We start from the raw sequence: 55317 nt of genomic DNA, 5'->3' as shown, positions 1-55317 counted from the left end.
TTGTAGACCAGCCGCCCGCCGGTGGCCCGTTGCAGGCTCGCCGACATCCGCGCCGCCTGTACCGGGTGCAGGAAACCGGGCTGGAAGGCGACCATGAAACGGTAGGTGGTGGTTTCGCGGGCCAGCGCGGCCGACACCGCCCACGGGTCGTCGGTCACCGGGAACGACGGCAGCAGCCCGCCGAGGAAGCCCGCCGATTCCGAGGCGCGCGCGACGGCGGCCATGTGGTCGATGTAGCCGTAGTCGTCGAGTCTGCCGCCACGCACGGCCGGGGCAATATTGCCGGGGCCGTAGCCGACGGCGTGGCCGCGGTTGTAGCGGCGCGGGGTGCGCAGCGAGGCGTGGTCGCCTTCCATCCCGATGCGCCAGTAGATGTCGATGGTCATGCCGGAACCTCCTCGGCGGCGGTGAGGGTGCGCCCTTCCGGGTCGGCCAGATGCAGCAGGTGCTCGCCCGCGCGATGGACTTCTTCGATGTGCGGATGGCCGCTGAGCACCACCGTGTCGATGCCCGCCGCCGTGTAGTCGCGCAACCGGGCGGCCACCTGCTCATAGCTGCCGACCAGGCCGATCGGATGCAGGTAGCCGAGCTCGGCGAAGCCGGACCAGCGTCCGTCGCCGAGATCGAGCGCGTGCGCGGCGGTGGGCTCGTGGCCCAGCTCCTGCCATTGCCTGCGGATCCGCGCCCATGCCTCCTGCTCGGTCTGCCTGGCCAGCACCGGGACCTCCACTGCCGCGCGGACGGTTCGCCCGGCCGCGGCGGCGCGCTCGCGCAGAGCGCCGAGCGCCGCGGCGGGACCTTCCGGCGATTCGGTGAATACGTGCACGTCACCGTGTCGCGCCGAAAGCTCCAGTGCCGCAACAGAATCGCCGGTCAGGTGCACCGCAGGGAACGGCAGGCCGGACAGGATGCCGCGGAAACCGCCGTCGACCACGTCGTAGAAGCGGCCGTCGAAGGCGAAACCCGTACCGTCGAAGCCGGAGCCCGGCACCGGCTCGGTATTCCACACGCCACGGGCCACGGTCAGGAATTCGGCCGCACGGGCATAGCGGTCGTCTCCGGTGACGGTGTCGCCGCGGGCGGCGGCCCCATCGGCGTCGGTGTCGACCGTCAGCCGCCAGGCGAGCCGGCCGCGCGAGAGCCGTTGCAGGGTAGCCGACATCTTCGCCGCGTATACCGGTGTGCCGAAGGCGGGTTCGAACTCGACCACCACGGTGGCGTAGCGGGTCGCGCGCAATGCACCGGCCGCGACGATCCAGGACTCCTCGCCGAGCGGGTCGTAGGGTGCGAGCACACCGTCGAGGCCTGCGAGCTCGGCGGCGTCGATGATCTGAGCCAGATCATCGAAGGGGCCGTAGCGGCCGGGGCGCGGATCGGTGGCGGGAGTCGGCGGCGGGGCCTCGCCGAAACCGCCGCGGCGCCGCAACTCTGGCCGGGCCCGTCTGCCGTCGCCGCGGGTGGGCAGGCGCCACAGGAACTCGGTCATGCCGCCGCCTTCTCGGCCTCGACGAGCTCACGGGCCCGTGCCAGCGGTTCGGCGGCCACCCAGGAATCCAGATCGAAGTCCTCGGCCAGGAATCCGTGGGTGTAGAGGAACTGTTTCTGCACCGCGAGCAGTTCGAGCCGCTCCTGCGACAGCGAGGGGTGCAGGCCGTGGCGGAGTCCGGCGCCGTAGGCGGCGAGTACGCCGTCGGGGCCCGCGAGCGTCTCCCGTTGGAGTACTTCACCGACGCCGTCGGGGTTGTCCGCTGCCCAGTCGGCCGCGCGCAGACTCTGCGCCAGGAATCCGACGACGACCTCGGGCCGGTGTTCGAGCAGGTCGGCGTGCACCGTGATCGGGCGCGGTGTGCCGTTGTTGACGCGCAGTCGTTTGTCGGTGGTGGCGTCCAGATCCACCGCGACGCGCAGCCCGTGCTCGGCGGCCACATCCTTGGCCCGCGCGCCTTTGACGTAGATCGCGTCGACCCGGCCGTCGAGCAGCTCGGCCACACCCCATGTGGTGGACCGCTCCCGCGCAACGGCGTTGCGTACCTGCGGATCCCGGTCGACGGCGAGTTCGGCCACGGTCACATCCGCGAGGGTGTGCCCGCTCAGCCGCAGGGCGTTGGCGAAGCCGTGCAGCGCCATCGCGCGAGGGAAACTGCGGGCCTGATCGGCAGCCCAGGCGGGGACCCCGATGCGGAGTCCGGGCAGGTCCGCGGGGCCGGAGACCGGCGAGTCCGGGCCGACCAGGATGGCCTGCGCCTCGTCGATCCAGGTGAGCCCGATCAGCCGGGTGGGCGAGCCCTGCGCGCGGGCGGCCAGCGCTGGCACATTGCCGCCCTCGCGGATCAGGGTGGGCAGGTCGTGCAGGAAGTGGTGTCCGGCCAGTTCCGGTCCGGCGTCCTGCAAGACGCCGAACTCCAGGCCCGCGGCCGACGCGGTCTCGCCGAGCCAGCCGAGGCTGTGCGCCAGGCCGCTCGCGGTGGGGACGGGGCAGCGGGTGTACCAGAGGGTGTCGGTCATGGGGCACTCCTGAGCAGGCGGCGGTCGGGGTCGCCGACGCCGAGATGGGCGAGGAAATCGGTGTGGTAGCGCAGCACGGCGGGGTCGGTGCGCTCGCGCGGGCGTGGTGCCGCGATGGTGGTGTCGACGGCGAAGCGGCCGCGATCGAGCACGATCACCCGATCGGCCAGCCGCACCGCCTCGTCGACATCGTGGGTGACCATCAGCACGGCGGGCCGGTGCCGGGCGACCAGGTCGCCGACCAAGTCCTGCATGCGCAGGCGGGTCAGCGCGTCGAGGGCGGCGAACGGCTCGTCGAGCAGCAACAGTTCGGGCTCGCGGACCAGCGCTCTGGCCAGCGCCGCGCGCTGGGCTTCACCACCGGACAGGGTGGCGGGCCACTGGTTCGCCTTGCCATCCAAGTGGACTTCGGCCAGCGCGGCCAGCCCGGCCTCGCGGGTGATCCGATTGCGGCGCAACCCGATCAGCACGTTGGCCAGTACCCGCTTGGACGGGATGAGCCGCGGCTCCTGGTAGACGGTGGTCCGGCGGCCGGGCACGAGCACTTCGCCCGCGTCGGGAACCTCCAGCCCGGTCAACAGCCGCAGCAGTGTGGTCTTGCCGGTGCCGCTGGGCCCGAGCAGCACCACGAACTCGCCGCGGCGGATGGTCAGGTCGACGCCGTCCAGTACGGTCTTGGCGCCGAAGGACTTTCGCAGTCCGGTGATCGAGACCGCGACGGGTTCGACGTCCAGCTGTTCGCTCATCGGATCGCCACCTGCTTGCGCCAGGGCATCGCGAACCGCTCGAGCAGCCGGACCAGACCGTCGAAGACCAGACCGAGCAGCGCGTAGAGCACCACGCACAGCACCATGTAGTCGGTGCGGTTGTACTCCTGGGCGAGGGTCACCAGATAGCCGACGCCCTCGCGGGTACCCACCTGCTCGGCGGCGATCAAACCGGTGATGCTGATGGACAGGCAGACCCGCAGCGCCATCAGCACACCGGGCAGCGCGGACGGCAGCACCACTTCGCGCACCAGCCGGGGACCGGAAAGCCCGAACCCGCGGGCGGCTTCGACCATCTTCCGGTCGACATTGCGCACGCCGAGATAGGTGTAGGCGTACATCGGTGCCACCGTGGCCACCGCGATGAGCAGGATCTTGTACAGCTCGTCGATGCCGAACCAGGCGATGAACAGCGGCACCAGCGCCAGGAACGGCACCGCCCGCAGGATCTGCATCGTGGAATCGACCAGTTCCTCACCGAGTGCGGACAGTCCCGACACCAGCCCGAGCAGCAGGCCGGCCGAGACGCCGATGCCGACACCGAGCGCGGCGCGGACGAACGAGGCGGTGGCGAAATCGATCAACTGGCCGTTGCCGAGCAGTTCGGTGAACGCCGTCCACACCGCGGGCGGTCCGGCGATGACCCGCTCGGAGATGGCGCCGGTGGCCGAACCGATCCACCAGGCGGCGACGAACACCGCGGGCAGCAGGAACCGTAGCGGCACGGACACCCATGCGGGCCTGGATCTGGCGGTGCGGGCCCGCGGCGCGGTCAGCGGGGTGGCCTGCGGGGCCGCGGGCAGTGGTGGGGTGAGCACGGCCATGTCAGTTCCCCGCCCGCACGGCTGCCAGCTGATCGGGGTTCAGCTTGGAGCGCAGATCGTAGAAGATGTCCGCCGCGGTGATCGTGCGGCTGATCACGCCGTTGGCGGCGAAGACCTCGACGACGTCGGCCAGCGCCTCGGCGTCTTCGGCATCGGGCAGGTGCGGCACGGTGGCCTCGGCGCCCACCCGCAGCGCGTCGGCCAGCCGCTGACCCGACAGCGCGCGCGGCCCGGTCTGCTCGAAAACGTTCTCGAACTCCGCCGGGTTGGCCCGCTGCCGCTCGCTGAGCTGCTGCAACACCTCGAGGTACTTCGCGGCGATGTCGGGACGCTCGTCGAGCACCTCGGTCCGGAACACCACCACGGTGTTGTCGCGGGAGCCGATACTGGCCTCGGTGGCGATCTCCACGCCGCCGTTGGCCTTGGCTTCCTGATAGGGCACCAGGAACGACGCCCAGGCATCCACCTTGCCGGTCGCGAAGGCGGAGGCGGCTTCCTTCTGCTGCAACGGAACTCGCGTCACCTGGTCGGCGGGGACGCCCGCCTGCGCTAGTGCGCGCAGCAGGATGTACTCCCCCTTGCCCGCCGGGTTCACCGCGACACGCTTGCCTGCCAGGTCCCGCACCGTGCGGATGCCCGAATCCGGGGTGGCGATGATGCCGCTCTGGTCCTTGCCCGCCGGGTCCTGCGCGGCGATGATGCGCACCCCGACATCCTTGGACAGCGCGCCGACCACCGGACTGAACGCGGCGCCGGAGACATCGAGTTCACCGGTGTTGAACAGTTTCAGGTTGGAGCTGAAACCCGGTGTGGTGCCGACCCATTCGATCTTCGCACCGAGTGGGGCCAGGGCCGCGTCGAACAGACCGTCGCGCTTGCCGACGGCCAACGGGCCCGAGTTTCCGGGATCGGTCACCTTCAGCACGTAGGTGCCGGGGTCGGAGGCCTCACCGGACTCGGAGCCACACGCGGCGACGAGTGCGACGACGGGGGCGATCGCGAATGCGATACGCAAGAAGGCGCGCCTGCGGGACATCGTGGGTGGCTCCTGTTCGGGGACGTGGTCGAGCGAATGCCCTCGAAGAGTAGGGAGATCACCGCGTCGCCCGACAGGTAATCCTTGCCGAAGATCGGAAAGGTTGACATTCGCCGATTGCCGTGGTTCGTGCGGAATAGCGCGATATTCCTTACCTTCACCGAGCCGCGGACTGGATCTCCGACGTCAATGCCCCCAATGTTTTCCATATATCGGAAAGCAGTCCTGCCGTCGCCAGGCTCGCCTGTGTTACCGTCGGTCCGTGGAACCCTCCGGTGTGCAGACCGTCACCCGTGCGCTGTCGGTCCTGGACTGCTTCCGCGGCGGCGAGAGTCGCGGCGTCTCCGAAGTCGCACGCGCCCAAGGCATTCCGGTCAGCACCACCCATCGCCTGCTGACCGCACTCGTGCACGCGGGGTTCCTGGAGAAGGACCCCGTCTCCAGTCGCTATCGCATCGGCCGCACGCTGGCCGAGTACGGGCAGATCGCCTACCGGCAGCACCGGATCTATCTGGCCGAGCCACTACTCGAACAACTCGCCACCACCACCGGCGCCAGCGCCTCCATCGCCACCCGCCACGGCATCCACGCGGTCCTGCTCGGCACCAGCCGGTGGCGTGAATCCGAAGGACACCGACTCCAGGGCCTGCGCCTGCCGCTGCACGCCAGCGCCCTCGGCAAAGCGCTGCTGGCCTGGTCGGACAGCGGGGACGACGACCTGAGCACCCTCCCCTACGACGAGGGCACCGAACGTTCGGTGGCCGGTCCCGCCGAACTGCGCGCCGAACTGGCCCTGACCCGTACCCGCGGCTACGCCTACAACGACGAGGAACTCGACCCGGGTTTCCGCACCATCGGACTGCCCATCCCGGACCCGGCCGGCGGCTGTCGCTTCGCGCTCGGACTGCGCGGAGCGACCGATCTGATGATTCCCGAGCGGGTCCCGTTCTTCGTCGAGCTCGCCAAGGTGACCGCCCGCGACATCGCGGCCGAATTCAGCGCACCGTGACCGGCGTCGCGGAAGTAGCTGTCTCGCATGGCCGGAACGCGAGCACGCAGCCCGAGTGCGGCCGCGTCGTCAGTCGGCCTGCCGGTCGAGCCGGTCGAGATACCGGCGGCGGACCTCGTCGTCGACGCCGTTGATGGCGGCGTCGTCGTGCAGCAGGCGGCGGGCGGTCAGGAAGATGCCCTCGGGGATGAACGGGGCCGCTTTCGTCGCGAGCCCGACGTAGGACGGCACCGCGATCTCCGCCGCGCGGGACTTCACCGATCCCACGATCGCCGCGGCGATGTCCTCGGGGTCGACCGTCGGCAGTACCCCGAGGTCGATGCCCGAGCTCAACTCGGTGCGTACGGCGCTGGGAAGGACGGCGGTCACGCTGACTCCGGTATCGGCCATCTCCAGGCGCACCGCCGCGGTCAGGCCGACCGCGGCGAACTTGCTGGCGTTGTAGACCGCCAAGCCCTTGAGCGGAAATTTTCCGGCCAGAGACGCGACATTGACGACGTGGCCCCGGCCGCGCTCCACCATGGCGGGTAGCACCAGGCGCATACCGGTGATGACCCCGTGGACGTTGATGTCCATCATTCGCCGGTCGATCCGCTCGGAACCTTCCAGGAAGGCGCCGTTCGGCATGATCCCCGCATTGTTCACCAGGATGTCGATCGGCCGGTCGTGTGACTGTTCGGCGGCGGTGACGAAGCCGGCGAACGAATCCGGGTCCGTGACGTCGAGGTGGTGCGCGCTCACGCCGGCACCGAGTTGCGCGGCTGCCTGCCCAGCGAGGTCGGCGTCGATATCGCCGATCGCCACCCGGGCGCCGCGGGCCCGGAACGCCTTCGCGGTCGCCAGTCCGATGCCGCGGGCGGCGCCGGTGATGAGGACGAGAGCGCCGTCGAGGTCGATGGCGGGATAGCGGCTCATGCTGAGATCTCCTGGGCGGTCACGCCGTGATTCCGCGGTGTCGTTCGGCAAGGGCGGCGGCCACGGTGGCCGGGACGGCGGCGCGGGCGGCGCTCAGGGTCGCCTCGCGCCGGCGGATATCCATGAAGTTGGGGCCCATGGCGTCGAGCTCGCCGAGGGTGGGTTCGATGCGAATCACGCCTATGCCCGCGCGGCGCAGTAGTTCGACCTCCCGGTCCAGGCGCTGGGTCATCGCGTGCCGCAGGAGCCGTTCCAGCCGGGACAGTCCGCGCGCGGGGGCGCCGCCGTGCGAGGTCATCGGGGCGATGATGACGACCTCGTCGACGTCGGCGTCGAGCAGCAGATCCGCCGACGCGGTGGAGCAGGTGCCGCCGTCGATCAGGTCGCGGCCGCCGATCCGGACGGGCGGGAACCAGCCGGGGATGGCCCACGATGCGGCGATCGCATCACCGAGCGACGCCGACGGTGCGCCCGGTGCGCCGAGGGTGACGCGTTCGCCGGTGCGCATATCGGTGGTGCCGATCCACAGCGCCGGATGGTCCACCCAGCCGGCGTCGTTGCTCAGCGCCGCCCCGAGCGCGCGCAACCACGACGCGTCGCCGCGCCCGCGGGGCAGCAGGCCTGCCGCGGCCACCAGCGGTTCCGCATCCCCGGTGACGAGCCGGGCCGTCATGCCGAGCCCAGGCCAGCGCGGGGACGGCAGCGGCGGCAGCATTCCCGGGTGGTAGGCGAGATGATCGCGCAGCCGGGCGTCGGTGGCTCGGCCGTCCGAGGCGTCGTTGATCTCGCGGACGCTGATCCCCGCGCCGAGCATCGCACCCATCTCGGCGCCGGCCGAGGCGCCGACGATGGCGACGGCCTCGCGCGCATCCCAGCCGAGCCCGCGTTCGACGGCCTCGAGTGCGGCGGCCGACCAGGCGAATCCCAGGGTCCCGCCGCACCCGAGCGCGAGCCCACGGCGCGTCATCGGCAGCCTCGGCGGAATGATCTGTCGTGAACGGAACCGTGTGTCATGAACGGAACCGTATGTCATTTATGCGAGCCGGGCAATGAGCACGCGACGATTCCCGGCGCCGCGGACGGTGCCGCCCCGAGGTGCGCGGGCTCGTCGCGGTGATGGCGCGATGTTCGACAGTTCCACGGCGGTGGCAAGGGTCAGCCGGGAGTTTCGAACCACGCACGGCCCCGCTGCGTATCCCCCTACGACGTCGTGGAGGTTACGCATGCGGGTGAACAGGGCGACGGTGGATCTGTCGGGGTATCCGGACCTCGTGGTGATCTACCTGGGAATGCGGGTGCGCAAGCCGCGCGGGATGCTGCGGCTGCTCGGGGTGGGACCGAAACTCTATCGATCACATCAGGACCAGCCCGACGGGCTGCTGTCCCACGAGGACATCATCTGGTCACTGTTCCCGCCGCACTGGGGTGCGCGGCAGTACTGGCGTGACCTCGACAGCCTGGAGCGGTGGACCCGATCGGCGCCGCACCGCGACTGGTGGCAGCAATTCCTGCGGGACTCCGGCGGCACCGGCTTCTGGCACGAGGCCTACTTCCTGCGCGGCGGCATCGACGCCATGTACGACGATATGAGCACCTCCACCGGGCTCACCCGGTTCGCCCCCGTCCAGGCCAGCCGGGGCCGCATGTTCTCCACCCGCGGCCGGGTACACGGCGAACCCGCCGCCTACCCACCCGTGGTAACCGAAACCGATTACTATCCCGGCGATTCCGTACGATAGGCAATCGACCACCACCATTGCGCGATATTCGCGACACACCCGAACACGAATCGACATCGCGCGGCGATGGTGTACGGGACGCTAAGCGCAGATGAATATGTGGCCGAGCGAGTGTGATATTGCGCTTTTCGTACTTCTGGTCGGTAATCGGGGGATTTACCGTATCCGCATGCACGTCCTGTTCGTTTGCAATGGCAATGTGTGCCGTTCGGTGATCGCCGAACGGCTCGCTCGCGCCATCGCGATCGAACACGGCCTCACCGGGCTCACCGCCGAAAGCGCGGGAACGCGCGCGCTGGTCGGATTCCCGGTCGAACCGCTGGCCGCGCAGACCATCGCCGGTCTCGGCGCCGACCCGGACAACTTCCGGGCCCGCAAACTCAAACCCGAGCACATCGACCGCGCCGATCTGGTGCTGGCCATGACCGAACAGATCCGAGACCAGGCCGCCGCCATGGCTTTCGGGGCCGCGGCGCGCACCTTCACGCTGCTCGAGGCGCACCGGATCGCCAAGGTCACCGGTGCGTGCACCGTCGCCGAACTGCATCAGGCCCGCAATGATCTTTCGCTGGTGGGCCGGGAGAACATCGCCGATCCGGTTGGGCTGTCCGAACCCGCCTACTGCGCCGTCGGCGACCGGATCGCCGAGGCCCTGCTGCCGCTGCTGCTCGCCCTCGACACCGGCCAACCACGGCCCGGCGACGACGAGCAGTCGGGGCTGGTTCTGCAACCGGCGCACGGCCCCGCCCCGCTGGCCACATTCCTGGCCGCTCAGCGCACGGGCTGGTATGCCTGACGTCCGCGCGGTAACGGACTACACTCCCGCGAAAAGACCTCCGCCGTCGACGTTTCGACCCGGTGGCGCCCTCCGCACACACGACAGGAATCAGACATGCCGAAACGCATTTCGGATGTTTCGCTCCATGTTTATGTGACACCGGAAAACCTCGAACGCATCGTCGAGGCCGTCCGAACGGCGCTCGACGATCACCTACAAGATCGTGATGTGTTCGCCTGGCGGTTCACCCTGCCCGCCGCCCTGGACGATCCCCTGCACCTCGAATTCGAAAACAGCTGGCGCACAGCTCATTCCGGAATCCAGCCGGAAGGGCACGGCACCTACGAAATCGCGCTCAGCCTGGTCGGCGACCCGGCCGAATTGACCGACGCCGATATGGTGGCGCTGCAGGACCGGCTGCGGGCCGGTCTCGCGCAGGTCACCGCTGCGGATACCCCGCTCGCCCTGCGCGCCCATCAGCGCACGGACGTGGACCTCTACCCCACCATCGAACGCATCTGAACGGCCCGGGCCGCGAATCCCGGTCGCACCGCGTTCTTTTCCCCTCTGACCCGTGGCGCGGCAGGCACCCGGAACCTCGAGGTGCCTGCCGGGCAGGGTTTAGCGGCGGGACGGGAAGTGGCGGATGAGCCCTTCCTGCACCGTGGTGGCCAGCAGCTCGCCGCTGCGGGAGTAGAAACGGCCGGTGGCCAGGCCACGCGAACCCGCCGCGACCGGGGATTCGGTGGCGTAGAGCGCCCACTCGTCGAACCGGAACGGACGGTGGAACCAGATGGAATGATTCACCGTGGCCGCGACGATGCGGTCCAGGCCCCAGGACAGGCCGTGGGTGGTGATGATCGAATCCAGCACCGTGGTGTCGGAGGAGTAGCCGAGGGTCGCCACGTGGATCAGCGGATCGTCGGGCAGGGTGCCGTCGGCGCGCATCCAGACCCGGTTGTGGTTGAGCCGCTCACCGGTGCCCTTGAGGATCCAGGCCGGATCGTTGGTGTAGCGCATATCGATCGGATGCGGGGCGTTGACGAACATCTCCAGCTTGTCCTCCAAGCCTTCGAAGCTCTCCTCCACCCGCGGCAACGTCTCCGGATCCGGGACCACGGGCTGCTCATGGGCATGCTCGAGACCCTTGCCCCAGTCCTGGAAGGCGGCCAGCATGACGAACAGTTCCTGACCGTCCTGGCTCGCGGTGACGGTCCGGTTGGCGAAGGAACGCCCGTCGCGGTGCCGGTCCACCCGGTACTCGATCGGCTTCTTCACATCGCCGCCGCGCACGAAATGCGCGTTCACCGCGTGCACCGGACGGTCGCCGACCGTCCGGCCCGCGGCCATGATCGCTTGCGACACCAGCTGCCCGCCGAACGTGCGGCTCCACACCTTCTCCGGGTGCTGGCCGACGAACACGTCCTCGTCCATCTGTTCCAGATCCAGCAGATCCAGCAGTACGTCCAGATCGGTACGCTGCGCCCGCGTCACATCGACGCCGACGGAGTCGTCAAGCGAAACGCTCACTCTAATGGTCCTCCTCACCGATACGGTGCACGTGGATCAGGTTGGTGGAACCGACGGTACCGGGCGGGGAGCCGGCCACGATGACGACGAGGTCGCCCTTCTGGTACCGGTTCATGCTCAGCAGCGCCTGATCGACCTGCTTGATCATGGCGTCGGTGCTGTCCACCGTAGGCACGATGAACGTTTCGGTGCCCCACGTCAAGGCCAGCTGGCTGCGCACCTCCGGCAGCGGGGTGAACGCCAGCAGCGGCAGCGGGGTGTGCAGCCGGGCCAGCCTGCGCACCGTGTCACCGGACTGGGTGAACGCCACCAGCGCCTTGGCGTTGAGCCGCTCACCGATATCGCGGGCGGCGTAGGAGATGACGCCACGCTTGGTGCGCGGCACATGCGTCAGCGGCGGCACCCGGGTGGATTCGGTCTCCACCGCGTGCACGATGCGCGCCATGGTGCGCACCGTCTCGATCGGGTAGGCGCCGACCGAGGTCTCACCGGACAGCATCACCGCGTCCGCGCCGTCGAGCACCGCGTTCGCGACATCGGAGGCCTCGGCCCGGGTGGGCCGGGAGTTCTCGATCATCGACTCCAGCATCTGGGTCGCCACGATGACGGGTTTGGCGTTCTCCCGCGCCATCTGGATGGCGCGCTTCTGCACGATCGGCACCTGCTCGAGCGGCAGCTCCACGCCGAGATCGCCGCGCGCGACCATGACCGCGTCGAAGGCGAGCACGACGGCCTCGAGATTGTCGATGGCCTCGGGCTTCTCCAGCTTGCCGATCACCGGGACGCGGCGGCCGACGCGGTCCATCACGTCGTGCACCAGCTCGACATCCGAGGGCGAACGCACGAAGGACAACGCGATGAAGTCGACGCCCAGTTTCAGGGCGAATTCCAGGTCCTCGATGTCCTTGTCGGACAGGGCGGGCACCGACACGTCCATGCCGGGCAGCGATACGCCCTTGTTGTTGCTGACCGGGCCGCCCTCGGTGACCCGGCACACCACGTCGTTGCCGTCGACGGCGGTGACGGTCAGCCCGACCTTGCCGTCGTCGACGAGCAGGCGGTCACCGGGCTTGGCGTCGGCGGCGAGTTCTTTGTAGGTGGTCGAGACGCGGTCGTGGGTGCCATCGACGTCGTCGACGGTGATGCGCACCTCTTCGCCCGTCGCCCAGACCGTCCGGCCTTCGATGAAGCGGCCGAGGCGGATCTTGGGGCCTTGTAGATCGGCGAGAATGCCGACGGCGCGGCCGACGTGGTCGGCGGCCTGCCGCACCTTCTTGTAGTTGTCGGCATGGTCGGAGTGCTCACCGTGGCTGAAATTCAGCCGCGCCACGTCCATACCGCTCTCGACGAGTTCTCGAATACGGTCCTCGGTGGCAGTGGCCGGTCCGAGGGTGCACACAATCTTCGTCCGTCGCATCACGAGTAGAGCCTAGTCCCGACCGCGGTGTGGGTCGCGTCGTGGCCGGGCCGAGTCGCCCTGACGGGCGCGCCTGCGCTCACCGGGCGCTGAGTGAACGCGCGTAGTTCACCTGATGCAGCAGCATCGGGAAGGTCTGCTGATTCTGTGCCGGGATCATCGTGGAGTGGTAGCGGCCCTCGCTGGTCACGGTCACCTGCACGTAGCCGACCGTCGTCTTCTCCTTGACCAGCAGAAACAGCAGGCCGAGGAAGCACACCGGGAACAACAGGATCGCCAGCACCACCGCGTAGGTGGGAATCTTCTCCGAGGTCTGCGACATATCGGTGATCGTCCAGACCGCGCCCCGCAGGGGCATCGTGCCCGCCGGAGTGGTGATCGAATCCTCGGAGATGCCGATATCGCCGATCGACATCACGAACCCGCCGGGAGGCAGCGGACCGGTCATCCCCGGCGGCATCGACGGATACATCACACCCGCCATGGGTGGGAAAGCTGCGGTGTGTTGCGGTCCGGCGGGTCGCTGTGGGCCGGTTCCTGGGCGAGCGGGACCACCGTCGGCAGGGTAGGCCTGATCGCCCGGATGCGACTGCGCGGGCGGATCGGTGGCCTTGCGCAGACTCGGCCCGGTGCCGGGCGGCCCGTACCGCGGGCCACCGGCGCCCAGCGAATTCGGACTATTCTCGGCCACTCGCGTCCTCCTGTCCTCCGGGCGCTCGTGCCGCTGCCCGATACCCGAGCTCGCCCACTGCGGCCCGCGCGGTCTACCGACCATTGTGTCGGGCGGCGGCATCGCTGTCGCCCGGAAAGCGCGCTACGCGAGACGGCGATAACCTCGCGCCCACCTCCGAGCGACAACGCTCCCGGGTTGTCGCTCAGAGGTGGGCAAATATTGTCGCTCAGAGGTGGGCGAACAGTGCCGGTGGCCGGGGGCCGATCAGCCGCCCTTCTTGGCGCCGGCAGCCCGGCTGGACTTCGCGTCCTCGTCTGCCCCGGCATCGTCGGTCGACTCGACCTCCTCGGGACCCGAGCCCGTGCCTGACTCGGCGTCTTCGGCGAGAGTCGCGTCGTTGCCGGCCTCAGCGCTCTCGCCCGACTCCGCGCTATCGCCCGACCCGGCATTCTCATCCGACCCGGCATCATCGTCGGCCTCAGCGCTCTCGCCCGACTCCGCGCTATCGCCCGACCCGGCATTCTCATCCGACCCGGCATCATCGTCGGACTCCGCGCCCTTGCCCGGCTTCGCATCGTTGCCCGGCTTCGCGCCCTTGCCCAGCTTCGCGTCGTTGCCCAGGTCTACCTCGACGCCCGACTCCGCGCCCTCGGTCGACGTGCCCGGCTCATCGGCCGCGTCCTTCTCCCCCGCCGCGTCCTTCTCCGACACTGCGGCTTTCTCCGCCGACGCTGAGGCAGCACCCGCACGCCGCAGCGCGCCGATCTGCCACGGCCACGGCCGCGGCTGCGCGCCGGGCTGTAGCTGCGCCGGCGTCTCGCGTCCCTTCGTGGCGAACACGAAGTAGGCGATGGCGGCGAGGAAGACCAGGGCGGAGGTGAAGGAGTTGATGCGGATGCCCGCGATGTGGGTGGCTTCGTCGTCGCGCATCAGTTCGACGAAGAACCGGCCGAAGCTGTAGCCGGCGACGTAGAGCGCGAACAGGCGGCCGTGGCCGATACGGAACCGCTTGTCGACGTACACCAGCAGCAGCACCACCAGCACGTTCCACAGCAGCTCGTACAGGAACGTCGGGTGCACGACCTTCTCCACCACGCCGGTGGAGACGCCGTTCATCATGTCCAGGCGGCCCTGGTCGTCGAAGCGCTGGTAGATCTCGAGACCCCACGGCAGGTCGGTTTCGCGGCCATAGAGTTCCTGGTTGAAGTAGTTGCCGAGGCGGCCGATGGCTTGGGCCAGCAGGATCGGCGGGGCGATGGCGTCGCCGAGGGCGGGCAGCGGGATCTTGTAGACGCGGCAGCCGATCCAGGCGCCGACGCCGCCGAGGAACACCGCGCCCCAGATACCGAGGCCGCCCTGATAGATCTTCAGCGCGTCCATCGGGTTGCCGTCGGCGCCGAAGTATTTCTGCCAGTCGGTGGCGACGTGGTAGAGCCTGCCGCCGATGAGACCGAACGGGACCGCGAACATCGCCACATCCAGTACCGCGCCCTGCTGGCCGCCGCGTTCGCGCCAGCGCCGCTCACCCCACCAGATGGCGACGATGATGCCGGCGATGATGCACAGCGCGTACGCGCGCAGCGGGAACGGCCCGATCTGCCAGACGCCCTGCGGCGGGCTGGGGATATAGGCGAGCACGTCGGCGGTGGCGGCGCTCAGGACACCGTCACCGGGTGTGCCGATGCTGGGAACACTGTCTGCCAGGACTCGTAAGGTCACGGGGGCCACCGTAGTCGAGGAGCGCGACGGTGTGGCTTCGGGTCAGGACGCGACGGTCGCCGAGCGCACGCCCTCGGCCAGTTCGGCCGTCAGCGTCCGCACCGCGTCCAAGCCTTCGGCGGCCGCGGTCACCAACGCCGAACCGACGATCACGCCGTCGGCGTAGGCGGCGATCTCGGCGGCCTGAGCACCCGAACGCACGCCGAGCCCGACGCCGATCGGGATGTCGGAGTGCGCGCGGATGCGGGCGCACAGCGCGGGCGCGGCCGAGGACACCGCGTCACGGGCGCCGGTGACGCCCATGGTGGAGGCCGCGTAGACGAACCCGCGCGAGGCTTCCAGGGTCTTCACCAGGCGTTCCTCGGTGGAGGACGGCGCGACCAGGAAGATGCGGTCCAGATCGTGCACGGCCGAGGCGGCGAACCATTCGTCGGCCTCGTCCGGGATGAGGTTCGGGGTGATGATGCCCGCGCCGCCCGCGGCCGCCAGATCACGGGAGAACCGGTCGACGCCATACTTGAGCACCGGATTCCAGTAGCTCATGACCACGGCCTGCGCACCGGCGGCGGTGACGGCTTCGACCACCGAGAACACATCGCGCACCCGCACCCCGCCGCGCAGCGCCTGCTCGGCGGCCCGCTGGATGGTCGGCCCGTCCATCACCGGATCGGAGTAGGCCACGCCGACCTCGACGATGTCGCAGCCGGCCTCGACCATCGCGCGCACGGTGGCGATGGAGCCGTCCAGGTCCGGGTAGCCGGCGGGCAGGTAGCCGATCAGGGCGGCGCGGTGTTCGTTGCGGCAGGCCGCGAAGGCGTTGGCGAGTCTGGACTGCTGGCTCACTACGCGTTCCCCTTGCCCTCTGCGGCCTCGTCGTCGAACAGTCCGAACCAGCGGGCGGCGGTGTCCATGTCCTTGTCACCGCGCCCGGACAGGTTCACCAGGATGATGGCGCCGGGGCCGAGCTGCTTGCCGAGTTCGAGCGCCCCGGCCACCGCGTGCGCGGACTCGATCGCCGGGATGATGCCCTCGCTGCGGCTGAGCAACAGCAGTGCGTCCATCGCTGCGGCATCGGTGACGGGCAGGTATTCGGCGCGGCCGGTGTCCTTGAGGTAGGCGTGCTCGGGGCCGACGCCCGGATAGTCGAGTCCGGCGGAGATGGAATGCGATTCGATGGTCTGGCCGTCTTCGTCCTGCAACAGGTACGAGTAGGCGCCCTGGAACGCGCCGGGCGATCCGCCGGTGAAGGTGGCGGCATGGCGGCCGGTCTCGACACCGTCGCCGGCGGCTTCGTAGCCGACCAGGCGCACGCCCGGATCGTCGATGAAGGCGTGGAAGATGCCGATGGCGTTGGAGCCGCCGCCGACGCAGGCCGCGACGGCGTCGGGCAGCCTGCCGGTGAGTTCCTGCACCTGCTCGCGCGCCTCTAGCCCGACCACGCGCTGGAAATCGCGCACCATCAGCGGGAACGGGTGCGGGCCCGCGGCGGTGCCGAAGCAGTAGTAGGTGTCGTCGGCGTTGGAGACCCAGTCGCGCAGGGCCTCGTTGATGGCGTCCTTGAGCGTGGCGGAGCCGGTGCTCACCGACACCACCTCGGCGCCGAGCAGCCGCATCCGGGCCACGTTGAGCGCCTGGCGGGCGGTGTCGACCGCGCCCATGTAGACGATGCAGTCCAGTCCGAGCAGCGCGCAGGCGGTCGCGGTGGCCACGCCGTGCTGGCCGGCCCCGGTTTCGGCGATGACGCGGGTCTTGCCCATGCGCTTGGCCAGCAGGGCTTGCCCGAGCACATTGTTGATCTTGTGCGAGCCGGTGTGGTTGAGGTCTTCGCGCTTGAGCAGGATGCGGGCGCCACCGGCGTGCTCGGCCAGCCGGGTGCATTCGAACACCGGCGAGGGGCGGCCGGTGTAGTCGCGTTGCAGCCGGTCGAGCTCGCCGAGGAACTCGCGGTCGCTGCGGACCTTGTCGTATTCGGCGGTGACCTCGTCGATGACGGCCATCAGCGCCTCGGGCACATGCCTGCCGCCGTAGACGCCGAAGTGGCCGCCGCCGTCGGGTTCGTGTCCGCTGCGGTGGGCGACGCCCTCGCTGGCCGCGGGCAGCCGGGTCGGGGCCATCAGCGCGCCCGCCGGGCGGGCTTCGGGCAGGACGGGTGGGTACCGGCGGTCACCAGCTGCGATACCGCGGCGCGCGGGTCGCCGCTGGTCACCAGGCCTTCGCCGACGAGCACGGCATCCGCGCCCGCGCCCGCGTAGGCCATCAGGTCGGCGGTGCCGCGCACCCCGGACTCGGCGACGCGGATGACCTCGGTGGGCAGTCCGGGTGCGATCCGCGCGAAGCAGTCGCGATCGACTTCCAGGGTCTTCAGGTTGCGCGCGTTGATGCCGACGACCGAGGCGCCGGCATTGAGGGCCCGGTCGGCCTCTTCCTCGGTGTGCACCTCGACCAGCGCGGTCATCCCGAGCGATTCGGTGCGGTCGATGAGCGAGCTCAGCGTGTCCTGTTCCAGCGCGGCGACGATCAGCAGAATGACGTCGGCGCCGTGCGCGCGCGCCTCGTGGATCTGGTACGGGCCGACCACGAAGTCCTTGCGCAGCACCGGGATGTTCACGGCGGCGCGGACGGCGTCGAGGTCGTCGAGCGAGCCGTGGAAGCGACGGCCTTCGGTGAGCACGCTGATGATGCGGGCGCCGCCGTCTTCGTAGGCCTTGGCCAGGCTGGCGGGGTCGGCGATCTCGGCGAGCGGCCCCTTGGAGGGGCTGGCGCGCTTCACCTCGGCGATGACGCCGATGCCGTCTTCATGCAGCGCGGCGAGCGCGTCCTTGGGCGGCGGCGCGGCGGCCGCCGCGGCCTTGATGGCTTGGAAGTCCAGCAGGGATTCCCGTGCGGCCACATCCGCGCGGACCCCGTCGAGAATCGAGTCGAGTACCGTCATCTGGCTCGAATCCTTTCTGGGGAGACGGACTCACTGCCTGAGAAATCCCCCCAGGCGCTGTCTCACCGGTGCTGATCAAGAGTAAAGGGGCGGGTGTGACGCACGTTCGCCGGGGTTGCCACCCAGGTTGCGGGCGCCGGCTACTTGTGCTGTGCGGGGTCGCCGGATCATCGGATCACCTGGTGCCGGGCTCGGCCGGGCCGTCATCGGTGCCGGTCCACGGGTGATCGTCGGTGGGGTCGGTGCCCGCGTCGAGCGCGTCCCAGAGGACCCGTTCGGTCACCGGTGGCGCGGTGTCGTCGCCCGCCTCGCCGCGCCCGGCGACCAGGTCGGTGGCGGCGGCGCGGCGGGCAACCGGAGTGTCGTACTTCCCGGATAGTGGCGCGCTGTCCTTGGGCATCCTGGCCAGTAGTACGCCCGCGGCGAAGGCGGCCAGCGCGCCGGCCATGGTCAGCACGGCGGGCGCGGCGGCGGTGCTCACCTGCTCGACCTGCGCGCGTGCCGGCAGCTCGGCGAGGGTGGCGGCGCGTTGCGCGGTGGCGCCGGAGCCGGTGAGCAACGCCAGCGCCGGCACCGCGACCACCGCGCCGACCAGCGCCACCAGCATTCCGACGACTCTGCGCAGCCAGCCCTTGGTGGCCAGCACCGCGGCGATGGCGGCCAGCAGGACCAAGGCCAGCGGGGTGAGCGCGCCGAACCAGGTGCCGCCGTCGAGCTCGTCGGTGCGTGGTTCGGTGAGCCCGTCCGAGGAGTGCACGCTCACCCAGGTCATCCGCGAGGCGCCCCACAGGGCGGCGGCGGACAGGGCCAGCAGGACCACCGGGGCGACCGGATAACGGCGACCCGGCGCGACCGCGGTGGTCTGCTCCGCCGACGTGCGGGGCTCCTGGTCGTGCTCGTCACTCATACCGATACCCCACCGCTGCCTGTGCCGGGCGCGGACTCGGCAGTCGTGTCGTCCGGGTAGTCGTCATCGGCGCGATAGGCCCGCACGGTCTTCGCCGCGGCGACCGCGCGCAGCACCGCCATGGCCTTGTTGCGCGATTCGGTGTCCTCGTATTCGGGTTCGGAGTCGGCGACCACGCCCGCCCCCGCCTGCACGTAGGCGGTGCCGTCTTTGAGCAGCGCGGTGCGGATGGCGATCGCGGTGTCGGCGTCACCGGCGAAGTCCAGGTACCCGACCACGCCGCCGTAGACGCCGCGGCGGCTGGTTTCGAGTTCCTCGATCAGCTCCATGGCCCGCACCTTCGGCGCACCGGAGAGCGTGCCCGCCGGGAAGCAGGCGCGGACCGCGTCGAGCGCGATCTTGCCCGGCGCCAACCGCCCGGACACCGTGGACACCAGGTGCATGACGTGGCTGTAGCGCTCGACGTGCCGGTATTCGGTGACCCGCACCGTCCCCGGCTGGCAGACCCGGCCCAGATCGTTGCGGCCCAGATCGACGAGCATCAGATGCTCGGCGTTCTCCTTCTCGTCGGCGAGCAGGCCCTTCTCCAGCAGCAGATCGTCTTCCTCGGTGGCGCCGCGCCAGCGGGTGCCGGCGATCGGGTGGGTGGTGGCCACGCCTTCCTTCACCGTCACCAGCGATTCCGGGCTGGAGCCGACGATGGAGAACGCGGTGCCGCCGGAGCCGTCCGGCACATGCAGCATGTACATGTACGGGCTCGGGTTGGACGCGCGCAGCATCCGGTAGAGGTCGATCGGCGCGCCGTCGTAGTCCATCTCGAAGCGCTGCGACAGCACCACTTGGAACGCCTCGCCGGCCTCGATCTCCTTGACGAGCCTGCGCACCCCGGCGCCGTACTCCTCGGTGGTGCGCTGGCGGCGGTACTGCGGTTCGGGCTGGTCGAACACCGACACCGTGGACGCGGCGGGGGCGGCCAGCGCGGCGGTCATCCGGTCCAGCCGGGCGACGGCGTCGTCGTAGGCCTCGTCCACCCGGTCGGCGGTGCCGTTCCAGTTGACGGCATTCGCGATCAGGGTGATGGCGCCCTCGTGGTGGTCGAAGGCGGCGAGGTCGGTGGCCAGCAGCAGCACCAGATCGGGCAGCTGAAGATCGTCGGCGGCCAGATTGGGCAGCCGCTCCATCCGCCGCACCGCGTCGTAGCCGAGGTAGCCGACCATGCCGCCGGTCAGCGGCGGCAGTCCCGGCATGCGTTCGGTGCGCAGCAGTTCCAGGGTCTGGTGCAGCGCGTCGAGCGGATCGCCGCCCGACGGTGCGTCGGCGGGGGTGGCGCCGAGCCAGGCGGCCTCGCCGTCGACCACGGTCAGCGCCGAGGGGCTGCCCGCGCCGATGAACGACCACCGCGACCAGGACCGCCCGTTCTCCGCCGACTCGAACAGGAAGGTGCCTGCCCGGTCACCGGCGAGTTTGCGGTAGGCCGACAGCGGAGTCTCGGAGTCCGCCAGCACCTTCCGGGTCACCGGCACCACCCGATGCTCGGCGGCCAGCTGATGGAACTGCTCGCGGGTCGTGGTGGCCGTGGTGTCCTGGCGGTGGGATGCGCCCTGCATCGGTCCATCATCCCAGGCGGCTACGACAGGCCGATGGGCGCACCCGCCGGTAGGGTCGATCCATGAAGACTGGCCAGCTCGCTCCGCAGTTCGAGCTCCCCGATCAATCCGGCACCAAGCGTTCCCTCGACGAGTTGCTCGCAGACGGACCGCTCGTGCTCTTCTTCTACCCCGCCGCCAATACCCCGGTGTGCACGGCCGAGGCCTGCCATTTCCGTGATCTGGCCGAGGAATTCGCAGCGGTCGGCGCGAGCTGCGCCGGTATCAGCGCCGACGCGGTCGACACCCAGGCCGGGTTCGCCGACAAGCAGCGCCTGGGATATCCCCTGCTGTCGGATTCCGACGGCGTGGTGGCCCAGCAGTTCGGCGTCAAGCGTGGGCTGCTCGGCAAGCTGGCTCCGGTCAAGCGCCAGACCTTCGTCATCGACACCGACCGCACCGTGCTCACCGTCATCACCGGTGAACTGCGCGCCAACGTGCACGCCGACGAAGCGCTGAAGTTCCTGCGCGAACGCGGCAAGTGATCCCTCGCCGGTCCGGGCGCACGCCCCGGACCGGCACTTTTCCTGCCGAAACACCGTCCGAGCACCCGCGCCGAGGTAGCCGCGCGACCTACGCTGGAAACATGACCACGCCCGAGCGCACGCCGGACACGCGGACCTCCACGATCTCCTGGCGCACCCGGATCATCGCGGGTGCGGTCCTGGTCGTCGTGCTGATCGTCGCCTATCTGATCCTCGCCGCGTTCATTCCCCGCTGGTGGGCCCAGCGGGTGGGCGAGATGGTCAACGGCAGCTTCTCCAAGGGCATCGGCTGGGGCCTGGTCTACGGCGGGCTGTGTACCGCCATCCCGTTGCTGCTGTTGCTGGTCGCGGTGCTGGTGTGGCGACGCCGCGGCGGCAAGGTCATCGCGGGCGGGGCCGTTGTCCTGGCCCTGATCTTCGCGATCCCGAACCTGATGACCCTGACGGTGGTGCTCGGCGGCAACAACGCCGCCCACGCGGGCGAACGCATCATGGACGTCGACGCGCCCGCCTTCCGTGGCGCCTCGGTGGCCGGCGCGATCATCGCCGTGCTGATCTTCGTGCCCGTGGTGTACCTGGTGGCGCGGCGCGGGTGGCGGCGGCGCGCGGAAGCCAAGGCGATCGTGGGCGGCGGCTCGCCCGCCGGGTCCTCCGAGACGGTCCGTGAGCCCGGCACCGCACCCGGAACCGAGGGACGCCGCCCCGGCACCCTGTGAGTGACCTCACGTCATTTCGTGTCTCGCAGACGGCCGAGCGAAGTCGTGGCAAACTCATGGGCGCGGGTGACTGTCAGGGCACGACCACGTCACTTGGCTCGAGAGAAGGCGCACAGTGACGAAGTGGCTAAACCCAGTAGAACAGCGAGCTTGGCGGGCGATTGTCGCGTTGATGACACGCCTGCCGGGCACTTTGGACACCCAGCTGCAACGCGAGGCCGGTCTCACGCACTTCGAATTCTGGGTGCTGTCGCTGCTGTCGGAGGAGCCGGGACACCGGCTCCAGATGAGTGAGCTTGCCCACAGGGCAAACGCATCGCTATCGCGACTGTCTCATGTGGTGTCCAAGCTGGAGCGGATGGGCTGGGCCGAACGCACCGTCACCGCCGGACGCCGCGGTGTGCAGGCCGTCCTCACCGACGACGGATACAAGAAGGTGGTCGAGGCCGCGCCCGGATACCTCGACGCGATCCGCGCACTGGTCTTCGACGGCCTCGACGCCGGCCAGATCTCCACCCTCGCCGATCTCGGCGAGGCGATGGCCACCCAGCTGGCCGACCGGCTCGGTGTCCCCCGCACCAAGGGCGAATCCTCCGGGTTCTGATCAGCCCTCGGCGGCCGGGGCCAGCAGCACATCGGCATCGAAGCAGGTGTGGGTGCCGGTGTGGCAGGCCGCGCCCTCCTGATCGACGGTGAGCAGCACGGTGTCGCCGTCGCAATCCAGGCGCACCTCGTGCACGTACTGGGTGTGGCCAGAGGTCTCGCCCTTCACCCAGTACTGGCCGCGCGAACGCGAGTAATAGGTGGCCTTGCGGGTGGCGAGGGTGCGGGCCAGCGCCTCGTCGTCCATCCACGCGACCATCAGCACATCGCCGGTGCCGCGTTCCTGCGCGACGGCGGAGAACAGGCCGGCCTCGTTGCGCTTGAGGCGGGCGGCGATGGCTGGGTCCAATGTCATGTCACCGTTTATAGCAGTGCCAGTTCTTCGGCGAGGATCGCGACGGCCTCGCGGATCTGCTGCTCGCTGTGGCAGGCGGTGACGAAGAACCGCAGTCGCGCCAGATCTTCTGGGACAGCCGGATACAGGATCGGGTTGACATTGATCCCGCGCCGCAGCAGCGCGCCCGACAGCGTCAGCGTCTTCAGCGAATCGCCGACGATGCACGGAATGATCGGGGTGTCGTGACTGTCGCCGGTGTCGATCCCGGCATCCTTGGCCAGGCTCAGGAACAGTTCCGCATTGCGCCGCAGCCGCGTCAGCGGTTCCGGATCGGTGCGCAGCAGCCGGATCGCCGCCGCCGAGGCTGCCGCGTTCATCGGTGTCATGCCGACGCTGTAGACGAAGCCGGGCGTGGTGTATTTCAGGAAGCGGATCAGCTCCGCGCTGCCAGCGACGTACCCGCCGCACCCGGCCAGCGCCTTCGACATGGTGCCCGACCACAGCTCGACCTCGCCGCGGTCCACACCGAAGTACTCGCCGATGCCGCCGCCGCCCGCGCCGAGCACACCGACGCTGTGCGCCTCGTCGATCATCAGCATCGCCTTGTGCCGCTTCTTGATCGCGATGATGGCGGGCAGGTCGGGGATGTCGCCGTCCTGGCTGTACACGCCTTCGATGAGGATCAGCACCCGGCGGTACCGGTGCCGCAGCTCGCCGAGCATCCGGTCGAGCGCGGCGTGGTCGTTGTGCGGGAACGGCCTGCGGGTGGCGCCGGACAGCTTGCAGCCCTGCAGGATGCTGTCGTGGGCCAGGCTGTCGTGGATCACCAGATCCTGCGGCCCGACGATATGCCCGATGATGGTGACGTTCGTGGAATGCCCGCCCACCAGCGCCATCGCGTCCTCGGTGCCGAGCAGCGCGGCGAGTTCGGCTTCCAGCTCACGATGCACCGGTTTCTCCCCGGAGAGCACCCGGCTGGCCGAGCACGAACTGCCGTACCGGGCGACCGCGTCCTGTACCGCCTCGACCACGGCCGGATGCCCCGACAGGCCGAGATAGTTGTAGCTGGAAAAATTCAGCACCGGCACACCGTCGATCACCGAGGTGTCGCGGGTGACGCCGTCGTTGACCAGGAAGTACGGATTGGCCAGGCCGAGCGCTTGCGCGCCCGCGAGCCTGCCCTCGATCGCCTTCACCTCGGCGAAGTCGCTGATGCGGAATTCGGGGGCGACGTGCGCTGGTTCGGGGGCGGGATTGCCGCGCTCGGCGGTCTGCCCGCCGAATTGGTCTCTGTGGGAAGGCGATACGCCAGCGCGGGGATCGAGACTCCGAGCAGTGGGCTCGGCATTCGGAGTCACCGTGAACGCCTCGGGCGCGGCGTCCGATGCCGGCGCTGCGGCCCCCGCGCCCACGCACTCGCGGGCGTCCGCGCGGCCGGCCCGACCGCTGGATGCTGGCGCTGCGCCGCCCGCCGCGACGTAGCCGACGACGTCGCCGAGTGTCGCCTGCTCCTCGAACCGCGCCGGATCGATGACCAGCCCGGGCATCCGGCGGACGATTCCGGTGAACAGATCGGCGGTCATGATCGAGTCGAATCCGAGGTCGCCGGTGAGGGTTTGGGCGGCGGTGAGGCGGTCGGCGGGATAGCCGCTCACCCTGGCTGCCTCGGCGTAGACGATGGCGGCGGCCTCGCGACCACCGGCAGATGGGGTTGCGGTGGACGCAGCGTCGACGCACACCTTGCCGGCGCCGGCAGCAGCGGAAGCGGCAGGCGCGGGGTCGACGGGACGGGTGCCGATGACCTCCGCAGGGGCGGGCGCGGAGCCGACGGCCGCGGCGCCGCTACCGGCAGCGTTCGGCGTCTGCGAACCAGCAGCCCCGTGCGCGAGCTTCGCCAGCAGCGCGTTCTGTTCGCGGAAGAGCGCGATCATCTGGTCCATGGTGGTGGTGTCCTCGGGTTCGGGGGAAGTCGTTCTGGTTCGTACATCGGGTTGTGCCGGAGTCGTGCCGACCGGCTGTTCTTGTTCTGGAGTGGCCGCGCCCTGGCCGGGGATGGCTTGTTCCCTCGTCGCCGGAGCCTGCTGCTCGAACCAGAACCGGTGTTCGGTCGAGAACTCGTACACCGGAAGCCGGCGGCGCACCCGCTGCTCGGGTTCGTAGAGCCGGTCCCAGTCGGGGTCGAAGCCGTCGCGGTACAGCGCGGCGATGGTGCCGGCGAATTCGCGGCCGGTGGCGCCGGGCCCGGGGCTCGGGGCCAGGGAGCGGCCGCGGTATTCCGGCCGGATCCGGCCGATCAGCGGTGTCAGCACACGCCGGGGTCCGACCTCGATCAGGTGGGTCGGCTCGGTAGCGAGTGCGGCGTCGGCGGCCTCGCCGAAGCGGACAGTGGTGCGGATGTGTTCGGTCCAGTACGCCGCGTCCATCGTCTCGCCGGGCTCGAGCAACCGCCCGCGCACGGTCGAGTAGATCGGCAGGTTCGCCGGCCGGTAGGTGCAGGCGCGGGCAGCAGCCTCGAATTCGGCCAGTATGGGATCCATGCGCGGGCTGTGGAAGGCGTGGGAAACGGTGAGCGCCTTGGTGATCACCGCTCGCTCGGCCAAGACCTTCTCGATGCGTGCGATCGCGGCGGCGTCGCCGGACAGCACCAGATCGGATGGCCCGTTGACGGCGGCGACGGCGACCTCCGGCTCCTCGGCGAGCAGATCGGCCACCGCTGCTTCGCCCGCGCGCACGGCGAGCATCGCGCCACCGGCGGGTAGCCGCCGCATCAGCGCACCGCGCAACACCACCAACCGGCAGGCCTGCTCGAGGTCGAGCACCCCGGCGACGACCGCGGCCGCGTATTCACCGATGCTGTGCCCGAGCACCCAGGCCGGCCGTAGTCCCGTCTCGGCGAGAGCGCTCGCGATGGCGTACTCCATCGCGAAGATCGCCGGCTGCGCCAGTTCGGTGCTGTCGACGTCGGCCGTGTCATCGAGCAGCAGCTCCCGCACGGACTGTCCGAGGTGGATGCTCATGGCCTCGTCCACGAGCACGAGCGCCTGCCGGAATCCCGGGCTCGCGGCCTCGAGCGCCCGCGCCATGCCGGCGAACTGCGTGCCCTGCCCGCTGAACATCCACCCCACGGAAACAGGTTGAGTGACAGCGGTTTCCGGGCCGCTGCGCAGCTGCTTCACCGCCTCGTCCCGATCGGACGCGACCACCGCGAGCCGCTGCCGACCCGACGCCTTGACCTGATTACTCGTCCAGCACAGCTGCGCGAACCGGCCGCCCGGCAACGCTTCAAGCGCCTGAGCCATGCGCAGCGCGTTCCGCCGCAGCCCCTCGGCGCTGTCCGACGACAGCGTCAGCACACCGCCACCGCCGTCACACGGTTGGCCGTGTAGTGGATCGTGTCGACGCGCGCCATCCGCCGATGACATCAGTCCTCGTCCGTCTGGACGGTCCGGCCCGTCGGCTGGGTCCGCGGAGTCTTCGGCCGCACCGCTTCCCGGCGCACTCGCCAGCACGATATGCGCGTTCGTCCCCCCGACCCCGAAGCTGCTCACCCCGCCCACGGCCTGCTCACCGAGCGGCATCGCCTCACCCAGCAGCCGCAAACCCTGCTGCGCCAGCCGCAGTTTCGGGTTCTCACTATCGGCGAACCGAGTCGGCGGTACGAGGCGATGGTGCAGGCCGAGCGCGGCCTTGATCACGCCGGCGATGCCGGCCGTGCCCTCGGTGTGCCCGAGATTGCCTTTGACGGAACCGATTCCGCAGAGCAGCGTCCGTCCGCCGTGCAGTGCGCCGAGCGCCTTGACTTCGATCATGTCGCCGAGCACGGTGCCGGTGCCGTGCGCCTCGATGAAGTCCACTTCCTGCGGCCGCACCCCGGCGCGCTCGTAGGCCTGCTCCACCACCTGCTGCTGCGCCCACCGGTTCGGCGCGGTGATGCCGTTGCTGCGCCCGTCGGAGTTGACGGCGCTGCCCTTGATCACCGCGTAGATCGGCAGCCCGGCGGCTTGTGCGTCGGCCAGTCGCCGCAGCACCAGCACCGCCGTGCCTTCGCCGCGCACGATGCCGTCGGCCGTGCCGCTGAACGGTTTGCATCGCGCGTCGGGGGCCGAGAGTCCGGCCTGGGTGTAGAAGATGCCCACCGCGGGTGTCAGCACGAGGTTCACTCCGCCGGCCAGCGCCTGGTCGCACTCCCCCGCCGCCAACGCGGTCCACGCGAGGTGGATGGCGCTCAGCGACGATGAGCACGCGGTGTCGACGGCCATGCTCGGGCCCCGCAGATCCAGCTGGTAGGACAGCCGGTTGGCGGTCATGAAGTACCCGTTGCCGGAGCCGTGCTGCGCGGTGATCGCGGCGTAGTCGCCCATCTGGATGTTCGCCCACTCGTTGGCCATCACGCCGACATAGACGCCGGTGCGGGACCCGGCTTGGGCGCGCGGATCGAGGGTGGCGTCTTCCAGGGCGCGCCACGCGGTGTGCAACAGCAGCCGCTGTTGCGGGTCCATGGCGGCGGCTTCGCGCGGTGTGATGCCGAAGAATTCGTGGTCGAAAACGTCGGCGTCGGTGAGAAATCCGCCGCGGCGGTTGTTGATGGTGCCCGGCCGGCCGGCTGGGTCGTGGAAGTCTTCGGCTGCCCAGCGGTCGGCCGGTACCTCGGAGATGGCGTCGCCGCCTTCGATCAGCAGGCGCCACAGCGCGGCCGGATCATTGGCCCCCGGGAACCGGCAGTCGATGCCGACGATCGCGATATCGGTGTGGTCACGCGAACTCTCGGATCCCGCGCCCATCATGCGGCGGAACTCGATTCGACGGCGAGGAAGGCGGCGATATCCGCGATGGTCGGGTAATCGAACACCAGCGTCGGGTCCACCTCGAGCGCCCAGCGGTCCTCGATCTCCCCGCACAGCGTCACCGCCGAGACGGAGTCGAGGCCGAGTTCGGCGAGCGGCACGTCCGGATCCACCTGGTGCGCGGCGCGTCCGGTGTAGTCGGCGACGCGCTCGGCGAGCCAGCCGGTGATCGAGGTCGGAGGGGTGGGGGCGGTGGCGAACACGGTCGTCTCCCGGGGGGAATAGGGGTGGGTGGTCACCGGCTCGGCGCCGGTTCGAGGTCGTGGTGCAGCACGCCGTCGACGCGGCGGTGCAGCAGCGCGGTGCGCATCGAGCCGCGCTGCACTTTGCCGCTGGTGGTGCGATGCACCGAGCGCGGTTCCACGAGCACCACATTCGGTGCCGGTACCGCGAACTCGCGCGCGACGGCGGTCTTGATCGCCGAGGTGAGTTCGGTGAGGGTGGCGCCGTCTTGCAGCGCGGTTTTCACGCTGTGCAGCACGACCAGGTGTTCCCGGTCGCCGGCGTCGACCGATACCGCGACGCCGGTGCCGGCCAGCGCCGGATGCAGGCCGCGCACCAGTTCCTCGATGTCCTGCGGATAGATATTGCGGCCGTTGACGATCAGCAGATCCTTGCGGCGCCCGGCGACGAACAGCTCACCATCGGCGATGACACCGAGATCGCCGGTGCGCAGGAACGGCCCTTCCGCACCGAGGTAGGCGCCGAAATCTTCGCCGGTCTCGGCCGGGCGGTTCCAGTACCCCGCGGCGACACTGGCGCCGCGGATCCAGATCTCGCCGACGACGCCGTCCGGCAACGGCTGCCGGGTGTCCGGGTCGACGATGCGGATGTCGAGCCCACGCGCCGGCTGTCCGCAGCCGACCAGGGGCGCGTCGGCGCCGGTGTGGAAGGAACCCGGTACGGACGGCTCGCGTGCGGCACTGGCCAGCAACGTCACCTCGGCCAAGCCGTAGGCGGGTCGGAACGCGGTCGCCCGCCAGCCCGCGGGCGCGAACCGTTCCCGCACGGCCGCCATGGTGCGTGCGCGCACCGGCTCCGCACCGCACAGCGCGATCTCCAGGCTGGACAGATCCAGCTCGGCCAGCTGCTCGTCGGTCACCCGGCGGCTGATCAGCTCGTAGGCGAAATTCGGTGCGGCCGTGGCGGTTGCCCGATACTTGTCGATGGCGTGCAGCCAGCGCACCGGCCGCTTGAGGAACGTCATCGGCGCCATGAACACCAGGTTCGCCCCGGCGTGGATCGCGCCGAGCAGCATGCCGATCAGGCCCATATCGTGGAAGTGCGGGATCCAGCTGACGGCTGTCATCGAGTCGTCGATGCCCAGTGCCGCGATCGCCGCCTCGTTGTGCAGCAGATTGCCGTGGGTGACCACGACGCCCTTCGGGTCGCCCGTCGAGCCCGAAGTGTACTGGAGGAACGCGACCGTGTCCCGGTCGATCTCCGGCAGCTGCCATGCGTCGGGATCGCCGAGCGTGCCGCCGGCGGCCGCGACCCGGGCCGCGGGCGCGGCGGCGGCGATCAGCGGCTCGAGGTCGGGCGTAGTGAGCACCAGTCCGGCACCGCAGTCGGCGATCACACCGGCGACCCGCCGGGCACTGCGTTCATCGTGCGGAACCGGCGCCGGGACCGCGATCACACCGGCGTACAGGCAGCCGAGAAACGCCCGCAGGAACGCCAGCGCGTCGACGTGGAGCAACACCACCGGCCGCGCCGACTCCGGCTGCGCGGCCAGCCAGACCGCTATCGCCCGGGCGTCGCGGTCCAGATCGCGATACCCGGCGATCTCCTCGCGCAGCGCACGGCCGTCCTCATGAAGGTAGGTGTATGTCCTGGTATTGCCGTACTCGGCGACCTGCTGCCTGACGTGCTGCACAAAACTGTCGTGCACGGGCTGATCCTTCGCGGTGGGAGGTGGGAGTTATCACTCTCACCGACGCACCGCTGCCCGGACAGCGCCCTCAGGGATCGGCCCCCGCACCCGCAGGGTGGGTGACACCCCACCCTTGGTGCGGCTCGCGCCCTACCGGACGACGATATCGGCCTTGCGCATCGCGTCCTTGACCTGCGGAATGCTCAGATCGCCGAAGTGGAACACGCTCGCCGCCAGCACCGCGTCCGCGCCCGCCTCCACCGCGGGCACGAAGTGCTCGACCGCGCCCGCGCCGCCGCTGGCGATCACGGGGATCGAGACCGCCGCGCGCACGGCGCGGATCATCGGCAGGTCGAAACCGGCCTTGGTGCCGTCGGCGTCCATCGAGTTGAGCAGGATCTCGCCCACGCCGAGTTCGGCGCCGCGCACCGCCCACTCGACCGCGTCGATCCCGGTGCCGCGTTTGCCGCCGTGGGTGGTGACCTCCCACCCCGACGGCGTATCGGGCTGACCGTCCGGCACCGTGCGGGCATCGACCGACAGCACGATGCACTGCGAACCGAACCGCTGCGACATCTCCCGCAGCACCTCCGGCCTGGCGATGGCCGCGGTATTCACCGACACCTTGTCCGCGCCCGCGCGCAGCAGCCGGTCCACATCGTCGACGGTGCGCACGCCGCCGCCGACGGTGAGCGGAATGAAGATCTGCTCGGCGGTGCGGGTGACCACGTCGATCATGGTGCCGCGATCCGCGGAGGACGCGCTGACGTCGAGGAAGGTCAGCTCGTCGGCGCCCTGGGCGTCGTAGAGGGCGGCCAACTCCACCGGATCGCCCGCATCACGCAGGTTCTGGAACTTGACGCCCTTGACCACCCGGCCCGCGTCCACGTCCAGGCAGGGAATCACGCGTACAGCGACAGTCATGGCCTCATCCTTCTCGGCCGGGACCGGCCGCGGCGATGTCTTTGTCCGCCGACACCGAACCGATCATCTCCAGCAGTTCGCTGTGCACGCCCGGCGCGGCGGCCAGCACCGAACCCGATTCGATATGCCACGGTTCACCGGCCAGATCGGTCACCACTCCCCCGGCCGCGCGCACCAGCGCCACCCCGGCCGCGTTGTCCCACGGGTGATGACCGAACACGATGGCCCCGCCCAGCGCACCGGAGGCGGTGAAGGCCAGGTCGATGCCGGTGGAGCCGTGCATCCGCACCCGCGACGACAGCCTGCTCAGCGCGCCGAGCAGATCGAACCGGAAGCGGCCGGGGATGCGCCCGCGCGAATCGAGGTTGAACGCGCCGAAACCGATCATCGCCTCGGCCAGGGTTCCGGTCGGCAGCGGCGGCAGCGGCACGCCGTCGAGCAGCACCGGGCCGCCGACGACGGCGGCGTAGCGGCGCCCGAGCACCGGCAGCCAGGTCAGGCCCAGCACCGGTTCCCCGTCCCGGACCAGCGCCAGCAGCATGCCCGAGAGCGGATGCCCGGACGAGTAATTGAAGGTGCCGTCGATGGGGTCGAGCACCCACGCGGTGCCGCTGGTCAGCTGCGGGCCACCGAATTCCTCGCCGTGCACCTCGATTCCGGTGAGCTGATGCAGCCGCGCGGAGATGGTGCGTTCCAGTTCCAGATCGAGTTCGGTGGCGAAATCGTTGTGGCCCTTGTCGACCGCGCTCGGCGCGCCGAGGCCGTCGACGAAACGCACCGCGGCCGCGTCGAGCACCTCGGCGGCGATGGGCAGCAGTGTGGCGGGATCGGGATTCGGGACGGTCATGTCGGTGGGGTCAGCGCACCGCGGCGAGCGCCTCGGGCAGCGTGAACCGGCCCGCGTAGAGCGCCTTGCCGACGATCGAGCCCTCCACCCCGTCCGGCACCAGCTCGGCGATAGCGATCAGATCATCGATGGTCGACACCCCGCCGGAGGCGATGACCGGGGCGTCGGTGGCGGCGCACACCTCGCGCAGCAGATCCAGGTTGGGGCCGGTCAGCGTGCCGTCCTTGGTGACATCGGTGACGACGTAGCGCGAGCAGCCGTCGCGTTCCAGCCGCTCGAGCACCTCCCACAGGTCGCCGCCGTCGCTGACCCAGCCGCGCCCGCGCAGCCGGTACTCACCGTCGATGATCCGCACATCCAGCCCGACCGCGACCCGCTCGCCGTATTCGGCGATCGCGCGAGCACACCACACCGGGTCTTCCAGCGCGGCGGTGCCGAGGTTGACTCGCGCGCAGCCGGTGGCCATCGCGGCCTTCAGCGATTCGTCGTCGCGGATGCCGCCGGACAGCTCCACCTTCACATCGAGTTCGCCGACCACCTCGGCCAGCAGTTCCCGATTGGAGCCGCGTCCGAAGGCCGCGTCCAGATCCACCAGATGCACCCATTCGGCGCCGGCGTCCTGCCAGGCGAGCGCAGCCTCACGGGGCGAACCGTAGCTGGTCTCGCTCCCGGCCTCCCCCTGTACCAGGCGCACGGCCTCTCCATTGGCGACATCGACGGCGGGCAGCAGCACAAGACTCACTCCGTACAGCCTAGTAGCTCACCTCCGGCAACCATGCCCCGGGCCTGCGGTGACGATGCCCGTGTGGCGCTGCGCTGCCCGCGTCGAATCCGGGTCGCGCGGCCCGGAGCCGGAGTCAGCCTTGCCCGTCCCCCCTGTGCGGCGCGACCAGGCCGGATTCGTAGGCCAGGATCACCAGCTGGGCGCGGTCGCGGGCGCGCAGTTTCATCATCGCCCGATTGATGTGGGTTTTCGCGGTCAGCGGGCTGATCACCAGGCGCTCGGCGATCTGTTGATTGGACAGTCCCCGTGCGACAAGCACGACGGCTTCGCGTTCTCGCTGGGTCAGTTCGTCCAGCCCGGCGGTGACGGGCCGGACCGGGCCGCCGGCCACGTAGCGGTCGATCAATCGTCGGGTGATCGAGGGCGCCAGCAGCGCATCACCGCGGGCGGCGACCCGCACCGCGTGCAGGAAGTCCTCTGGTTCGATGTCCTTGACCAGGAATCCGGCGGCCCCGGCTCGCAACGCCTGGAAGACGTACTCGTCGAGGCCGTAGTTGGTCAGGATGACGACGTGCACCCCGGCCAGCTCCGGGTCCGCCGCGATGCGCCTGGTCGCCTCGATGCCGTCGAGGACCGGCATCTGGATATCGATCAGCGCGATGTCGGGTCGATGCCGGCGAGCCAGCGCCAGTCCCGCGCTCCCGTCGCCGGCCTCGGCGACCACCTCGATATCGTCCTCGAGGTCGAGCAGCGCACGGAATCCGCTGCGGATGAGCGGCTGATCGTCGACCAGCAGGACCCGGATCATGGTCGCTCCACCGGGAGTTCGGCGCACACGGAGAATCCGCCGTCGTCGCGTGGCGCGGCGCGCAGGCGTCCGCCGAGGGCGGTGATTCGTTCACGCATCCCGAGCAGTCCGACGCCGGGGACCGGACTGCTGCCGGGAACCGCGGTGCCGTCGTCATCGACCCGGATGACGAGGGCGTCGGGCCGGTAGTCGATACGCACCGACACCGTGTCCGCGGCGGCATGGCGGGCGACATTGGTCAGCGACTCCTGCACGATCCGGTAGCCGGTCCGGTCGACCGCGGCGGGCAGGTCGTGGCGTTCACCGTCGACGGTGAGCGTCACGACCAGTCCGCTCGTGCGCGCCTTGTATATCAGATCAGGCACTTCGGCGAGACCGTGCGGCGGGGCTGTGCCGTCATCGCGCAGCGCCTCGAGGGTCGCCCGCAATTCCCTGGCCGCTTCCCGCCCCGCGTCCCGGATCGCCAGCAGTGCCTGCGGAACGTCCTCACCGTGTTTGCGGGCGACGTGCACCGCGGCCTCGGATTGCACCTTGATGACCGAGATCTGGTGGGTGAGCGAATCGTGCAGTTCGCGCGCGATGTGCAGGCGCTCCTCGTCGGCGCGGCGGCGCGCGGCCTGCTCGCGGGTGCGTTCGGCCTCGTCAGCGCGCCGCTCGGCTTGCCGCAACGCTTCCCCGGCGGCGCCCGCCGCGAGCAGCCAGGCCAGTTCGAGCGCGCCGCGGGCCTGCGCGAACGCGGCGCCGACATCGCGCAACTCGACCAGGGCCGCGACCTGGAACGCGATGAGCAGCAGTAGCGACGCGGCCACGGTGAGCGCGCGGTGCCCGGCCCGCATCGCGGCGTAGACCGCGAACAGGAACGCCACCGCGGGTATCTCGAAGGCGATGGCGCGGTATCCGAGAGCGCACAGCCCGGTCACGGCCAGCACCGCCACCGGCGACCGCCGGCTCGCGGCCAGCGCCAGGCCGCTACCCGCCAGCAAGAGATAGCCCAGCGGAACGAGCGCGCCGCCGGGCTGCTGGCCGGACAGCCCGCCGACGACCAGGATCACCGCCACCGCGGCGGCGATCACCGCGTCACCCAGCAATCCCCTGGTCATGGATGAACCCTAGCGGGCCATGCGCGGCGGCAAATCCGCTACTCGGGTGATTCCGCACTACTGCGGACGCAGTAGATCATCGGCGCCGCACCGCCCTCGCGGTACTCGCCTACTGCCGTTCGCGCATGGTGAATTGCCTGCTCCCGCACGATGTTCGGCCGTGGCGGCGAGACGCATGATCGGAACTCGAGGATCGTCGAAGGAGCCACTCATGTCTGTTCGTACTGTGCCCGCACTCAGGTCAGCTCGCGCTCTGCCCGCACCCACGTCGGCTCCCGCTCTGCCACCACTCACGTCTGTTCGAGCTCTGCTCGTATCCGCGGCAGCCGTGGTGTTCACCGTGTTCGCTGTCGCGCCCGCGGCGGCCGCGGTACACCACGTCGCCGCGCCGACCGGGATGACCTCCGGGCGGCTGGGCCCCACGCTGACCGCGCTGGTCGGGTTGGTCGGCGTCATCGCGGGCAGCCTGGCGCTGGCCCGCGCACGGCGCGGCAAGGCCGGGAACCGAGCAGGCACCGTCGCACTGACGACGGGAACGATCGCCGTGCCGGCGGGCGCCTGGTTCGCCGTCACCGCGAACGGCGGTCCCGGCACCGGCAACGGCATCGTCGGGGCCTGGATCGCCATCGCGCTCGGTCTCATCGGCGCGGCGCTCGGCGGCGTGTCCCTTGCCCGCACCCGGGCCGCTGCCGGCACGGCGCCGTGATCGGTCGTCACAGTGGCGCACCCGCCCCTTCGCGTCGGATAGCGGGCACACCCGCGCGAGCGGTGTCCCTCGCGTGGCAATCAGCACCCGCGACACAGGCCCATGCACCGGCACCGGGAGCGACACGGCCCCGGCGCGGGCAGCAGGGGCGACACGGCCCCGGCATCGATTACAGCGCGGCCACGATGTCGTCGGCTGCCGTAGCGAGCACCCGCGCCCGGTAGCACAGCAGTGCCGCGACGACCGCACAGACCGCGGTGATTCCGGCCGCGAGGATCCGGAAGCCCTGCCCGATCAGGAATTCCGTCGCCGCCTGCTCGATCTCGGCGAGGGTGTGCTGGTCGCGGTCGTCGAACAGGATCGACGCCCGCGGCCACTGGTACAGCACCGACAGCAGGAACTGCCCGCTGATCAGCGATGCCAGCGACGCGACCATCCAGCCGCGGGCGAGGCGGTAGCGCACCGCGACGGCGCACGCGATCAGTGCCGTCAGGGTCAGTACGCCGCCCATCGGCCGCATCACGTCGCCGACGGCGACGACACTCATGAACTCCTCGGTCTGCGCCAGCGACTGCGGCACATCACGAAAGATGTTCGGGTACAACAGGACTGTCTCGACCACGGTGGTCGCGAACGCGAAACTCGCGACGACCGCGTACGCCCCGATCATGGCCGACGCTGCTGTGACGGGCCTCATGGCACTCACGCTAGATCGGTTGGCCGGGCAACCGAATCCGGGAGCGCCCCTGGGATTCCCCGCGCCCGGCTCAGGGTTGTCCCCGACTCTGGTCCCTATGGCGCCACCGCGCGCCCGCGAGCCTGGCATCATCGCCGACATATCCGAGGACCGCCGCCAGAACTCGACGGGGGCTCGGCTGTCGAGGCCATGGCGCACCCGCCGCTACCCGCCATCCACAGTGGACGCTCGAGGACCGCCGAGGACCGGGACCGCGGGATCGCCGACCGCATCAAGAACCGGTCGGTCCCCCGTCGACCTACAGCGACTGCACCCAGTTCCGCAGCAGATGCGCCCCCGCATCCCCGGACTTCTCCGGATGGAACTGCGTCGCCGACAACGCGCCGTTCTCCACCGCGGCGAGGAACTTGGTCCCGTGTTCGGCCCACGTCAGCTTGGGTGCGGCGATGTGATCGCCCGGCGGCAGGTCCCACTGCTGGGCAGCGTAGGAGTGCACGAAGTAGAAGCGGGTGTCGGCGTCCATGCCGGCGAACAGCACGCTGTCGGCGGGAGCCTCGACGGTGTTCCAGCCCATATGCGGGAGCACGGGGGCGTCGAGGCGGGCGACCGTGCCGGGCCATTCGCCGCAGCCCTCGGTCTCCACATCGAACTCCACGCCGCGGTCGAACATGATCTGCATGCCGACGCAGATGCCGAGCACCGGCCGTCCTCCGGCCAGGCGCTGGCCGATGATGCGTTCCCCGCGCACCGCGCGCAGCCCGGCCATGCAGGCCGCGAACGCGCCGACGCCGGGCACCACCAGGCCGTCGGCGGCCAGTGCGGCCTTCGGGTCGGCGGTCACCTCCACCTGGGCGCCGGCCCGCACCAGCGCGCGTTCGGCCGAATGCAGATTGCCGGAGCCGTAATCCAGCAACACCACCGAGGTTGTCACAGCGCCCCCTTCGTCGACGGGACGCCGCTGACCCGCGGATCGGGTTCGACGGCGGCGCGCAGAGCCCGCGCCACCGCCTTGAATTCGGCCTCGGTGACATGGTGCTGGTCGCGCCCGTACAGCACCCGCACGTGCAGGGCGATGCGCGCGTTGAGCGCGATGGATTCGAAGACGTGCCGGTTGAGCACCGTCGAATAGGGCGCGCCCGGCTCGCCGCGCCCGCGCACCGGCGATCCCGGGATCACCGCGTGCAGCAGGTGGTCGGGCTCGCCGACGTGTACGCAGTAGGGCCGCCCGGAGACGTCGACGGCGGCGTGGGCGAGGGTTTCGTCCATCGGGATGTAGGCGTCGCCGAAGCGGCGGATGCCCTTCTTGTCGCCGAGCGCCTGGCCGAGGGCTTGCCCGAACACGATCGCGGTGTCCTCCACGGTGTGGTGGGCCTCGATCTCGATGTCACCGTCCGCGCGCACGGTCAGGTCGAAGCTGGCGTGCGCGCCGAGCGCGGTCAGCATGTGGTCGTAGAACGGGACACCGGTGGAGATGTCGGTGTGGCCGGTGCCGTCGAGGTTCAGCTCGACGACGATGCTCGACTCCTTGGTGGTGCGCTCCACCCGCGCGGTTCGGTTCATGCTCGCTTCCGTACTCATCGGGCGGACCCGGTGGTCAGTTCGGTGCCGGCCAGTTTCGCGCTGACCCGCAGGAATTCGTCGTTCTCGGCGGCCAGGCCGATGGTGGTGCGCAGGAAGCCGGGGATGCCGACGTCGCGGATGAGCACACCCTCGTCCAGGTAGTGCTGCCAGGCGCGTGGTGCGTCGGCGAAGCGCCCGAACAGCAGGAAGTTGGCGTCGCTGGGCACCACCTCGAAGCCGAGCGCGGCCAGTTCGGCGGCCACCCGGTCGCGCTGGGCGGCCAATTCCGCGACGCTGCCGAGGGTTTCGTCGGCGTGGCGCAGGGCCGCGCGCGCGGCGGCCTGGGTGACCACCGACAGGTGGTAGGGCAACCGCACCAGCAGCAGCGCGTCGATCACCGCGGGCGCGGCCACCAGATAGCCCAGCCGTCCGCCGGCGAAGGCGAAGGCCTTGCTCATGGTGCGGCTGACCACGAGCTTGGTGGGGTAGTCGTCGATCAGCCCGATGGCGCTGGGCTGGGCGGAGAACTCGCCATAGGCCTCGTCCACGATGACGATGCCGGGTGCCGCGTCCAGGATCCGCGCCAGCTCCGCCGACGGCACGCTGTGCCCGGTAGGGTTGTTCGGGCTGGTCACGAACACCACGTCGGGCCCGCGCTCGGCGATGGCGGCCAGCGCGGCGTCGATATCGAGGGAGAAGTCCGCGGCACGCCGCGCTTCGATCCATTCGGTGTCGATGCCCTCGGAGATGATCGGGTGCATCGAATACGACGGCACGAAACCGAGGGCGCTGCGTCCCGGCCCGCCGAAGGCCTGCAACAGCTGTTGCAGGATCTCGTTGGAGCCGTTGGCCGCCCACACATTGCTCGCATCGACCGCGATGCCGGTCTGCCTGGTCAGGTAGGCGGCCAGGTCGGTGCGCAGGGCGACGGCGTCGCGGTCGGGGTAGCGGTGCAGGTCGGCGGCGGCGGCGCGAATCGCTTCGGCGACGTCGTCGATGAGGGCGCGGCTGGGTGGGTGCGGGTTCTCGTTGGTGTTGAGCTGCACCGGCACCGTCAGCTGCGGCGCGCCGTAGGGGCTTTTGCCGCGCAGGTTCTCCCGCAGCGGCAGATCCGCCAGTCCGATGCGCGCACCGGGCACCGCGCTCACGACAGGGCCTCGAACCGCGCCCGCACGGCCTGGCCGTGCGCGGGCAGATCCTCGGCGTTGGCGAGTGCCACCACGTGACCGGCGACGTCCTTCAACGCCGCCTCGGTGTACTCCACGACGTGGATGCCGCGCAGGAACGTCTGCACGCTCAGGCCCGAGGAGTGCCGTGCGCAGCCCGCCGTGGGCAGCACGTGGTTGGAGCCGGCGCAGTAATCACCCAGGCTGACCGGGGCGTACGCGCCGACGAACACCGCGCCCGCGCTGCGTACCCGCGCGGCGACGGCGGGGGCGTCGGCGGTCTGGATCTCGAGGTGTTCGGCGGCGTAGGCGTTGACCACGCGCAGGCCCTGCTCGATATCGTCGACCAGCACCGCGCCGGACTGGGTGCCGGTGAGCGCCTCGGTGACCCGGTGCGCGTGCTTGACCACCGTCAGCTGCGCGGTGAGCGCGGCATCGACGGCGTCGGCGAGTGCGACGCTGTCGGTGACCAGCACGCTGGCGGCGAGCACATCGTGTTCGGCCTGGCTGATCAGATCCGCGGCCACATGCGCCGGGTCGGCGGTGGCGTCGGCGAGGATGGCGATCTCGGTGGGGCCCGCTTCGGCGTCGATGCCCACCAGGCCGCGGCACAGCCGCTTGGCGGCGGTGACGAAGATATTGCCGGGACCGGTGATCATGTCGACCGGTGCGAGCTGCTCGCCGGTGGTGTCGGTGCCGCCGTAGGTCAGCAAGGCCACGGCCTGCGCGCCGCCGACCGCCCACACCTCGTCGACGCCGAGCAGCCGGGCCGCCGCCAGGATGGTCGGATGCGGCAGTCCGCCGAACTGTGCCTGCGGCGGCGAAGCCACGACCAGCGATTCCACGCCCGCGGCCTGCGCCGGGACCACGTTCATTACGACGCTGGACGGGTAGACGGCATTGCCGCCCGGCACATACAGCCCGACCCGTTCCACCGGAACCCACCGCTCGGTGACGGTGCCGCCGGGCACCACCTCGGTGACGGTGTCGGTGCGCCGCTGATCGGCGTGCACGGTCCTGGTGCGTTCGATGGCGACCTCGAGCGCGGCCCGAACAGCCGGGTCGAGGTTGTCCAGCGCGGCGCTCAGCTCCGCCTCGGGCACCCGGACCGCGGGCGGGACGACGCCGTCGAACTTCTCGCTGAATTCCTGCGCCGCGGCCACGCCACGGTCGCGGATCGCCTCGACCACCGGCCGCACCTGATGCAGCACCGAGTCCACGTCGACTCCCCCGCGCGGCAGCGCGGTGCGCAGCTCGGCAGCGGAGGGAGTACGACCGCGCAAATCGACGCGGGCGAGCTCGATGCGGGATGTCATATCGGTGTCGATCCTTGTCTCCAGCGGGTTCGCAACGGGAAAGTTGCGTCTACCAGCCTAATGGGCGGACGCCACCGGTTATGCGTGCGGTCTGCCACGCGCGGGCGCGCGCGGGCGCCCGGGCGCCTTATCGGCCTGCTCAGGCGCAGCGGCGGCGCAGTTCGGCGAGCCCGTCGCCGGTGAGGTCGTCGAGGGCGGCGGTGCGGCCGACCATAGCCAGTGCCAGCGCCTCGCCCGGACCGCGCACCTCCGGCCCGTCACCGGAGGACCACGACACGTCGGTGGCGACGAATCGCAGGCCCTTGGTGCGACGACCGGGCCTGGCGAACGGGTCGGGATGGTTCAGGAGCATGACGAGCCGCTCCTCGGGGATGTCGCGGACGCGGCCGAGCGGGCGCCGCATGTCCTGCTGATGCACCATGAGGTCGGCCAGCAGCAGCCGCGGCGCGAATCGCGACAGCCGACCGGCCCGGTGCTCGAGCGCGTCCACGAGTTCGCCGGTGGACAGCCGCGCCGACGCCCTGACGATCGCGTCGTTGGTCTTGTCCACCGAGCCCAGGCGCTTCGCCGTCACCGCCCCGTAAGCGAGCGGCGAGTAGGTGTCGTACATCAGATGCCCGGCCACATCGCGCACCCGCCACCCCGCACACAGCGACGGCGTCTCCCATTCGGCCTCGGACAGATCCCGCATCTCGATCAGCTGCGCACGCTCCGCAGCGACCATCCCCCGAATACTCATGCGCGCGAGCCTATCCCCGCGAGACCGGGCGGCGGAAGGGTTGCGCGGGCGCTGAGCGGGTTTCCGGTCCGTCGAGCGGGTTCCGCAGGCTCACGCCGTGCCACGGGAAGTGCGTGACGAACCCAACGGGCCTGACTGTCGACGGGCAGCCATCCACCGAAGGGGTTACGCGGGCACACTGCGCCGACGCGGCGCGCCGGAGGTGCGACCTCCCTACCGGGTGTCGCTGTCGATCAGCAACCGTCCCCCACCCGCGTCGATGATGCGCAGGTCGGGGTTCTTGCTCTGCCCGCCGTAGGTGAGTCCGGTGACGCGCATGTCGACCGAGCCGTCGGAGTTGACGCCGTTGGGGGCGTAGATGCGGCCGAAGCTCTGGATGGTGCGGTCGTCGGCGCTCCAGTACTGCCGGAAGCCCTGCTGGTCGGTGTAGACCTTCTGGGCGGCGGGCGTCAGCAGCGACCAGGAGCTCTCCGGATCGCTGTAGAACCGCTCCACCAGCTGCCCTGCGGCACCGATATCGGTGACCTTGCCGCCGACGCTCGGCGTCTGCCCGAGCAGCGGCACCGCCGCCGAGGTGCTCGCGTCGCCGGAGGGCGCGGTGGCCGCCGACGAGGCCGAGGCCTGCGGCGAGGAGTTGTCGTCGGCACTGTTGAACGCGCTCACCAGCAGCGCCGACACCGCAACGACCGCACCCACGAGTGCGCCGATGAGCACGGCGCGCCGTTTGCCCGCGGCCGGTGAGGTGGTGCGTGGCTGGGTGGTGGTGCGCGGATGGGCCGCGGTGTCGGGATGCTCGCGGGCGGGCGCCACCGGACGATGCGCGGCGGTATCCACCGCGACCGAACTGCGCCGCGGCGCGGGCTGACGTTCGGTGGCCGGCCCCGCGGCCGCGGCCCGCGAACGCAGGGCGCGGGTGGCGACCACTTCGGTGGCGCCGTCGCCGTTGCGCCGCCCGTATGCCTCACTGGCCGGGACGAATCCGGCGGGCACCGCGTCCTCACCGGCGTCGGCGAAGGCCGCGAGCTGATCGCGCGCCATCCGCATGGTCGGGCGGTCCTCGGGCTGCGGGCTCAGCAGCTGGAGCAGGAAATCGGTTGCGGGACCGGCATTGCGCGGCTCGCTGACCTGACCGTTGGCCGCCGCGTACAGCACCGCCAGCGGATTCGAGCTTGCGCCGTAAGGCGGTTCGCCTTCGAGGGCGTGAAAGAGGGTGGCGCCGAGGGCGAAAACATCGGCGGCGGGTGTCGGGTCGGCGCCGCGCGCCACCTCCGGCGCGAGATAGGCGGCGGTACCGCAGATCAGGCCGGTTTCGGTGAGCGTCACATCGCCTGCGGCGCGGGAGATGCCGAAGTCGGTGATCTTCACGGTGCCGTGGTCGTCGAGCAGCACATTGCCGGGTTTGACGTCGCGGTGCACGATTCCGGCCTGATGCGCCGCGATCAGCGCCGAGGCGACCTGTTCACCGATGCGCGCGACCTGGTTCAACGGCACCGCGCCCTGCGCCGAGAGCACCTGCGCGAGGCTGCGCGATTTCAGGTATTCCATCACCAGGCACGGGTCGCCGTTGTGTTCGGTGATGTCGAAGACGACGATCGCGTTCGGATGCTGGAACCGCGCGGCGTTGCGCGCTTCCCGGATGGCCCGTTGCCGCAGCACATCGCGTTCCGCCTCGGGCAGACTGGGTTTGATGTGGATCTGCTTGACCGCGACCGATCGCTGCAAGCGCTCGTCGATGGCACGCCAAACTACGCCTGTGCCGCCGCTACCAATCCGCTCGACCAGGCGGTAATGCTCCGCGATCAACTGACCGGTATCGATGGCGCCTACTCCGAACCTTCTCGAAATGTGACAAATCGCGTAACTGACCGCTCGCGCGTTCGGGACGAGTGTAGCGGGCGTGCGGGCCGCACCGGCCACTGATACACCCCTCGACCCGCCTTCGGCGTCCGCCGCTACCCCGCCACCTGCGGGCACGGTGCGCGCGGCGTGCCGGACGGGTCCGAACTCGGGCCGACACGCCGTGCGACTCGCCGAGAGCGCCGTGCGTTCTCCGCGCGGCGACGCGACCGTCGGCGTCCGCGTTCGCGGTCATCCGCCGGCGTGCGTCGCCGTCATCGTGCGAATGCGCACACTGGTCACCGCCGTCGTCGCGGTTCGCCACCGCATTCGTGGCCGCCCGGACCGGCCGGTCGCACACCGGACGGCGCTGTGCCCGGCGCCCACGGTGTCCCCGGCGCGGCGCAGGACAGCCGCACGAGCGGGCCGCCGATCGCGAGGCCGACCGGCTCGGCCCTGGTCAGCGACTCGCCCGCAGCATGCGTCCCGCGGCCTCCACGGCGGGCGCCGAACTTCCCGCGTCCGCCACGAACACCGCGAATGCCAGGTCGCCGTCGATGCCGACGAACCAGCCGTGGGCATTCGAGTTGTCGCCGTATTCGGCGGTCCCGGTCTTGCCGAGCAGCCCGGGGATGTCGGCGAGCTGGGTGGCGGTGCCCGCGGTGATCGTTTCGCGCATCATCGTGCGCACCTGCTCGGCCACGCCCGCCGGCAGCGGTTGCGGCGTCCGGTCCGCGACGCCTGGCGCACCGGCGACCAGCATCGGCGCCGGCGGGCTTCCGTGCGCGAGCGAGGCCGCGACCAGGGCCATCCCGAACGGCGACGCGGTGACGGTGCCCTGGCCGATACTCGATTCGACCCGTTCGGCCGGGGTGTTCGCGGGCGGCACCGAGCCGGTGACGGTGGTGAGGCCAGGAGTGACGTAGTCGATGCCGAGACCCAGTTGTGCGGCGGTATCGGTGAGCGCGTTCGGCGGCAGGTTCACCGCGAGCCTGGCCATGGTGGTGTTGCAGGAGCGAGCGAAGGCGGTGTGCAGCGGCACCTCGCCCAGGTCGAAGCTGTCGTCGTTGGGGATGCGGCGGCCTTCGATATTCGCCTCACCCGGGCAGGGCAGCACGGTGTCCGGGGTGACGGCGCCGTCCGCGAGCGCCGCCGAGGCCGTCACCGTCTTGAAGGTCGAACCGGGTGGGTAGAGCCCGGTCAGCGCGATCGGGCCCTGCGCGTCGGCGGCCTCGTTCTGGGCGACGGCCACCACCTTGCCGGTCGAGGGTTGCAGTGCCACGATCGCCGCCGGTTGGGTCAGCGGTGTCAGCGCGTCCTCGGCGGCATGTTGCAGGTCGATGTCGAGGGTGGTGGTGATGTCGGCGGTCGGCTGTGGGTCCTGGCCCGCGATGCGTTCGGTGCCCTGCGGGGTCCGGGCGCGCACGGCCCAGCCCGCGGCCTCGTCGGCGCGCTGCTGCCACAGTTCGTTCAGTCCGGACAGTGTCGGCGCGGCCAGCGATTTATCGGTGGTCAGCAGCCGGGTCTGCGGTGCGAGGGTGACGCCGGGGACGGCGGCCAGCGCCTCCTGAATCGGTGCGATATCGCTGGCGCGCAAGCTGATCGGCGTGATGGGTTTGCCCTCCGCGGCCGCCAGATCGGCGTCCAGCGATGCGGCGGTGATGGTGGGCGCCACCGGGGCGAGCACGGCGGCCAGCGCTGCGGTGTCGGCGCCCTGCGCGACATCGACCAGGGTGACCACCTGTTCGGTCATGAGTTCCCCGCCGCTGGCGTCCAGCACCCGCGCGGGTTCCGGATACACCGGCGCGTAGCTCAGCGGCCCCTTGTCCAGACCGGGCGCGACGGTCGCCGGGTTCCAGTGGATCGTCCAGTCGTCACCGGATTCGGCGGCCGTGCCGGTGGTGGTGTAGGTCCACTCGTGCTGGCCGTCCTTGCCGAGTTTCCAGGTCGCGGCGAGGGTGAACCGGTCGTCATCGGCATTCTCGACCCGGAACACGACCTCCGACCCCAGCCCCTCGTACAGTCCCCGCAGCGCGTCCCCCGCCTGCGCCGGATTATCGGTCAGCGCGGCCGCCGCAGGCAGATCGTCCCTGTTCAGGGCCTCGGCGAACTCACCTGCCACGGTGTCGGGCTGTTCCGGCCCCGACGAACACCCCGCGGCGAACAATGCGACGGCGGCCAGTACCACGAAGACTTTCCGATCGGTGCGCACCCGCCCGAGGGTAGCGAGGTGCATGCGATCCGACCGGCCGCTCGGTCACCCGGCGCGCCGAGTGCCGCGCGGGCCGATCGTCACCGGTTCGTCTCATTCCTGCGCGGTCCAGGGCGCGGAGATCACCGCTTTCGCGTCTTCCTCGGTGAGGTCGATATCGAAGACGTCGGTCAACACCGTGGGCAAGTCTGCGAGTTCCATGTCACGGGTTTCGCTGGTGCCGTCGGGGTATTCGGTGATCCAGGTCGCGCCGTCGAGGATGTGGTGGGCGCCGGTGTGGAAGCGTTGCACGAAGGGGCGCTGGGTGAACGGGGAGCGCGGTGAGGTCGAGACGAAATGGTTGCCGACCTCGAAGTCGATGCGGTACTGCGGGTTCAGCGTGAAGGTGTAGCGGTCGACCCAGCCGTCGCGGGCGAAGTGGTGCAGCGTCCACAGATCGCTGTCGAGTTCGCCTGCGCCGTGCTCGAGGCGGTACTTCCATTCACCCAGGATGAATTCGCCGCCGGAGTCGGCGAGTTCGTACGGCTCGGCAGGCCCGGCGCCGAATCCGACGTCGACGATCCACACCCGGTCGTCGTCATCGGTGATGACGCGTAGTAGCGCGTGTGTCGCCGGGCGTAGCCCGCCCGAGCCCATCGTCACCCGGCCGCTGAGCCCGGTGACCCCGAACCCGAGCCGTTCCAGTGCCGCCGCGAACAGCCCGACGTTCTCGTAGCAGTATCCGCCGCGCCGTCGCCGCACCAGCTTGTCCTGCAACGACTCCACATCCAGCGGCACCGGGCGGCCGAGGACGGCCTCGAGGTTCTCGAATGGGATCGAGGTGGTGTGCGCGGCCACCAGCGCCCGCAGCGCGGCGACGGTGGGTGCGCGCTCGCCGTCATAACCGATCCTGGCCAGATACGCGTCCAGATCGATCTCTGCGCCGTTCCAGTGGTAGGCCGGGTCCGCGGGCTTGCTCATCGATGTCCTCGATTCGTTGTCGTGTCGTCTCGGACAACCACACCGTGCCCGCACGTGTTCCGGTGCGCTCGGGCTCGGTGGACATCGGTCCCGCGCGGTGGTCGGTCAGCGATGAGCACGGGGACCGCAGAGTGATTGCCGTCACATTGCCCTTCTGTCGGGAACCGGACGCGCGCGTCTGCGTCCAAGTCGTTGTAGGACAACCACATTCGAGTGAGGATCACATTATGAGGCTTCGGACCGCGAGCGTCCTGGTCGCCGCAGCGATCGCCGGATTCGGCGTCATCGGCGCCGGGTCGGCCATCGCCGCGCCCGCCGGCACCGCGCCGGTGACGCTGGCAGGCGTCCCGGGTGACGGCTGCCCGCCCCCGCCGCTGGGCCCCGACGGCCGCCCGCTGCCGCCCCCGATCGGCCCCGACGGCAAGCCGCTGCCGCCGCCGATCGGCGCCGACGGCAGGCCGTGCCCGCCGCCGACCGGCCCCGACGGTCACCCGCCGCAGCCGCCGGCCGACCGCTGAGGTTCGCTCGTATCGCGTGCCCGGCCTGCTCCGTCGAGTAGGCCGGGGTCACGCAGCACATTTCGCGTCGACCGGCGCCGCAGGGGCGGTGACGACACCCGCCGCCACATCGACGAGGTATTCGCGATCGCCGCCGTCGACGGGTTCGGTGCCCAGCAACAGCCGTTCGACCACGCAGCCGCCTTCGAAGAACGCCGGTCCGATGCTGTGATCACCGGGGACGATGGCGCCGTTCAGGTCGCGGCCGGTGACGATGGTGTACATCGACGTCGGTTTACCCGCCACCAGCAGCGCCGTCCGCATCTGCACGCTCGCCGCGTACGGAACCACCGGGTCGGCGGTCCCGTGGATCAGGAACGCGCGGCGAACTCCCATCCGCCCGGCCAGCAGCGCGGGCGAGCGGTCGGCGTACGCCTGCGGGCACGCCACCGGCGGGCAGCCGCCGGCATCGCGTTCGATCTGCGCGCGCATCCGCGGGTCACCGGCCGCGCCGAGCCAGCGGGTGAACACGTCGGCGGGACCGTAGTTGTCCACCCAGTAGTCGAACAGTCCGTGCGGGCCGTGCGCGGCCGCCAGCCCGCTGACGGTGCCGCCCTGACTCCAGCCCCACAGCACCGTGCGCGCGGTCCCCGGATGCTCGCTCTTGTACCACTGCGTCGCTGCGACCAGATCCCGCCAACCCGCCCACAGATTCCATTCGCCGGTGCGCCACGTGCTGGCGTCGCTTCGCATATCCATGACGAGTACCGGCGTAGCGGTCCGCTGCGCGATCGATGTCAGGTATCCGGCGAAGTCGGCCAAAGAGCCGTCGTGCCCGTGCGCCGCGACCACCAGCCCGCCGCTCGGCCCCGCGCATCCGGTCGGCTCATAGACCCTCCCGGTCGCCGTCTCCCCATCCACCGCCACAGCCACCGGCCGCACCCGCACGACGCATCCGGGCTCCGCATTCGCCCCCGGAACGGCCAGGACGGACAGGCACATCCCGGCCACGACCGCCGCCACCCACCCGGAAACCCTTATCCCGCGCTTCATTCGAGGCATCGTGTCATGGGCGGGCCGCAACGCCCGGCACCCGACGCGGGGTGTCGGATTCGGCTGTGCGGGAGAACTTCCCGCGCACTGCCGGTGCCGAACGCCGGCCGCGACGGGTGCGTCGGCGGATCCGATCGGCGGATCCGATCGGCGGCTACGGCGCGGCGGATCCGATCGGCTGCGACGGACCCGGCGAATCAGGCCGTTGCGGGGCGAGGTCGATGGGCCCGGATATCCACCGGCCGCCCATCCGGGTCGCGCGCCGTCATCGTCCATTGCGTCGGCAAGGTTTCGATCTCCCCGACCGGCCACCCGGCACCCACGAGCCGTTCCCGGACCTGCACCAAGCTCTCGTATTCGCCCACTCGCAGCCCCCACCCTGCCCGGCCGAGCGGATCGAGCTCGGCCGTCGTGCCGCTCTCGGTTTCGACGATCATCAGGTGATCGGCGCTCCCGACATCGATAACCGCGATCCGTGGATCGCCGGCGGTGGCCGCGCGCTCGAAAGCGAGCCGCGCTCCGAGCAATTCGGTGTAGTAGCGCACCAATCGGTCGAGGTCGGTAGTGGACAGCGTGAGGTGATTGATTCCGTACAGATCGGGCATGGTGACCCGAGCCTAGCCCGGGTTACTCCCGTCGGGTTGTAACGCATCGAGGATCAGTGTGAGCCCGAACTCGAACTCGTCGGCGTAGGAGTAGTCCGGTCGCAGGGCGTGGTCGGCGATGAGTTCGGACAGGTGCGGGTAGTCGTCAGCGGGTGCGTCGGACAGGATGCCGGTGGCGATGTCGTCGAGTTCGGCGCGGTCGGTGAACGGCAGGCTCAGTTCTTGCAGCACGAATCCGTAAAGGTAGCTGTCGATCACCGAAAAGGCATGCGCCGCCATCGCTACCGAGAAGCCGGCGGCACGCAGGACGCCGAGCACGGCGTCATGGTGGCGCAGGGTGGCCGGGCCGGGGTGGCTGCGCGAATCCATCAGGCCGACGGCCCAGCGGTGCCGACGCAGCGCCGCGCGAGTGGAGTGGGCGCGCTCGCGCATCGCGGACTTCCAATCCGAGTTCGCGGCGGGCAGGTCGATCTCGGCGAACACCGCGTCGACCATCCCGTCGAGGATGTCCTCGCGCCCGGCCACATGGTTGTACAGCGACATCGCCTCCACACCCAGCCCCGCCGCGACCGCACGCATCGTGACGCCGGCCTCGCCCTTCTCGTCGGCCAGCCGTACCGCGACGGCGATCACCCGTTCCCTGCTCAGCGGCGCCCGGTCCGTTCGCCCGCGCCGGCGCGTGCCCAGCTCGCCCATTCGACTCCTCCACCCTTGACGCACTTACACCGTAAGTCTACCGTGACTTACATCGTAAGTTCACAACGTCAGGAGCGCGGGAACATGAGCACAGACCAGATACGGAAGGTGTGCATCGTCGGCGCCTCGGGCAAACTCGGGCAGTACATGGTCCGGCACGCCCTCGACCGCGGCTACGAAGTCGTCGGCGTCTGCCGCGAGAAGAGCGTGCCGAAACTGGCCGAGGTCGCCGACCGGATCACGATCGTCGCCGGCCCCACCAACGACCGCGAGGTGATCCGGCAGGCGGTCGCCGGATGCGACGGCGTGCTGACGGTGCTGGCGCCGTGGGGCATCCAGCAGTACTCCTCGGGTACCGCTCGAGCCGTCCTCGACTACGCCGAACCCGATGCGCGCCTGATCTTCTCGTGCGGCTGGCACGTCGCCCGCGACGACAACGACACCTACACCTGGCAGTTCAAGACGGTCGTCCGGATCACCACCTGGCTGGCCCGCCTGGTCCGCGCCGTCGAAATCGACGACCAAGTGGAGGCCGCCCGCCACATCTACGCCAGCGACCGCCGCTGGACCCTCGTCCGCGCCAGCGACCTCGAAGAAGGCGAAAGCCAAGGCCTGCCCGTTTGGAGTCCGCACGTCGGCGACCCCATCCTCGCCAGCAACCGCACCCGCCGCACGGACTTCGCCCTCTTCTTGGTCGAAGCCCTCACCGACGACACCCTCATCCACCAGGCCCCCGCCATCGTCGGCCGGCTCTCCCCCAGCGTGCTGGCACACGTCGGCGAGGGGCACCGCTCGAGGCCGCACGACCGTCGACCCTGAACAACCCGCGACAGATCTACGGGCCCGATCCGATCAGCTGCGGCGCAATCATTTCGGTGACGAAGTCGCACACTTTCCGGCAACTTCGCACAGCGACACGCCGTACAACACGCCGGGCGACACAACCGAACTTGTGCGACGTCACCCCATCCGTGCGGCTCGGGTTCGGGTGAGGAAGGCGTCCCAGGCGGTGGGGGTGAAGATGAGGGCTGGGCCGGTGGGGTTTTTGGAGTCTCGGACGGCGACGTGGGCGGTGGGGAGGTGTGCTACTTCGACGCATTCGCCACCCGTTCCACTTCGGACGGATTTGAACCACCGAGCGCCCGATAGATCGACGTTCACGACTTGTGCTCCCTCGCAATCTGCCTCAGCAAACGCTTACTGTCCGGCACCGACAACGCTACTCGTTTGAACGCCTCGTGTGCTCGGCGATACTCGTGGACCATTCGCGGCCGGTCGTAGTAGATGCTCGAGCTCAGCTGTTCGAGGTGGACCACTGACGGCTCACCCACCAGGTCGAGAATCTGGAATGAACCAACGTGCTTGCCATGCGGATACGGCGCTCCGACAGGGAGGACACGCAATTCAACGTTGACAGGAACATCCGCAAGCACTTGGACCTGCTTCGCCATCACGGACCGGCTGCCCACTACCCGCCGCAGTACTGACTCCTCGATGAGGAGATCACATGTGAGCGGGCTCCGCGACCGGTGGAGCGATCGTTGGCGCCTGGCGCGGATCTGGACCTGATCCTCGATCTCCTCAGGCGGTATATCCGCCAACTGACCCAACGCACGGGTGTAGTCAGGTATCTGCAACAGTCCAGGGCACAGCCCAGACTGATACTGGGTCACCTTCGTCGCGTTCGACTCCAAGCTGAGGTACGGCGCGAAGTTCTCGTTGAGTACCTCGGCGTATTGGTGCCACCAGCCCTGATCAGGCTCCCCTGCTTCCTGCGCCAAGCGCACGAGTCCCGGCAGCTTGTCGTCCGCATTACACAGCTCGCAGATCCCTTCCAAATCACTGATCCGGATCGTGTTAGCCGTCCCGGTCTCCAATCTCTGCACTGTCGTCGCTCCGCGCCCCAACAGCCGCGCGAGGTGTTCTATGGAAAGTCCCGCACCCTGGCGGATTTCCCGTAGCTGCCGGCCGAGCTGCCTGCGTGGGATGTTGGTCGGCACCGGCTTGGTGGTCATCGTTCGCCTTCCCCCTCGTGGATGGATTCGCGGTCGATTCGTGGATGGGATTCGGCACCGCCCACGGAGCGTCCTCTCGGGGTCCCGGAAATCTCGTTCGCACACCCCTCGAAAACTGGAATCCGCTGGCAGAGCCGTGTTTTCCTGACGCCGGTCACCAGGGCCGGGCCAGCTGTTCCGGGGGATGTGCCCCCTGCGAAAGCCCCGGAACAGACATCTGCACGATGCCGTGGAGCGCGGGTTGCGGATGGCGATTGCCCCTCGCCCCGGCCCTGGTGGCACCCAACGAATCGTGAGGATGATGTGGACGACGATACACCGGTCGCGCTGGGGCTCATCCGGTTTCGGGACGAGTCGCCGGCCTGCTCACGCTGGGACGACACGCGTATGCGGCGGCTGGCTATTCGGCTCGGCTACCGGCTGCATGAGCCGCTGCTCGTGTTCGGGCCCGGGCTCTCGTTCTGGGAATCCGATACCACCGACGCGATCCGCCGCTATCGCGCCGAAGCGCTGTTCGTGCCCTCGCTCGTCCATCTCGATTACGCGTTCCGCGCGCTCGAGCAGCTGGTCGATGTGATCACGCTGGACCCGTTCCACGTTTATGCCCGCTGGCCGCTGAAGAATCTGGAGACCTTCGAATGATCACCGAATCCATGCTGGAACCGCTGCTCGGCCATGCCCGCCTGCCGGTCATGGACGTGACCACCGCGCATCTGGTGATGCAGAAGCATCGGCATTGCCTCACCACCAACTGCCCGATCCGGCATCAGGCGAAAATCCGTCTGGTGCAGGCGAAGCGGATGGTTCCGGCGGACTGGCCGCACATGTAGGCCCGGGGATGCGCGCTGCCCTGCTCAGCGCGCGTAGGGCATGACCGGCGGTTCCGCACCGAGACGCGGCGCCGCCAGCGACGACTGGACCGTCACGTTCAACGCCATCGCGGTGTTCTGCGCGAACGCGGCGGGGTCGACGCCGGGCATCAGCATCTGCCCGCAACTCGACCGGCCGGCTCGCTCCGGCACCGCCGGGCCCGCATGGGTGAACGCATCGATCGCCAGCTGAAATGCCGTGTTGTCGTAGGCCATGCCGAAATGCTCGACCAGCCTGCCCGGGCACAGGTCCTGCACCGCCACATTGGTGACGTTCTGGCCGGCGGCGAGGTAGGACGAGGTGTGCGGCACCACGATTTCATCCAGGTTGGTGGCGACCACCGTGTAGTCGATCTGCGGGAAGGTCTCGGGCTGCCGGTTGAGGGCGGTGAGGAAATTCGAGCCGGCCGTCTGCTGCCACCTGGCCGCCGAACATTCCTTGGTGCTGCGGCAATCCTGGATCGGATTGCGGGAACCGTGGTTCGACGAGGAGAACCCCACGTAATCGTCGACCAGGTCGCGGGTTTCGGGCCAGAACGCGAACGCCCAGCGGGCCACCATCCCGCCCTGGCTGTGGCCGAGGATCGAGATCGGGCGGCCCGCGCGCTCGGCCAGGATGCCGATCGCGCGGGCGACGTACTCGCCGTTGATCTGGATGTCGCCGTTGGCGTTGTCCGGCGATTGCAGATCGCAGTGCGCCCAGCCCTGTGCGTCCAGGTAGCGGTCCCAGTTCCAGGACCAGTTGGCCGCCGCCGAGGAGGTGGTGCCGTGCAACAGCAGCAGCGGCGTGGGTCCGGTGCGCGGGTCGCCGGTGCAGGTCAACGCCTCTTCGACGGTCCGCACCGAGAGTCTCGGATCGGGTGCGGCGGTGGAAACGCCGGTGCCGGAAACCAGCAGAGCGAGAGTGGCGGCGGCCAGGAAAGCGCGGCGGGCGGTGGTCAGCCTCATCGTCGAGGATCCTTCGAGTCGATCGGGTTGGTTCAGCGATTCAGGACACCGGAATCGGTGATGGCGGCAGCGATCAGTGCGGCAACACCGCGGTGTCCTTCCAGCGTCGGGTGATACGGGAGCAAGGTCTGGTCGGCAATGACCGGATCGAACCAGCGCACCGCCGGATCCGCGCACATGCCCGCGGGCGGGGAAGCGGCGACCGTGTCGATGTAGATCGCGCCGTGCGCGGCGGCATCGCGCGCGACGACGGTGTTGAGCCGAGCGAACTTCGACTGGATGTAGGGCGCGTCGGCGTCACGCAGGCCCAGCATCGCCGGGCAGCTGGATTCGCCCAGGTAGGTCGGCCAGCCGTCGACGAAGATCGTCGCCTGCGGTGCCCGGCGCGAGATCTCGTCCAGGGCAGCGGCATACGCGGGGGCGATCGCGTCGATCTCGGCGTCCCAGGCCGGGTCGGCGGCCGCAGCACAGCCGCCGGTCGCCAGGCCGGCGTGGCAGCCGCCGAGGATGTGCCTGGTCATGTTCGCGTCGTTGGCGCCGATGTGCAGGGTCACGATCCGGGTGTTCGGGCCGAGCGCCTCCACTTGCGGTGCGACACCGGGGGCTTGCGAGCGCATCAAATCGGGGATCTTCGCGCTGCTGCACGTCCGATCGTCCAGTTCGAGGCCGAGTCGCCGCGCCACCAGCGTCGGGGCGTTCGAGTTCGATCGGATGCACGTCAACGGCGCCGTCGGATCGATGTCGACCGCACCCGTCGTCGCCGCACCGGAGTCACCGAGCGCCACGTATTCCACACCACCGGACGCCTCCGGAGCCGCATGCACCGCCGCCGGCGACAAGGCCAGGACGGATAGCGCGAACGCGGTGGCGAGTCGGGTGCGAGTGCGGGGCATCGGATGTCCTAGGTGTTCGAGCCGTGGTGGCGGGCCTAGCACTCGGCGCCACCCTGTGAGACCAGGTCGTCTCAATAGGGCGGAATCCTAGCGAGACCGGTCTGCCCGCGTGAGCACTTTCGCGCGCAGCGCCCGAGTGTGGGCGTGAGATCCTGCCGCTTCTGGCGGATGCTGCCGTCGGCGCAGCACGCGATGTTCGGGTGCGCGGGTCGCCCGCAGGGTGGTGCCGGATGAGCACGGTTCGGTGATAGACGCCCGCGTGCACTCGAAAGCCGTAACGCTGATAACCAGCGACGAGCTTTGTCAACGGGCGCCACTCGGCCACACCAGGCGGATTCTCGAGACTCTGCCTCGGTCGTCTCACCTACTGGCGGAACCGCAGGCAGCTGGCGAAATCAGGCACGGGCGGGGCGTCGGACACCCGGATCCCAGGCCACCGCCACCCGGGTCGGCGCGATGCCACGGATCGCCGCTACTGACGAAACCGCAGGCAACTGGCGACGAAATCACGCACCGCCGGGGCGTCGGTCGCCGGATCCCAGGCCACCGCCACCTGAGTCGGCGCGATCCCAGTCACCGGGCGGTACACCACCCCCGGTCGCTGGAAGTAGCGTCCGGCCGATTCCGGGGCGAGCGCGACCCCGTAACCATTGGCGATCGCGCTGAGCCATTCGTCGGTGTGCTCGGTGACGGCGCCGATGCGCACCGGGTGCCCGTGGCGTTCGTCGACGGCGAGCCAGTAGTCACGCCACGGGCCGGTCGCATCCGGGGCGGCGATGAACGGCTCATCCCATAGTTGCGGGAAGTCGATGGTCTCCGCGTCTGCGAGCCGATGCGTGCTGGGCAGCATCACCCCGCGTGGTTCGGTCAGCAGCACCTCGACGCCCCACGCCTGCTGGCCGGGGAACGGCACCCGCAGCAGTGCGACGTCGACTTCTGCGTCGGCGAGCCCGGCGGTCGGGTCCCACCAGGAACTCTGCCGCATCTCCACCCGCCAGCCAGGGCGCCGCTCCCTGAACGCGGCGATGATGTCCTGGGTCGCTTCGTTCGCCGCGCTGGCCAGAAATCCCACCCGCAGCACCCGATCCTGTTCGGCCGCAGCTGTTTTCACCTCAGCGACGGCGTGCTGCCACTCGGTCAGCAGCGGCGGCACCGAACGGGCCAGCGCTTTGCCCGGCTCGGTGAGGGCCATGCCGGCGCGCGAACGCACGAACAGCGTCACACCGAGCAGCTGCTCCAGGCGGCGGATCTGTTTGGTCAACGAGGGCTGCGACACGTAGAGCCGTTCGGCCGCGCGGGTGAGGTTGCCCTCGTCGGCGACCGCCGCGAAGTAGCGCAGCAGCCGGGTGTCGACATCCATGCCATCAGGTTATGGATGCAGGTATTGGACGGGCAACACCGGTGGCCGCGAGGGTGGAAGCAGATCCCATCGTAGGAAGAAGGGCGACCGATGTTCGCGCTGTACGTGCTCTCGACCATGCTCACCGCGCTGCTGTGCGCGGGCGGGGCGTGGATGAACTTCACTCGGCATCCGGTCACGGTGGCGGCGGCCGAGCAGGTGCACGTTCCGCTGTCGTGGACGCGGCCGATCGGCCTGGTGTTCGCCGCCGGCGGGCTGGGTGTGCTCGCCGGATTCGCGCTGCCCGTCGTCGGTGTCGCCGCGGCCGCCGGGCTCGTCGTCCATTTCGTCGGCGCGATCATCGCCCACCTGCGCGTGCACGACCGCGATCTCGGGAAAGCGGGCGGCGCCCTCACGTTCATGGCGCTGAACCTTGCGGTGACGTTGGCTTATCACCTCGGGTGAGTACTGCGGGCAGACGCGCCTGTCACCCCGCCCGCAACCGGTCAGCCGACCATCACCGAGCCCACCGTAGGCTCCACCCCATGGCTCTCAGCGCAACCCTGTACACCGTCACCATCCAGCTGGCCGACGTCGATCGCGGCGTCTACCAGGACCTGGAGTTGCGGGTCGCGCGCCATCCCTCCGAGACCGCCGAATACATGCTCACCCGCATCCTCGCCTACTGCCTCGAGTACGAGGAAGGCATCACCTTCAGCGACGGCGGCGTCTCCTCCACCGACGAACCTCCCGTCCTCATCCGCGACCTCACCGGCCGTCTCACCACCTGGATCGACGTCGGCGCCCCCGACGCCGACCGCATCCACCGCGCCGCCAAACTCGCCGACCGCGTAGCCATCTACACCCACCGCGACCCCGCCAAAGTCCTGGCAGCCCTCACCGCCAAACGCATCCACCACGCCGAGTCCATCCCCCTCTACAGCTTCGCCCGCCCCTTCATCGAATCCGCCGCCACCACCCTCGACCGCCGCACCACCGCCACCGTCTCGGTGACCGAACGCCAGCTCTACTTGGAGATCAACGGAACGGGGTTCAGCACCGAGGTAACCGAGCACTCACTCGCGTAGATCGCCGCGCCCCAATTCCTCGCATCGGGCGCTGTGCAACTGGCACCCCTCACCCCAGCTCGGCGAGCTGCGGCACCACTGGCGCCAACCCGTCGATCCACTTGGCCGGGGAGCCGGTGAGGGGGATGGCCATGACGGTGTCGATGCCGAGGGCGGCGTATTCGGCCATGGTGCGGACGAATTCGTCGCGGGTGTCGGGGGTGGCGTAGGTGCGGTCGGCCGTGAGGGTTTTGCGGATGGTGGTGTAGTCGCGGCCGACGGTGTCGCAGTGGCGGCGCAGGACGTCGAGTTTGTGGGCTACTTCGGCGGGTGAGGTGGCGAAGAGGTTGCAGGCGTCGCCGTACTGGGCGACCAGGCGCAGGGTTTTGCGTTCGCCGCCGCCGCCGATGAGGACGGTGGGCTGGTGCAGAGGTTGTGGGGCGCAGAGGGTTTCGGCGAGCTGGTAGTGCTTGCCCGCGAAGGGG

58 protein-coding genes (2 of these 58 cut by a window edge) are annotated in these 55317 nt (G+C 69.9%); 14 read left to right on the top strand and 44 right to left on the bottom strand.

What is annotated here, in order from left to right; all coding sequences use genetic code 11:
* The 6 genes in view from FEK34_RS05850 to FEK34_RS05825 are tightly spaced (at most 1 nt apart) and all read right to left on the bottom strand, a layout consistent with a single transcriptional unit that may run on beyond the window.
* On the bottom strand, nt 1-386 hold the beginning of the coding sequence (locus FEK34_RS05850; protein WP_138446793.1) for an LLM class flavin-dependent oxidoreductase. It extends 784 nt beyond the left edge of the window; the window shows 386 of its 1170 coding nt (coding positions 1-386); it begins with the start codon at nt 384-386; its stop codon lies beyond the left edge, outside the window.
* Nucleotides 383-1486 carry an LLM class flavin-dependent oxidoreductase gene (locus FEK34_RS05845; protein ID WP_138446792.1) on the bottom strand — a complete coding sequence of 368 codons (1104 nt, stop codon included), beginning with the start codon at nt 1484-1486 and terminating at the stop codon, nt 383-385. Before FEK34_RS05845 ends, FEK34_RS05850 begins: the two co-directional genes overlap by 4 nt.
* A complete protein-coding gene (locus FEK34_RS05840; RefSeq protein WP_138446791.1) occupies nt 1483-2505 on the bottom strand; it encodes an ABC transporter substrate-binding protein in 1023 nt (340 codons plus the stop codon). Before FEK34_RS05840 ends, FEK34_RS05845 begins: the two co-directional genes overlap by 4 nt.
* Entirely contained in the window at nt 2502-3251 is a 750-nt protein-coding gene (locus FEK34_RS05835) for an ABC transporter ATP-binding protein (RefSeq protein WP_249358806.1), read from the bottom strand. The genes FEK34_RS05840 and FEK34_RS05835 overlap by 4 nt, the downstream gene beginning before the upstream one ends.
* The gene (locus FEK34_RS05830; protein ID WP_138446790.1) at nt 3248-4096 is read right to left on the bottom strand and encodes an ABC transporter permease; all 849 of its coding nucleotides are present in this window, start codon (nt 4094-4096) and stop codon (nt 3248-3250) included. The genes FEK34_RS05835 and FEK34_RS05830 overlap by 4 nt, the downstream gene beginning before the upstream one ends.
* Before the next feature lies 1 nt (nt 4097).
* Nucleotides 4098-5132: an NrtA/SsuA/CpmA family ABC transporter substrate-binding protein gene (locus FEK34_RS05825; RefSeq protein WP_138446789.1), complete on the bottom strand. Its 1035-nt coding sequence runs from the start codon at nt 5130-5132 to the stop codon at nt 4098-4100.
* A gap of 262 nt (nt 5133-5394) precedes the next feature.
* Between FEK34_RS05825 and FEK34_RS05820 the strand changes: the two genes are divergently transcribed.
* A complete protein-coding gene (locus FEK34_RS05820) occupies nt 5395-6141 on the top strand; it encodes an IclR family transcriptional regulator (RefSeq protein WP_138446788.1) in 747 nt (248 codons plus the stop codon).
* A 69-nt stretch (nt 6142-6210) separates the two neighbouring features.
* Here the strand turns inward: FEK34_RS05820 and FEK34_RS05815 are convergent, their stop codons facing one another.
* Together FEK34_RS05815 and FEK34_RS05810 are read right to left on the bottom strand one after the other, a co-directional pair.
* Nucleotides 6211-7056 carry an SDR family oxidoreductase gene (locus FEK34_RS05815; protein WP_138446787.1) on the bottom strand — a complete coding sequence of 282 codons (846 nt, stop codon included), beginning with the start codon at nt 7054-7056 and terminating at the stop codon, nt 6211-6213.
* A 19-nt stretch (nt 7057-7075) separates the two neighbouring features.
* Nucleotides 7076-8023, bottom strand: coding sequence for a patatin-like phospholipase family protein (locus tag FEK34_RS05810; protein ID WP_138446786.1), 948 nt, complete (start codon nt 8021-8023; stop codon nt 7076-7078).
* Between the two features lie 256 nt (nt 8024-8279).
* On the opposite strand from FEK34_RS05810, the gene FEK34_RS05805 reads away from it, so the two are divergent.
* The 3 genes from FEK34_RS05805 to FEK34_RS05795 all read left to right on the top strand — a co-directional run bounded on the left by FEK34_RS05805 (nt 8280) and on the right by FEK34_RS05795 (nt 10095).
* On the top strand, nt 8280-8795 hold the full coding sequence (locus FEK34_RS05805; RefSeq protein WP_138446785.1) for a monooxygenase family protein: 516 nt from the start codon (nt 8280-8282) through the stop codon (nt 8793-8795).
* A gap of 169 nt (nt 8796-8964) precedes the next feature.
* Nucleotides 8965-9591 (top strand): low molecular weight phosphatase family protein, encoded by a 627-nt coding sequence (locus FEK34_RS05800; RefSeq protein ID WP_138446784.1) that lies wholly within the window; start codon nt 8965-8967, stop codon nt 9589-9591.
* A 96-nt stretch (nt 9592-9687) separates the two neighbouring features.
* Nucleotides 9688-10095, top strand: coding sequence for a hypothetical protein (locus FEK34_RS05795; protein ID WP_138446783.1), 408 nt, complete (start codon nt 9688-9690; stop codon nt 10093-10095).
* Nucleotides 10096-10194: 99 nt separating this feature from the next.
* Here FEK34_RS05795 and FEK34_RS05790 read toward each other — a convergent pair whose 3' ends face one another.
* The 9 genes from FEK34_RS05790 to FEK34_RS05755 all read right to left on the bottom strand — a co-directional run bounded on the left by FEK34_RS05790 (nt 10195) and on the right by FEK34_RS05755 (nt 20358).
* Nucleotides 10195-11007, bottom strand: coding sequence for an acyl-CoA thioesterase (locus FEK34_RS05790; protein ID WP_228794346.1), 813 nt, complete (start codon nt 11005-11007; stop codon nt 10195-10197).
* Between the two features lie 97 nt (nt 11008-11104).
* Complete coding sequence (pyk, locus tag FEK34_RS05785) at nt 11105-12523, bottom strand: pyruvate kinase (protein WP_171048061.1); 1419 nt, start codon at nt 12521-12523, stop codon at nt 11105-11107.
* 76 nt (nt 12524-12599) lie between these two features.
* A complete protein-coding gene (locus FEK34_RS29900; RefSeq protein ID WP_171048060.1) occupies nt 12600-13211 on the bottom strand; it encodes a hypothetical protein in 612 nt (203 codons plus the stop codon).
* Nucleotides 13212-13457: 246 nt separating this feature from the next.
* Complete coding sequence (gene lgt / locus FEK34_RS05780; RefSeq protein WP_432760932.1) at nt 13458-14831, bottom strand: prolipoprotein diacylglyceryl transferase; 1374 nt, start codon at nt 14829-14831, stop codon at nt 13458-13460.
* Between the two features lie 123 nt (nt 14832-14954).
* Nucleotides 14955-15755 (bottom strand): tryptophan synthase subunit alpha, encoded by an 801-nt coding sequence (gene trpA, locus FEK34_RS05775; RefSeq protein WP_138446782.1) that lies wholly within the window; start codon nt 15753-15755, stop codon nt 14955-14957.
* The gene (gene trpB / locus FEK34_RS05770; RefSeq protein ID WP_138446781.1) at nt 15755-17026 is read right to left on the bottom strand and encodes a tryptophan synthase subunit beta; all 1272 of its coding nucleotides are present in this window, start codon (nt 17024-17026) and stop codon (nt 15755-15757) included. The genes trpA and trpB overlap by 1 nt, the downstream gene beginning before the upstream one ends.
* Complete coding sequence (gene trpC / locus FEK34_RS05765) at nt 17026-17844, bottom strand: indole-3-glycerol phosphate synthase TrpC (protein ID WP_104359429.1); 819 nt, start codon at nt 17842-17844, stop codon at nt 17026-17028. The genes trpB and trpC overlap by 1 nt, the downstream gene beginning before the upstream one ends.
* Before the next feature lie 175 nt (nt 17845-18019).
* Entirely contained in the window at nt 18020-18751 is a 732-nt protein-coding gene (locus FEK34_RS05760) for a TIGR02234 family membrane protein (RefSeq protein ID WP_138446780.1), read from the bottom strand.
* On the bottom strand, nt 18748-20358 hold the full coding sequence (locus FEK34_RS05755; RefSeq protein ID WP_138446779.1) for an anthranilate synthase component I: 1611 nt from the start codon (nt 20356-20358) through the stop codon (nt 18748-18750). The genes FEK34_RS05760 and FEK34_RS05755 overlap by 4 nt, the downstream gene beginning before the upstream one ends.
* 62 nt (nt 20359-20420) lie before the next feature.
* Between FEK34_RS05755 and FEK34_RS05750 the strand changes: the two genes are divergently transcribed.
* The 3 genes from FEK34_RS05750 to FEK34_RS05740 all read left to right on the top strand — a co-directional run bounded on the left by FEK34_RS05750 (nt 20421) and on the right by FEK34_RS05740 (nt 22202).
* Nucleotides 20421-20882, top strand: a complete 462-nt coding sequence (locus tag FEK34_RS05750) for a peroxiredoxin (protein ID WP_138446778.1) — start codon at nt 20421-20423, stop codon at nt 20880-20882.
* A 101-nt stretch (nt 20883-20983) separates the two neighbouring features.
* The gene (locus tag FEK34_RS05745) at nt 20984-21598 is read left to right on the top strand and encodes a permease (RefSeq protein ID WP_138446777.1); all 615 of its coding nucleotides are present in this window, start codon (nt 20984-20986) and stop codon (nt 21596-21598) included.
* A 172-nt stretch (nt 21599-21770) separates the two neighbouring features.
* Nucleotides 21771-22202, top strand: coding sequence for a MarR family winged helix-turn-helix transcriptional regulator (locus FEK34_RS05740; RefSeq protein WP_249357984.1), 432 nt, complete (start codon nt 21771-21773; stop codon nt 22200-22202).
* Here FEK34_RS05740 and hisI read toward each other — a convergent pair whose 3' ends face one another.
* The 9 genes from hisI to FEK34_RS05695 all read right to left on the bottom strand — a co-directional run bounded on the left by hisI (nt 22203) and on the right by FEK34_RS05695 (nt 33658).
* Entirely contained in the window at nt 22203-22556 is a 354-nt protein-coding gene (hisI, locus tag FEK34_RS05735) for a phosphoribosyl-AMP cyclohydrolase (protein ID WP_138446775.1), read from the bottom strand.
* An 8-nt stretch (nt 22557-22564) separates the two neighbouring features.
* Entirely contained in the window at nt 22565-27322 is a 4758-nt protein-coding gene (locus tag FEK34_RS05730) for a type I polyketide synthase (protein WP_249358804.1), read from the bottom strand.
* On the bottom strand, nt 27319-27585 hold the full coding sequence (locus FEK34_RS05725; RefSeq protein ID WP_138446774.1) for an acyl carrier protein: 267 nt from the start codon (nt 27583-27585) through the stop codon (nt 27319-27321). Before FEK34_RS05725 ends, FEK34_RS05730 begins: the two co-directional genes overlap by 4 nt.
* A gap of 32 nt (nt 27586-27617) precedes the next feature.
* On the bottom strand, nt 27618-29273 hold the full coding sequence (locus FEK34_RS05720) for a fatty acyl-AMP ligase (RefSeq protein ID WP_138446773.1): 1656 nt from the start codon (nt 29271-29273) through the stop codon (nt 27618-27620).
* Between the two features lie 132 nt (nt 29274-29405).
* Entirely contained in the window at nt 29406-30179 is a 774-nt protein-coding gene (gene hisF, locus FEK34_RS05715) for an imidazole glycerol phosphate synthase subunit HisF (protein ID WP_138446772.1), read from the bottom strand.
* Between the two features lie 4 nt (nt 30180-30183).
* Nucleotides 30184-31026, bottom strand: a complete 843-nt coding sequence (locus FEK34_RS05710) for an inositol monophosphatase family protein (protein WP_138446771.1) — start codon at nt 31024-31026, stop codon at nt 30184-30186.
* A 10-nt stretch (nt 31027-31036) separates the two neighbouring features.
* On the bottom strand, nt 31037-31768 hold the full coding sequence (gene priA / locus FEK34_RS05705) for a bifunctional 1-(5-phosphoribosyl)-5-((5-phosphoribosylamino)methylideneamino)imidazole-4-carboxamide isomerase/phosphoribosylanthranilate isomerase PriA (protein WP_138446770.1): 732 nt from the start codon (nt 31766-31768) through the stop codon (nt 31037-31039).
* Nucleotides 31769-31883: 115 nt separating this feature from the next.
* Nucleotides 31884-32558 (bottom strand): response regulator, encoded by a 675-nt coding sequence (locus FEK34_RS05700; protein WP_138446769.1) that lies wholly within the window; start codon nt 32556-32558, stop codon nt 31884-31886.
* A complete protein-coding gene (locus FEK34_RS05695) occupies nt 32555-33658 on the bottom strand; it encodes a sensor histidine kinase (protein ID WP_138446768.1) in 1104 nt (367 codons plus the stop codon). Before FEK34_RS05695 ends, FEK34_RS05700 begins: the two co-directional genes overlap by 4 nt.
* A gap of 340 nt (nt 33659-33998) precedes the next feature.
* On the opposite strand from FEK34_RS05695, the gene FEK34_RS05690 reads away from it, so the two are divergent.
* Nucleotides 33999-34364, top strand: a complete 366-nt coding sequence (locus FEK34_RS05690; protein WP_249358803.1) for a DUF6223 family protein — start codon at nt 33999-34001, stop codon at nt 34362-34364.
* A gap of 169 nt (nt 34365-34533) precedes the next feature.
* On the opposite strand, the gene FEK34_RS05685 is transcribed toward FEK34_RS05690, so the two are convergent.
* The 9 genes from FEK34_RS05685 to FEK34_RS05645 all read right to left on the bottom strand — a co-directional run bounded on the left by FEK34_RS05685 (nt 34534) and on the right by FEK34_RS05645 (nt 44850).
* Nucleotides 34534-35061, bottom strand: coding sequence for a hypothetical protein (locus FEK34_RS05685; protein WP_138446767.1), 528 nt, complete (start codon nt 35059-35061; stop codon nt 34534-34536).
* Nucleotides 35062-35359: 298 nt separating this feature from the next.
* Entirely contained in the window at nt 35360-35992 is a 633-nt protein-coding gene (gene hisH, locus FEK34_RS05680) for an imidazole glycerol phosphate synthase subunit HisH (RefSeq protein WP_138446766.1), read from the bottom strand.
* The gene (gene hisB / locus FEK34_RS05675) at nt 35989-36621 is read right to left on the bottom strand and encodes an imidazoleglycerol-phosphate dehydratase HisB (RefSeq protein ID WP_138446765.1); all 633 of its coding nucleotides are present in this window, start codon (nt 36619-36621) and stop codon (nt 35989-35991) included. The genes hisH and hisB overlap by 4 nt, the downstream gene beginning before the upstream one ends.
* Before the next feature lie 14 nt (nt 36622-36635).
* A complete protein-coding gene (locus FEK34_RS05670) occupies nt 36636-37769 on the bottom strand; it encodes a histidinol-phosphate transaminase (protein ID WP_138446764.1) in 1134 nt (377 codons plus the stop codon).
* Nucleotides 37766-39103 (bottom strand): histidinol dehydrogenase, encoded by a 1338-nt coding sequence (hisD, locus tag FEK34_RS05665; protein WP_138446763.1) that lies wholly within the window; start codon nt 39101-39103, stop codon nt 37766-37768. Before hisD ends, FEK34_RS05670 begins: the two co-directional genes overlap by 4 nt.
* Before the next feature lie 139 nt (nt 39104-39242).
* Entirely contained in the window at nt 39243-39842 is a 600-nt protein-coding gene (locus FEK34_RS05660) for a maleylpyruvate isomerase family mycothiol-dependent enzyme (protein ID WP_249358802.1), read from the bottom strand.
* A gap of 213 nt (nt 39843-40055) precedes the next feature.
* On the bottom strand, nt 40056-41645 hold the full coding sequence (locus tag FEK34_RS05655; protein WP_138446762.1) for a serine/threonine-protein kinase: 1590 nt from the start codon (nt 41643-41645) through the stop codon (nt 40056-40058).
* Nucleotides 41646-42138: 493 nt separating this feature from the next.
* Entirely contained in the window at nt 42139-43914 is a 1776-nt protein-coding gene (locus tag FEK34_RS05650) for a penicillin-binding transpeptidase domain-containing protein (protein WP_171048058.1), read from the bottom strand.
* Nucleotides 43915-43983: 69 nt separating this feature from the next.
* Entirely contained in the window at nt 43984-44850 is an 867-nt protein-coding gene (locus FEK34_RS05645) for an arylamine N-acetyltransferase family protein (RefSeq protein ID WP_138446761.1), read from the bottom strand.
* 227 nt (nt 44851-45077) lie between these two features.
* Here FEK34_RS05645 and FEK34_RS05640 point away from each other — a divergent pair, with 227 nt between their 5' ends.
* Complete coding sequence (locus tag FEK34_RS05640) at nt 45078-45368, top strand: hypothetical protein (RefSeq protein WP_138446760.1); 291 nt, start codon at nt 45078-45080, stop codon at nt 45366-45368.
* Between the two features lie 48 nt (nt 45369-45416).
* On the opposite strand, the gene FEK34_RS05635 is transcribed toward FEK34_RS05640, so the two are convergent.
* The 3 genes from FEK34_RS05635 to FEK34_RS05625 all read right to left on the bottom strand — a co-directional run bounded on the left by FEK34_RS05635 (nt 45417) and on the right by FEK34_RS05625 (nt 47701).
* Nucleotides 45417-46400 (bottom strand): alpha/beta hydrolase family protein, encoded by a 984-nt coding sequence (locus FEK34_RS05635; RefSeq protein WP_249358801.1) that lies wholly within the window; start codon nt 46398-46400, stop codon nt 45417-45419.
* 197 nt (nt 46401-46597) lie between these two features.
* The gene (locus tag FEK34_RS05630; RefSeq protein ID WP_138446759.1) at nt 46598-47005 is read right to left on the bottom strand and encodes a VOC family protein; all 408 of its coding nucleotides are present in this window, start codon (nt 47003-47005) and stop codon (nt 46598-46600) included.
* A gap of 12 nt (nt 47006-47017) precedes the next feature.
* The gene (locus FEK34_RS05625; protein WP_138446758.1) at nt 47018-47701 is read right to left on the bottom strand and encodes a TetR/AcrR family transcriptional regulator; all 684 of its coding nucleotides are present in this window, start codon (nt 47699-47701) and stop codon (nt 47018-47020) included.
* A gap of 84 nt (nt 47702-47785) precedes the next feature.
* Between FEK34_RS05625 and FEK34_RS05620 the strand changes: the two genes are divergently transcribed.
* On the top strand, nt 47786-48520 hold the full coding sequence (locus tag FEK34_RS05620; protein WP_138446757.1) for an NAD(P)-dependent oxidoreductase: 735 nt from the start codon (nt 47786-47788) through the stop codon (nt 48518-48520).
* A 141-nt stretch (nt 48521-48661) separates the two neighbouring features.
* Here FEK34_RS05620 and FEK34_RS05615 read toward each other — a convergent pair whose 3' ends face one another.
* Complete coding sequence (locus FEK34_RS05615; RefSeq protein ID WP_138446756.1) at nt 48662-48862, bottom strand: DUF397 domain-containing protein; 201 nt, start codon at nt 48860-48862, stop codon at nt 48662-48664.
* A complete protein-coding gene (locus FEK34_RS05610) occupies nt 48859-49716 on the bottom strand; it encodes a helix-turn-helix domain-containing protein (protein WP_138446755.1) in 858 nt (285 codons plus the stop codon). The genes FEK34_RS05615 and FEK34_RS05610 overlap by 4 nt, the downstream gene beginning before the upstream one ends.
* A 303-nt stretch (nt 49717-50019) precedes the next feature.
* Between FEK34_RS05610 and FEK34_RS05605 the strand changes: the two genes are divergently transcribed.
* Entirely contained in the window at nt 50020-50358 is a 339-nt protein-coding gene (locus tag FEK34_RS05605) for a hypothetical protein (RefSeq protein WP_138446754.1), read from the top strand.
* The gene (locus FEK34_RS05600; RefSeq protein ID WP_036535642.1) at nt 50355-50546 is read left to right on the top strand and encodes a hypothetical protein; all 192 of its coding nucleotides are present in this window, start codon (nt 50355-50357) and stop codon (nt 50544-50546) included. Before FEK34_RS05605 ends, FEK34_RS05600 begins: the two co-directional genes overlap by 4 nt.
* A 24-nt stretch (nt 50547-50570) precedes the next feature.
* Here the strand turns inward: FEK34_RS05600 and FEK34_RS05595 are convergent, their stop codons facing one another.
* The 3 genes from FEK34_RS05595 to FEK34_RS05585 form a co-directional block, all read right to left on the bottom strand.
* On the bottom strand, nt 50571-51533 hold the full coding sequence (locus FEK34_RS05595; protein ID WP_138446753.1) for an esterase/lipase family protein: 963 nt from the start codon (nt 51531-51533) through the stop codon (nt 50571-50573).
* Between the two features lie 32 nt (nt 51534-51565).
* Nucleotides 51566-52426 (bottom strand): SGNH/GDSL hydrolase family protein, encoded by an 861-nt coding sequence (locus FEK34_RS05590; protein WP_138446752.1) that lies wholly within the window; start codon nt 52424-52426, stop codon nt 51566-51568.
* Between the two features lie 472 nt (nt 52427-52898).
* On the bottom strand, nt 52899-53786 hold the full coding sequence (locus FEK34_RS05585) for a LysR family transcriptional regulator (RefSeq protein WP_138446751.1): 888 nt from the start codon (nt 53784-53786) through the stop codon (nt 52899-52901).
* 90 nt (nt 53787-53876) lie between these two features.
* Between FEK34_RS05585 and FEK34_RS05580 the strand changes: the two genes are divergently transcribed.
* Both FEK34_RS05580 and FEK34_RS05575 read left to right on the top strand, forming a co-directional pair.
* On the top strand, nt 53877-54230 hold the full coding sequence (locus FEK34_RS05580; protein WP_138446750.1) for a DoxX family protein: 354 nt from the start codon (nt 53877-53879) through the stop codon (nt 54228-54230).
* Between the two features lie 80 nt (nt 54231-54310).
* Complete coding sequence (locus tag FEK34_RS05575; RefSeq protein WP_138446749.1) at nt 54311-54853, top strand: YaeQ family protein; 543 nt, start codon at nt 54311-54313, stop codon at nt 54851-54853.
* Between the two features lie 49 nt (nt 54854-54902).
* On the opposite strand, the gene FEK34_RS05570 is transcribed toward FEK34_RS05575, so the two are convergent.
* Nucleotides 54903-55317, bottom strand: the 3' end of a protein-coding gene (locus tag FEK34_RS05570; protein WP_138446748.1) for an LLM class F420-dependent oxidoreductase. The gene runs 461 nt beyond the window's last position; 415 of the gene's 876 nt are visible here — the last part of the coding sequence; the start codon falls outside the window, past its right edge — the gene reads right to left on this strand; the stop codon is at nt 54903-54905.

This window comes from Nocardia cyriacigeorgica, from assembly GCF_005863245.1.
Taxonomy (GTDB): Bacteria; Actinomycetota; Actinomycetes; order Mycobacteriales; family Mycobacteriaceae; genus Nocardia; species Nocardia cyriacigeorgica_C.
This window is presented reverse-complemented; position numbering and strand designations above follow the sequence as displayed.

What these genes read in the sequence shown, in the direction of transcription:
- FEK34_RS05660 (WP_249358802.1), bottom strand. Translation starts at nt 39,842, where the DNA reads ATGAGTATTCGGGGGATGGTCGCTGCGGAGCGTGCGCAGCTGATCGAG.
- FEK34_RS05845 (WP_138446792.1), bottom strand. Translation starts at nt 1,486, where the DNA reads ATGACCGAGTTCCTGTGGCGCCTGCCCACCCGCGGCGACGGCAGACGG.
- FEK34_RS05595 (WP_138446753.1), bottom strand. Translation starts at nt 51,533, where the DNA reads ATGAGGCTGACCACCGCCCGCCGCGCTTTCCTGGCCGCCGCCACTCTC.
- FEK34_RS05575 (WP_138446749.1), top strand. Translation starts at nt 54,311, where the DNA reads ATGGCTCTCAGCGCAACCCTGTACACCGTCACCATCCAGCTGGCCGAC.
- FEK34_RS05835 (WP_249358806.1), bottom strand. Translation starts at nt 3,251, where the DNA reads ATGAGCGAACAGCTGGACGTCGAACCCGTCGCGGTCTCGATCACCGGA.
- FEK34_RS05610 (WP_138446755.1), bottom strand. Translation starts at nt 49,716, where the DNA reads ATGACCACCAAGCCGGTGCCGACCAACATCCCACGCAGGCAGCTCGGC.
- FEK34_RS05730 (WP_249358804.1), bottom strand. Translation starts at nt 27,322, where the DNA reads ATGATGGGCGCGGGATCCGAGAGTTCGCGTGACCACACCGATATCGCG.
- FEK34_RS05645 (WP_138446761.1), bottom strand. Translation starts at nt 44,850, where the DNA reads ATGAGCAAGCCCGCGGACCCGGCCTACCACTGGAACGGCGCAGAGATC.
- FEK34_RS05640 (WP_138446760.1), top strand. Translation starts at nt 45,078, where the DNA reads ATGAGGCTTCGGACCGCGAGCGTCCTGGTCGCCGCAGCGATCGCCGGA.
- FEK34_RS05695 (WP_138446768.1), bottom strand. Translation starts at nt 33,658, where the DNA reads ATGACCAGGGGATTGCTGGGTGACGCGGTGATCGCCGCCGCGGTGGCG.
- FEK34_RS05825 (WP_138446789.1), bottom strand. Translation starts at nt 5,132, where the DNA reads ATGTCCCGCAGGCGCGCCTTCTTGCGTATCGCATTCGCGATCGCCCCC.
- FEK34_RS05815 (WP_138446787.1), bottom strand. Translation starts at nt 7,056, where the DNA reads ATGAGCCGCTATCCCGCCATCGACCTCGACGGCGCTCTCGTCCTCATC.
- hisI (WP_138446775.1), bottom strand. Translation starts at nt 22,556, where the DNA reads ATGACATTGGACCCAGCCATCGCCGCCCGCCTCAAGCGCAACGAGGCC.
- FEK34_RS05830 (WP_138446790.1), bottom strand. Translation starts at nt 4,096, where the DNA reads ATGGCCGTGCTCACCCCACCACTGCCCGCGGCCCCGCAGGCCACCCCG.
- hisD (WP_138446763.1), bottom strand. Translation starts at nt 39,103, where the DNA reads ATGACATCCCGCATCGAGCTCGCCCGCGTCGATTTGCGCGGTCGTACT.
- FEK34_RS05620 (WP_138446757.1), top strand. Translation starts at nt 47,786, where the DNA reads ATGAGCACAGACCAGATACGGAAGGTGTGCATCGTCGGCGCCTCGGGC.
- FEK34_RS05840 (WP_138446791.1), bottom strand. Translation starts at nt 2,505, where the DNA reads ATGACCGACACCCTCTGGTACACCCGCTGCCCCGTCCCCACCGCGAGC.
- FEK34_RS05585 (WP_138446751.1), bottom strand. Translation starts at nt 53,786, where the DNA reads ATGGATGTCGACACCCGGCTGCTGCGCTACTTCGCGGCGGTCGCCGAC.
- FEK34_RS05580 (WP_138446750.1), top strand. Translation starts at nt 53,877, where the DNA reads ATGTTCGCGCTGTACGTGCTCTCGACCATGCTCACCGCGCTGCTGTGC.
- hisF (WP_138446772.1), bottom strand. Translation starts at nt 30,179, where the DNA reads ATGACTGTCGCTGTACGCGTGATTCCCTGCCTGGACGTGGACGCGGGC.
- FEK34_RS05740 (WP_249357984.1), top strand. Translation starts at nt 21,771, where the DNA reads ATGACACGCCTGCCGGGCACTTTGGACACCCAGCTGCAACGCGAGGCC.
- FEK34_RS05745 (WP_138446777.1), top strand. Translation starts at nt 20,984, where the DNA reads ATGACCACGCCCGAGCGCACGCCGGACACGCGGACCTCCACGATCTCC.
- FEK34_RS05590 (WP_138446752.1), bottom strand. Translation starts at nt 52,426, where the DNA reads ATGCCCCGCACTCGCACCCGACTCGCCACCGCGTTCGCGCTATCCGTC.
- FEK34_RS05625 (WP_138446758.1), bottom strand. Translation starts at nt 47,701, where the DNA reads ATGGGCGAGCTGGGCACGCGCCGGCGCGGGCGAACGGACCGGGCGCCG.
- FEK34_RS05630 (WP_138446759.1), bottom strand. Translation starts at nt 47,005, where the DNA reads ATGCCCGATCTGTACGGAATCAATCACCTCACGCTGTCCACTACCGAC.
- FEK34_RS05755 (WP_138446779.1), bottom strand. Translation starts at nt 20,358, where the DNA reads ATGCAGGGCGCATCCCACCGCCAGGACACCACGGCCACCACGACCCGC.
- FEK34_RS05750 (WP_138446778.1), top strand. Translation starts at nt 20,421, where the DNA reads ATGAAGACTGGCCAGCTCGCTCCGCAGTTCGAGCTCCCCGATCAATCC.
- FEK34_RS05760 (WP_138446780.1), bottom strand. Translation starts at nt 18,751, where the DNA reads ATGAGTGACGAGCACGACCAGGAGCCCCGCACGTCGGCGGAGCAGACC.
- FEK34_RS05710 (WP_138446771.1), bottom strand. Translation starts at nt 31,026, where the DNA reads ATGACCGTCCCGAATCCCGATCCCGCCACACTGCTGCCCATCGCCGCC.
- FEK34_RS05795 (WP_138446783.1), top strand. Translation starts at nt 9,688, where the DNA reads ATGCCGAAACGCATTTCGGATGTTTCGCTCCATGTTTATGTGACACCG.
- FEK34_RS05635 (WP_249358801.1), bottom strand. Translation starts at nt 46,400, where the DNA reads ATGAAGCGCGGGATAAGGGTTTCCGGGTGGGTGGCGGCGGTCGTGGCC.
- FEK34_RS05700 (WP_138446769.1), bottom strand. Translation starts at nt 32,558, where the DNA reads ATGATCCGGGTCCTGCTGGTCGACGATCAGCCGCTCATCCGCAGCGGA.
- FEK34_RS05790 (WP_228794346.1), bottom strand. Translation starts at nt 11,007, where the DNA reads ATGGACGAGGACGTGTTCGTCGGCCAGCACCCGGAGAAGGTGTGGAGC.
- FEK34_RS05600 (WP_036535642.1), top strand. Translation starts at nt 50,355, where the DNA reads ATGATCACCGAATCCATGCTGGAACCGCTGCTCGGCCATGCCCGCCTG.
- FEK34_RS05810 (WP_138446786.1), bottom strand. Translation starts at nt 8,023, where the DNA reads ATGACGCGCCGTGGGCTCGCGCTCGGGTGCGGCGGGACCCTGGGATTC.
- hisB (WP_138446765.1), bottom strand. Translation starts at nt 36,621, where the DNA reads ATGAACCGAACCGCGCGGGTGGAGCGCACCACCAAGGAGTCGAGCATC.
- FEK34_RS05805 (WP_138446785.1), top strand. Translation starts at nt 8,280, where the DNA reads ATGCGGGTGAACAGGGCGACGGTGGATCTGTCGGGGTATCCGGACCTC.
- trpB (WP_138446781.1), bottom strand. Translation starts at nt 17,026, where the DNA reads ATGGCCCCGACCCGGCTGCCCGCGGCCAGCGAGGGCGTCGCCCACCGC.
- trpC (WP_104359429.1), bottom strand. Translation starts at nt 17,844, where the DNA reads ATGACGGTACTCGACTCGATTCTCGACGGGGTCCGCGCGGATGTGGCC.
- FEK34_RS05685 (WP_138446767.1), bottom strand. Translation starts at nt 35,061, where the DNA reads ATGAGGCCCGTCACAGCAGCGTCGGCCATGATCGGGGCGTACGCGGTC.
- FEK34_RS05650 (WP_171048058.1), bottom strand. Translation starts at nt 43,914, where the DNA reads ATGCACCTCGCTACCCTCGGGCGGGTGCGCACCGATCGGAAAGTCTTC.
- FEK34_RS05800 (WP_138446784.1), top strand. Translation starts at nt 8,965, where the DNA reads ATGCACGTCCTGTTCGTTTGCAATGGCAATGTGTGCCGTTCGGTGATC.